Origin of the sequence: Photorhabdus aegyptia, assembly GCF_000612035.1 — a bacterium.
GTDB lineage: Bacteria > Pseudomonadota > Gammaproteobacteria > Enterobacterales > Enterobacteriaceae > Photorhabdus > Photorhabdus akhurstii.
In genome coordinates this window covers 115,344-171,970 of the sequence record NZ_JFGV01000001.1, presented here as the reverse complement: position 1 = coordinate 171,970, position 56,627 = coordinate 115,344, and the positions used below count along the sequence as shown (strand labels likewise).

The 56,627-nt window shown below is 42.1% G+C and carries 64 protein-coding genes and 1 riboswitch (1 of these 65 only partly in view); of the genes, 29 read left to right on the top strand and 35 right to left on the bottom strand.

Annotation, left to right across the window (positions count from 1 at the left end):
• Positions 1–251, bottom strand: partial view of a helix-turn-helix transcriptional regulator gene (locus tag BA1DRAFT_RS00840; RefSeq protein WP_036775360.1) — the 5' end (the start) only. It extends 430 nt beyond the left edge of the window; 251 of the gene's 681 nt are visible here — the first part of the coding sequence; the start codon lies at positions 249–251; its stop codon lies beyond the left edge, outside the window.
• Between the two features lie 822 nt (positions 252–1,073).
• On the opposite strand from BA1DRAFT_RS00840, the gene BA1DRAFT_RS21565 reads away from it, so the two are divergent.
• A complete protein-coding gene (locus BA1DRAFT_RS21565; RefSeq protein ID WP_072164746.1) occupies positions 1,074–1,286 on the top strand; it encodes a helix-turn-helix domain-containing protein in 213 nt (70 codons plus the stop codon).
• 233 nt (positions 1,287–1,519) lie between these two features.
• Here BA1DRAFT_RS21565 and BA1DRAFT_RS00830 read toward each other — a convergent pair whose 3' ends face one another.
• The 4 genes from BA1DRAFT_RS00830 to BA1DRAFT_RS00815 form a co-directional block, all read right to left on the bottom strand.
• Positions 1,520–2,698, bottom strand: coding sequence for a MalY/PatB family protein (locus BA1DRAFT_RS00830; protein ID WP_036775357.1), 1,179 nt, complete (start codon positions 2,696–2,698; stop codon positions 1,520–1,522).
• Positions 2,685–4,139 carry a Na+/H+ antiporter NhaC gene (gene nhaC / locus BA1DRAFT_RS00825; protein ID WP_036775356.1) on the bottom strand — a complete coding sequence of 485 codons (1,455 nt, stop codon included), beginning with the start codon at positions 4,137–4,139 and terminating at the stop codon, positions 2,685–2,687. The genes BA1DRAFT_RS00830 and nhaC overlap by 14 nt, the downstream gene beginning before the upstream one ends.
• Positions 4,140–4,292: 153 nt before the next feature.
• Complete coding sequence (locus tag BA1DRAFT_RS00820) at positions 4,293–5,294, bottom strand: LacI family DNA-binding transcriptional regulator (protein WP_036775353.1); 1,002 nt, start codon at positions 5,292–5,294, stop codon at positions 4,293–4,295.
• Positions 5,295–5,636: 342 nt separating this feature from the next.
• Entirely contained in the window at positions 5,637–6,311 is a 675-nt protein-coding gene (locus tag BA1DRAFT_RS00815; protein WP_036775352.1) for a helix-turn-helix transcriptional regulator, read from the bottom strand.
• A gap of 802 nt (positions 6,312–7,113) precedes the next feature.
• Here BA1DRAFT_RS00815 and BA1DRAFT_RS00810 point away from each other — a divergent pair.
• The gene (locus BA1DRAFT_RS00810; RefSeq protein WP_036775350.1) at positions 7,114–7,779 is read left to right on the top strand and encodes a PAS domain-containing protein; all 666 of its coding nucleotides are present in this window, start codon (positions 7,114–7,116) and stop codon (positions 7,777–7,779) included.
• A 519-nt stretch (positions 7,780–8,298) separates the two neighbouring features.
• Here the strand turns inward: BA1DRAFT_RS00810 and BA1DRAFT_RS00805 are convergent.
• The 3 genes from BA1DRAFT_RS00805 to BA1DRAFT_RS22860 form a co-directional block, all read right to left on the bottom strand.
• Positions 8,299–9,369, bottom strand: coding sequence for a magnesium transporter (locus BA1DRAFT_RS00805; RefSeq protein WP_036775349.1), 1,071 nt, complete (start codon positions 9,367–9,369; stop codon positions 8,299–8,301).
• A 74-nt stretch (positions 9,370–9,443) separates the two neighbouring features.
• Positions 9,444–9,615, bottom strand: a riboswitch (M-box (ykoK) riboswitch).
• 154 nt (positions 9,616–9,769) lie between these two features.
• On the bottom strand, positions 9,770–10,102 hold the full coding sequence (locus tag BA1DRAFT_RS00800; RefSeq protein WP_036775377.1) for a DUF6694 family lipoprotein: 333 nt from the start codon (positions 10,100–10,102) through the stop codon (positions 9,770–9,772).
• 221 nt (positions 10,103–10,323) lie between these two features.
• Positions 10,324–10,509, bottom strand: a complete 186-nt coding sequence (locus BA1DRAFT_RS22860) for a hypothetical protein (protein ID WP_152544256.1) — start codon at positions 10,507–10,509, stop codon at positions 10,324–10,326.
• 198 nt (positions 10,510–10,707) lie between these two features.
• Here BA1DRAFT_RS22860 and BA1DRAFT_RS00795 point away from each other — a divergent pair, with 198 nt between their 5' ends.
• Both BA1DRAFT_RS00795 and BA1DRAFT_RS00790 read left to right on the top strand, forming a co-directional pair.
• Positions 10,708–11,844, top strand: coding sequence for an ABC transporter substrate-binding protein (locus tag BA1DRAFT_RS00795; RefSeq protein WP_051560609.1), 1,137 nt, complete (start codon positions 10,708–10,710; stop codon positions 11,842–11,844).
• A 568-nt stretch (positions 11,845–12,412) separates the two neighbouring features.
• Entirely contained in the window at positions 12,413–13,897 is a 1,485-nt protein-coding gene (locus BA1DRAFT_RS00790) for an aldehyde dehydrogenase family protein (RefSeq protein WP_036775346.1), read from the top strand.
• Positions 13,898–13,942: 45 nt separating this feature from the next.
• Here BA1DRAFT_RS00790 and BA1DRAFT_RS00785 read toward each other — a convergent pair whose 3' ends face one another.
• Positions 13,943–15,310, bottom strand: a complete 1,368-nt coding sequence (locus BA1DRAFT_RS00785) for an alanine/glycine:cation symporter family protein (protein WP_036775345.1) — start codon at positions 15,308–15,310, stop codon at positions 13,943–13,945.
• A gap of 627 nt (positions 15,311–15,937) precedes the next feature.
• On the opposite strand from BA1DRAFT_RS00785, the gene BA1DRAFT_RS00780 reads away from it, so the two are divergent.
• Entirely contained in the window at positions 15,938–17,527 is a 1,590-nt protein-coding gene (locus BA1DRAFT_RS00780) for an FGGY-family carbohydrate kinase (RefSeq protein ID WP_036775374.1), read from the top strand.
• A 247-nt stretch (positions 17,528–17,774) separates the two neighbouring features.
• Here the strand turns inward: BA1DRAFT_RS00780 and tehB are convergent, their stop codons facing one another.
• The 4 genes from tehB to BA1DRAFT_RS00760 form a co-directional block, all read right to left on the bottom strand.
• Complete coding sequence (gene tehB, locus BA1DRAFT_RS00775; RefSeq protein WP_036775373.1) at positions 17,775–18,629, bottom strand: SAM-dependent methyltransferase TehB; 855 nt, start codon at positions 18,627–18,629, stop codon at positions 17,775–17,777.
• Between the two features lie 249 nt (positions 18,630–18,878).
• Complete coding sequence (locus BA1DRAFT_RS00770) at positions 18,879–21,026, bottom strand: polysaccharide biosynthesis tyrosine autokinase (protein WP_036775343.1); 2,148 nt, start codon at positions 21,024–21,026, stop codon at positions 18,879–18,881.
• Positions 21,027–21,097: 71 nt separating this feature from the next.
• Positions 21,098–21,526: an arsenate reductase/protein-tyrosine-phosphatase family protein gene (locus BA1DRAFT_RS00765; RefSeq protein ID WP_036775372.1), complete on the bottom strand. Its 429-nt coding sequence runs from the start codon at positions 21,524–21,526 to the stop codon at positions 21,098–21,100.
• Positions 21,526–22,671 carry a polysaccharide export protein gene (locus BA1DRAFT_RS00760; protein ID WP_036775342.1) on the bottom strand — a complete coding sequence of 382 codons (1,146 nt, stop codon included), beginning with the start codon at positions 22,669–22,671 and terminating at the stop codon, positions 21,526–21,528. Before BA1DRAFT_RS00760 ends, BA1DRAFT_RS00765 begins: the two co-directional genes overlap by 1 nt.
• A 669-nt stretch (positions 22,672–23,340) precedes the next feature.
• Between BA1DRAFT_RS00760 and BA1DRAFT_RS00755 the strand changes: the two genes are divergently transcribed.
• Complete coding sequence (locus tag BA1DRAFT_RS00755; RefSeq protein WP_036775339.1) at positions 23,341–23,736, top strand: VOC family protein; 396 nt, start codon at positions 23,341–23,343, stop codon at positions 23,734–23,736.
• Between the two features lie 88 nt (positions 23,737–23,824).
• Here the strand turns inward: BA1DRAFT_RS00755 and BA1DRAFT_RS22505 are convergent, their stop codons facing one another.
• The 21 genes from BA1DRAFT_RS22505 to BA1DRAFT_RS00650 form a co-directional block, all read right to left on the bottom strand.
• Entirely contained in the window at positions 23,825–24,274 is a 450-nt protein-coding gene (locus BA1DRAFT_RS22505; protein ID WP_036775337.1) for a lysis protein, read from the bottom strand.
• Between the two features lie 9 nt (positions 24,275–24,283).
• A complete protein-coding gene (locus BA1DRAFT_RS00745; protein WP_036775334.1) occupies positions 24,284–24,685 on the bottom strand; it encodes a structural protein in 402 nt (133 codons plus the stop codon).
• A 9-nt stretch (positions 24,686–24,694) separates the two neighbouring features.
• Complete coding sequence (locus tag BA1DRAFT_RS00740; protein WP_036775333.1) at positions 24,695–25,021, bottom strand: phage holin, lambda family; 327 nt, start codon at positions 25,019–25,021, stop codon at positions 24,695–24,697.
• 784 nt (positions 25,022–25,805) lie between these two features.
• On the bottom strand, positions 25,806–26,792 hold the full coding sequence (locus BA1DRAFT_RS00735; protein WP_036775331.1) for a glycosyltransferase: 987 nt from the start codon (positions 26,790–26,792) through the stop codon (positions 25,806–25,808).
• 719 nt (positions 26,793–27,511) lie between these two features.
• The gene (locus BA1DRAFT_RS00730) at positions 27,512–27,901 is read right to left on the bottom strand and encodes a YscW family type III secretion system pilotin (RefSeq protein ID WP_036775329.1); all 390 of its coding nucleotides are present in this window, start codon (positions 27,899–27,901) and stop codon (positions 27,512–27,514) included.
• Positions 27,898–28,131 carry a T3SS regulon translocated regulator ExsE family protein gene (locus BA1DRAFT_RS00725; protein ID WP_036775327.1) on the bottom strand — a complete coding sequence of 78 codons (234 nt, stop codon included), beginning with the start codon at positions 28,129–28,131 and terminating at the stop codon, positions 27,898–27,900. Before BA1DRAFT_RS00725 ends, BA1DRAFT_RS00730 begins: the two co-directional genes overlap by 4 nt.
• Complete coding sequence (locus BA1DRAFT_RS00720; RefSeq protein WP_276525090.1) at positions 28,128–28,574, bottom strand: type III secretion system chaperone; 447 nt, start codon at positions 28,572–28,574, stop codon at positions 28,128–28,130. Before BA1DRAFT_RS00720 ends, BA1DRAFT_RS00725 begins: the two co-directional genes overlap by 4 nt.
• Positions 28,571–28,699 carry a hypothetical protein gene (locus tag BA1DRAFT_RS24315; RefSeq protein ID WP_256448142.1) on the bottom strand — a complete coding sequence of 43 codons (129 nt, stop codon included), beginning with the start codon at positions 28,697–28,699 and terminating at the stop codon, positions 28,571–28,573. Before BA1DRAFT_RS24315 ends, BA1DRAFT_RS00720 begins: the two co-directional genes overlap by 4 nt.
• A 261-nt stretch (positions 28,700–28,960) precedes the next feature.
• The gene (locus tag BA1DRAFT_RS00710) at positions 28,961–29,851 is read right to left on the bottom strand and encodes a YopD family type III secretion system translocon subunit (protein WP_036775324.1); all 891 of its coding nucleotides are present in this window, start codon (positions 29,849–29,851) and stop codon (positions 28,961–28,963) included.
• A gap of 11 nt (positions 29,852–29,862) precedes the next feature.
• The gene (gene sctE, locus BA1DRAFT_RS00705; protein WP_036775322.1) at positions 29,863–31,101 is read right to left on the bottom strand and encodes a type III secretion system translocon subunit SseC family protein; all 1,239 of its coding nucleotides are present in this window, start codon (positions 31,099–31,101) and stop codon (positions 29,863–29,865) included.
• Positions 31,082–31,591: a SycD/LcrH family type III secretion system chaperone gene (locus BA1DRAFT_RS00700; protein ID WP_036775319.1), complete on the bottom strand. Its 510-nt coding sequence runs from the start codon at positions 31,589–31,591 to the stop codon at positions 31,082–31,084. Before BA1DRAFT_RS00700 ends, sctE begins: the two co-directional genes overlap by 20 nt.
• Before the next feature lie 9 nt (positions 31,592–31,600).
• Positions 31,601–32,557 carry a virulence-associated V antigen gene (locus BA1DRAFT_RS00695; RefSeq protein ID WP_036775318.1) on the bottom strand — a complete coding sequence of 319 codons (957 nt, stop codon included), beginning with the start codon at positions 32,555–32,557 and terminating at the stop codon, positions 31,601–31,603.
• An 11-nt stretch (positions 32,558–32,568) separates the two neighbouring features.
• On the bottom strand, positions 32,569–32,847 hold the full coding sequence (locus BA1DRAFT_RS00690; RefSeq protein ID WP_036775316.1) for an LcrG family type III secretion system chaperone: 279 nt from the start codon (positions 32,845–32,847) through the stop codon (positions 32,569–32,571).
• Between the two features lie 40 nt (positions 32,848–32,887).
• Positions 32,888–33,322 carry an LcrR family type III secretion system chaperone gene (locus BA1DRAFT_RS00685; RefSeq protein WP_036775314.1) on the bottom strand — a complete coding sequence of 145 codons (435 nt, stop codon included), beginning with the start codon at positions 33,320–33,322 and terminating at the stop codon, positions 32,888–32,890.
• Positions 33,319–35,436, bottom strand: a complete 2,118-nt coding sequence (gene sctV / locus BA1DRAFT_RS00680) for a type III secretion system export apparatus subunit SctV (RefSeq protein ID WP_036775311.1) — start codon at positions 35,434–35,436, stop codon at positions 33,319–33,321. Before sctV ends, BA1DRAFT_RS00685 begins: the two co-directional genes overlap by 4 nt.
• Positions 35,433–35,762 carry a type III secretion system chaperone SctY gene (gene sctY / locus BA1DRAFT_RS00675; RefSeq protein ID WP_036775309.1) on the bottom strand — a complete coding sequence of 110 codons (330 nt, stop codon included), beginning with the start codon at positions 35,760–35,762 and terminating at the stop codon, positions 35,433–35,435. Before sctY ends, sctV begins: the two co-directional genes overlap by 4 nt.
• A 2-nt stretch (positions 35,763–35,764) precedes the next feature.
• Entirely contained in the window at positions 35,765–36,130 is a 366-nt protein-coding gene (sctX, locus tag BA1DRAFT_RS00670) for a YscX family type III secretion system protein SctX (protein ID WP_036775307.1), read from the bottom strand.
• Positions 36,127–36,498 carry a type III secretion chaperone SycN gene (sycN, locus tag BA1DRAFT_RS00665; protein WP_036775306.1) on the bottom strand — a complete coding sequence of 124 codons (372 nt, stop codon included), beginning with the start codon at positions 36,496–36,498 and terminating at the stop codon, positions 36,127–36,129. The genes sctX and sycN overlap by 4 nt, the downstream gene beginning before the upstream one ends.
• Positions 36,495–36,782, bottom strand: coding sequence for a TyeA family type III secretion system gatekeeper subunit (locus BA1DRAFT_RS00660; protein WP_036775304.1), 288 nt, complete (start codon positions 36,780–36,782; stop codon positions 36,495–36,497). The genes sycN and BA1DRAFT_RS00660 overlap by 4 nt, the downstream gene beginning before the upstream one ends.
• The gene (sctW, locus tag BA1DRAFT_RS00655) at positions 36,763–37,635 is read right to left on the bottom strand and encodes a type III secretion system gatekeeper subunit SctW (protein ID WP_036775302.1); all 873 of its coding nucleotides are present in this window, start codon (positions 37,633–37,635) and stop codon (positions 36,763–36,765) included. The genes BA1DRAFT_RS00660 and sctW overlap by 20 nt, the downstream gene beginning before the upstream one ends.
• Positions 37,636–37,706: 71 nt before the next feature.
• Positions 37,707–37,943 (bottom strand): hypothetical protein, encoded by a 237-nt coding sequence (locus BA1DRAFT_RS00650; RefSeq protein ID WP_036775300.1) that lies wholly within the window; start codon positions 37,941–37,943, stop codon positions 37,707–37,709.
• On the opposite strand from BA1DRAFT_RS00650, the gene sctN reads away from it, so the two are divergent.
• From sctN to BA1DRAFT_RS00535, 23 genes are all read left to right on the top strand, one after another.
• Complete coding sequence (sctN, locus tag BA1DRAFT_RS00645; protein ID WP_036775298.1) at positions 37,942–39,264, top strand: type III secretion system ATPase SctN; 1,323 nt, start codon at positions 37,942–37,944, stop codon at positions 39,262–39,264. The genes BA1DRAFT_RS00650 and sctN overlap by 2 nt on opposite strands.
• Positions 39,264–39,725 carry a type III secretion protein gene (locus tag BA1DRAFT_RS00640; protein WP_036775296.1) on the top strand — a complete coding sequence of 154 codons (462 nt, stop codon included), beginning with the start codon at positions 39,264–39,266 and terminating at the stop codon, positions 39,723–39,725. Before sctN ends, BA1DRAFT_RS00640 begins: the two co-directional genes overlap by 1 nt.
• Before the next feature lie 11 nt (positions 39,726–39,736).
• On the top strand, positions 39,737–40,948 hold the full coding sequence (locus BA1DRAFT_RS22500) for a type III secretion system needle length determinant (protein ID WP_051560608.1): 1,212 nt from the start codon (positions 39,737–39,739) through the stop codon (positions 40,946–40,948).
• Positions 40,945–41,874: a type III secretion system cytoplasmic ring protein SctQ gene (sctQ, locus tag BA1DRAFT_RS00630; protein ID WP_036775294.1), complete on the top strand. Its 930-nt coding sequence runs from the start codon at positions 40,945–40,947 to the stop codon at positions 41,872–41,874. The genes BA1DRAFT_RS22500 and sctQ overlap by 4 nt, the downstream gene beginning before the upstream one ends.
• Positions 41,871–42,524 (top strand): type III secretion system export apparatus subunit SctR, encoded by a 654-nt coding sequence (gene sctR, locus BA1DRAFT_RS00625; protein WP_036775291.1) that lies wholly within the window; start codon positions 41,871–41,873, stop codon positions 42,522–42,524. The genes sctQ and sctR overlap by 4 nt, the downstream gene beginning before the upstream one ends.
• Before the next feature lie 2 nt (positions 42,525–42,526).
• Positions 42,527–42,793: a type III secretion system export apparatus subunit SctS gene (sctS, locus tag BA1DRAFT_RS00620; RefSeq protein ID WP_036775290.1), complete on the top strand. Its 267-nt coding sequence runs from the start codon at positions 42,527–42,529 to the stop codon at positions 42,791–42,793.
• Positions 42,790–43,578, top strand: a complete 789-nt coding sequence (sctT, locus tag BA1DRAFT_RS00615; RefSeq protein WP_036775287.1) for a type III secretion system export apparatus subunit SctT — start codon at positions 42,790–42,792, stop codon at positions 43,576–43,578. The genes sctS and sctT overlap by 4 nt, the downstream gene beginning before the upstream one ends.
• Positions 43,575–44,630 carry a type III secretion system export apparatus subunit SctU gene (sctU, locus tag BA1DRAFT_RS00610; RefSeq protein WP_036775284.1) on the top strand — a complete coding sequence of 352 codons (1,056 nt, stop codon included), beginning with the start codon at positions 43,575–43,577 and terminating at the stop codon, positions 44,628–44,630. Before sctT ends, sctU begins: the two co-directional genes overlap by 4 nt.
• Positions 44,631–45,383: 753 nt before the next feature.
• Positions 45,384–46,202 (top strand): helix-turn-helix transcriptional regulator, encoded by an 819-nt coding sequence (locus tag BA1DRAFT_RS00605; RefSeq protein ID WP_036775282.1) that lies wholly within the window; start codon positions 45,384–45,386, stop codon positions 46,200–46,202.
• A gap of 114 nt (positions 46,203–46,316) precedes the next feature.
• A complete protein-coding gene (locus BA1DRAFT_RS00600) occupies positions 46,317–47,153 on the top strand; it encodes a T3SS regulon anti-activator ExsD domain-containing protein (protein WP_036775280.1) in 837 nt (278 codons plus the stop codon).
• A 14-nt stretch (positions 47,154–47,167) separates the two neighbouring features.
• The gene (locus tag BA1DRAFT_RS00595; protein ID WP_036775278.1) at positions 47,168–47,590 is read left to right on the top strand and encodes a YscB family type III secretion system chaperone; all 423 of its coding nucleotides are present in this window, start codon (positions 47,168–47,170) and stop codon (positions 47,588–47,590) included.
• Positions 47,578–49,428 carry a type III secretion system outer membrane ring subunit SctC gene (gene sctC / locus BA1DRAFT_RS00590; RefSeq protein WP_036775275.1) on the top strand — a complete coding sequence of 617 codons (1,851 nt, stop codon included), beginning with the start codon at positions 47,578–47,580 and terminating at the stop codon, positions 49,426–49,428. The genes BA1DRAFT_RS00595 and sctC overlap by 13 nt, the downstream gene beginning before the upstream one ends.
• Positions 49,425–50,696: a type III secretion system inner membrane ring subunit SctD gene (sctD, locus tag BA1DRAFT_RS00585; RefSeq protein WP_036775274.1), complete on the top strand. Its 1,272-nt coding sequence runs from the start codon at positions 49,425–49,427 to the stop codon at positions 50,694–50,696. The genes sctC and sctD overlap by 4 nt, the downstream gene beginning before the upstream one ends.
• A complete protein-coding gene (locus BA1DRAFT_RS00580; RefSeq protein WP_036775272.1) occupies positions 50,693–50,905 on the top strand; it encodes an EscE/YscE/SsaE family type III secretion system needle protein co-chaperone in 213 nt (70 codons plus the stop codon). Before sctD ends, BA1DRAFT_RS00580 begins: the two co-directional genes overlap by 4 nt.
• Positions 50,847–51,152 carry a type III secretion system needle filament subunit SctF gene (gene sctF / locus BA1DRAFT_RS00575; RefSeq protein ID WP_420865112.1) on the top strand — a complete coding sequence of 102 codons (306 nt, stop codon included), beginning with the start codon at positions 50,847–50,849 and terminating at the stop codon, positions 51,150–51,152. The genes BA1DRAFT_RS00580 and sctF overlap by 59 nt, the downstream gene beginning before the upstream one ends.
• 2 nt (positions 51,153–51,154) lie before the next feature.
• Positions 51,155–51,508, top strand: a complete 354-nt coding sequence (locus tag BA1DRAFT_RS00570; RefSeq protein WP_082303607.1) for a YscG family type III secretion system chaperone — start codon at positions 51,155–51,157, stop codon at positions 51,506–51,508.
• On the top strand, positions 51,501–52,067 hold the full coding sequence (locus BA1DRAFT_RS00565; protein ID WP_036775267.1) for a YopR family T3SS polymerization control protein: 567 nt from the start codon (positions 51,501–51,503) through the stop codon (positions 52,065–52,067). The genes BA1DRAFT_RS00570 and BA1DRAFT_RS00565 overlap by 8 nt, the downstream gene beginning before the upstream one ends.
• A 75-nt stretch (positions 52,068–52,142) precedes the next feature.
• The gene (gene sctI / locus BA1DRAFT_RS00560; protein WP_036775265.1) at positions 52,143–52,481 is read left to right on the top strand and encodes a type III secretion system inner rod subunit SctI; all 339 of its coding nucleotides are present in this window, start codon (positions 52,143–52,145) and stop codon (positions 52,479–52,481) included.
• Between the two features lie 6 nt (positions 52,482–52,487).
• A complete protein-coding gene (gene sctJ / locus BA1DRAFT_RS00555) occupies positions 52,488–53,225 on the top strand; it encodes a type III secretion system inner membrane ring lipoprotein SctJ (RefSeq protein ID WP_276525089.1) in 738 nt (245 codons plus the stop codon).
• Complete coding sequence (locus BA1DRAFT_RS00550) at positions 53,226–53,852, top strand: Yop proteins translocation protein K (protein ID WP_036775261.1); 627 nt, start codon at positions 53,226–53,228, stop codon at positions 53,850–53,852.
• Entirely contained in the window at positions 53,831–54,448 is a 618-nt protein-coding gene (locus BA1DRAFT_RS00545) for an HrpE/YscL family type III secretion apparatus protein (protein WP_036775258.1), read from the top strand. Before BA1DRAFT_RS00550 ends, BA1DRAFT_RS00545 begins: the two co-directional genes overlap by 22 nt.
• 175 nt (positions 54,449–54,623) lie before the next feature.
• Entirely contained in the window at positions 54,624–55,559 is a 936-nt protein-coding gene (locus tag BA1DRAFT_RS00540; RefSeq protein ID WP_036775256.1) for a YopT-type cysteine protease domain-containing protein, read from the top strand.
• On the top strand, positions 55,556–55,948 hold the full coding sequence (locus tag BA1DRAFT_RS00535) for a CesT family type III secretion system chaperone (RefSeq protein ID WP_036775253.1): 393 nt from the start codon (positions 55,556–55,558) through the stop codon (positions 55,946–55,948). Before BA1DRAFT_RS00540 ends, BA1DRAFT_RS00535 begins: the two co-directional genes overlap by 4 nt.
• 222 nt (positions 55,949–56,170) lie before the next feature.
• Here the strand turns inward: BA1DRAFT_RS00535 and cspE are convergent, their stop codons facing one another.
• Positions 56,171–56,386 (bottom strand): transcription antiterminator/RNA stability regulator CspE, encoded by a 216-nt coding sequence (gene cspE / locus BA1DRAFT_RS00530; protein ID WP_021323801.1) that lies wholly within the window; start codon positions 56,384–56,386, stop codon positions 56,171–56,173.
• Positions 56,387–56,627: the final 241 nt, after the last annotated feature.

Genomic DNA, 56,627 nt, shown 5'->3' with positions numbered 1-56,627 from the left:
ACATATGATTTTTCTTCTTTCATTACCTTTTGATCATGATGAATATATTCTTTTGCAAACTCAGCTCCATCCCAAGGAAGCTCATCATCATAAAATCCTTCGAAATCAAATGAATCAGAAAAACCTTTAATGGAGTTCAACGCTTTATTGCCATAAATAAAACACGAATTCTTATCTTTTATTCCCCAAGGATCGTTACTGATTGCCAATGTGTTAATAACTTGAGGTGAAATAATTAACTTATTATTCATGCTATTGTTCCTTTATTATATTTGACATAGTAACTACTTAATTATCATTAAGGCATTATCTGAATTAATTGTCATCTGAATTATATTTAAAACAGCTTAACCATATAATATATCACAACAATAATCCAGTCAAAAAGTGTACAATTTATTAATTTTAAGATAACATTATAAATACCACAAAATATAAAAAAAGTTATTATTTTGATAAAATATTATTTATATGATTGATTTTATCAGTTAATAAATATTTAAAAATTGAATTTACCTAACCTAGCAACTCATTAAAATTAATTGTCTTGTTGTCTATAAGATAGACAACTGAGTAAACAATGACAGGAGGTTCGGTGATAATGATCGTGTAATTTTTACAATGGATATGGACAAGGTGTGATGCGTGATCATTTAGAAATTTTGAAATATACCCCCTTGCACACCAATTCTCTGAGCTAACTAAGTTGGTGTCATTCCCTGTAACTGAAGAGCTTAAGACATTCATTAAAGTATTTCATCCGCTTCCAACATTTCCAAAAATAACTAAACTTTTTAAATACCTTAACGATCTAAAAAGAACATTTCTGCACATTTAAAGTTTAATTTTGAACAATCAGAGTTCATTTATGACCTTTTTATCGTTAGACAATTTTCTATTCAGAGAATATTTGGCTGTACTTGGCGGGGGTTTAATATCTTAGTACAGCTATTTTTTAACATTCCGCTCCTGTGCGGACTCAGGGAAAAAGCTGTAGAAATATAAAAATATCAAATTGAAAAGAGAGCATGAACATAGCACCTTGAATAACCAAATTGAGAGGAAAATAAGGAATGATTATAAAAGACGACTGGCACCCGGCTGATATTATTGCAGCATTAAAAAAACAAGGAACAAATCTTTCTACTATTTCAAGAGAAGCGGGGCTTGCATCATCTACCTTAAGTAATGCGCTACACCGTCCGTGGCCCAAAGGCGAACGGATAATTGCTACCGCTTTAAATTGTGAACCTTGCGAAATATGGCCGAGCAGATATTTTAAATGAGTTGTCATTTTCAAAATTAACATGAACTTATCATATAAAACCAATGAGATAGAGTTCATTACCTGAAACTTTCCTCATGGAAAATTTCAGGTATGATCATAGAATTAAAACAGGGCTATTAACGCCCTGCTTTGTTATCAAACTCCAGTTAAGATATATAATCAGACTAATTTAAGATATTTTCCATAGTGAGTTCTTTTTCTGCATTAATAGTTGGTAGATACCTTTTTAGTTTATGATGTTAGCTGAACTAAACCAGTGATTGCTTTTTCAAGATATTGACGAGGACAACCCAAGTTTATTCGGATAAACCCTTTTCCTTGATCGCCAAAACTCAATCCCATTGAAACGACTATTTTTGCTTTTTGTAATAAGGCTCGTTGCAAAGTGTCATCATCCAGACTTAAATCACGGCAGTCCAACCAAGCCAGATATGTCCCTTCCGCTTTGGTCATTCGGCACCAAGGAACGGCAGACGTTAAAGCCTGTTCGAACCAGCAACGGTTTTCTGCCAGATAATGCTGTAGTTTATCAAGCCATATATCTCCATGTTGATATGCTGCTGTCGCCGCAGTCATAGATAGAACGTTGAATACATCTAATCCATGAGCATTCAACCGATCGATAAAGGAACGTCGAAGTTCGGGATCTGGAATGAGAAAGTTTGATATACGGAGTGATGAAAGTCCAAATGTTTTACTTGCCGAGGTAGCAACAATAATATTGCTATGCCATTCACTCCCCAGATGTAGTATTGAGGTGAACTTCCCCCAAGGCAAAATTAAATCAGCCCAAATTTCATCGGAAATTACCGTCGTCCCGTACCTTTTACAAAGCATTAATATCTGGAGCAGTTCGTCACTATTCCAGCATCTACCAGTAGGGTTATGTGGATTACATAGCAATAGCAAAGGCGGCCTATGTTGTTCTAACATTTGCTCTAAATGAGCATAGTCAATCTTATAACCTTCCGAGCTTTCAAGAAGCGGATTTTCAATCATCATTCTGCCATTCATAGTAATAATTTTGGCGAATGAAGCATAATAGGGCCCTTGTACAATAACACCTTCCCCCGGTTTACTGAGCATTTGTATCAACAAAGCCAATCCAGGTATGACGCCTTCTATCGACGTAAACCAATCGCGGCACAAGGTCAGTTTATGGCGCCTTGAAAACCAGTCTATTGCCGCCTGGTAATAGAGATCGTCGCGTTCGCTATAACCAAAAATACCATGTTCGATTCGGGAGTAGAGTGTTTGCAAGACTTCTTCCGGGCATTGAAAATCGAAATCAGACACCCACATTGGCAACAGGTCAGTCTTATTTAAGTGCAAGTGACGATTTAAAAAATCCCACTTAACAGAGCTTGTATTGTAACGATCGATTATCTGGTTGAAATCAGGCAATTCCACTTTGGATTTCCTTTTTATTCAGGGAGTTTTCCGGCGTGATTTTTGCGATACCGAAACCAGTAAAACCATAGATGAGAGCCAAGAAGACCGCAGCATAGCACTGGATTGCCCAAGGCAGTAGCTCAAGCGTACTGACACCCAATGTAGTCGCCATATAAATGCCGGCAGCAGTCCAGGGGAGCAACGGTTCTATAACAGTACAGCCATCTTCTATTGTTCGTGACAGATTTTTATTATCCAGTCCCATGCGTCGATAAGCCCCTTTAAACAGCTCCGCCGGGATGAGGAGAGCCAATTTTCCGTTGCAGGTTGCGCCCGTTACCAGAATAGTTGTTGCCAATGTTGCAGCAATAAGTTGTCCGGTTGTGTGAACAACTTGTAGCAGCCGGTCAATAATGATAGTCAAAGCACCAGTAAGTGCTAAAGCACCGGCGAAGGTGAATGCACAAAATGCAAGCAGGATAGTCTTCATCATTGATGACATCCCCCCCCGATTGAGCAGACGGGAAACATCGCTAACGACTCCGCTGATGTTGTGTCCCTGATCAGAGAACATCGAGAGATTGAAACCATCTATCAACGCATTAAGGCCCTGTTTAAGGGTGAGTCCTTGGAAACCTATGCCAAGTACAATAGCTAATGCACAGGCAGCAAGCATGACGGGTATCACCGGACGTTTTGTTATTGCTCCCCACAAAACCAATATTGGCGGCAAAATCAGCAATAAATTGAAGTGATACAGGCTTTCAAGAGATTGAATGATTTCTGTGACTTTTTCCGGTGTTGCCACGTTACCTGTTAAGCTTGTATGACCAGCAATAAAATAAACAATAGCGGCTAAAACAAAGCCGGGAATAGTGGTATACATCAAATGTTGAACATGGCTGTAAAGATCAGTATCGGCAACGATAGCGGCGAAATTAGTTGAGTCAGATAACGGTGAAATTTTATCGCCGAAATACGCGCCTGAAACAACCGCTCCGGCTGCCGCGGCCAAAGACACATCAAGGCCAGCGGCGACTCCCATCAGGGCAACCCCCGCTGTTCCGGCCGCTCCCCATGACGTACCGGTACAAACTGAAATAACGCTCGTGATAAAGAAAGCGGTAATAAGTATGTATTGAGGGCTAATCAGTTTTAACCCCCAGTACATCATGTAAGGTATAGTTCCGCTGAACATCCAGGCCCCAATTAACCCGCCGACGCAAATCAGTATCATCATCACCGGCATCGCTTTAGCCAGCTTTGCCACAATAGCATCGATAATGTCATTCCAGCGATAGCCTTGCCAATACGCTAAAGTAGCTGCTATTCCTGCTGATATCAGTAATAGGGATTCGATGCGTAAATTCAGTTGACCATATCCAATAATTAGCAGTAAGAGCATTGCCGCAATTGGCAGTATAGCGAGTCTCAGATTAAGCTTTTTTTTATCATCCATATAAAAACTCCAGTTTCAGGTGGGTTGTTGAAACAGGATAATAAATTTATTTCACATGAGATGTGATAGATATTACTTGTTCATGTAATTGGTTTCATGAGATGCGAAGTGTGATCTGTATATCGCTTTTACGCTTATGTGCGATGCTTTTTATTATTCGATTAAAAGAACGGAATCCCTGATAACAAGTTCGGCTGAGAACATATTCATCTGTGGGGTTATTTCTTTTTTGGCACTGAGTTTCAATGCCAGATTAGCCGCCCGCTGAGCCATTCGTTCTATTGGATTGTGTACAGTAGTTAAGGGGGGATAGAGATATCGGGCCGGGACAATATCATCAAACCCAACAATCGACAGTTGCTCCGGTAATTTGATTTTCCGTTGATGTAGGGATCGCATCATACCGGCAGCCATGACATCATTAAATGTTACTGCCGCGGTAAAGTCGATGCCACTTTCTAAGAGCTTTTCTGCTGCCAATTCTCCACCTTTTTCGTTGAATGGAACACTAATGACCCAATTGCTAGGTACTGTGATACCCGCATTAGCCATTGCAGCCTGATACCCTTCCAGGCGGAGCCTTCTATTATCAATCGGTAGATCTGCCGTTACACAAGCAATTTTTCGATGACCGTTTTGAAGAAGATAGTTAGTAGCAATCTGAGAAGCACTGACGTTATCTAACCAGATACACCGGTTGGCGATAGCAGGGAAATATCGATTGATAATCACCAATCCTGGTGTATGAGCTGCATAGCGTAATACATCTACATCACTCATCCTACTAATATGCGCTACTATTGCTTCGCATCCCTGATTAATTAAAAAATCTAAGGCGGATTTCTCAAGTTCAGCTTGATACCCGCCACTACAAACCATCAATTTTACTTCTTCCTGCCGAGCAACTTTTTCAACCCCGCGAGCCAAAAGGGAAAAAAAAGGATCAGCCAAATTGCCGGTGAGTAAACCCAACATATTCCCACACCTTTTCGCTAATGCAAGTGCGGCAGAATTACGATGATAGTTGAACTCACGCATGGCTTTCTCTACACGCTCACGAGTGCCCGGATCGACGTAAGCGGTATTATTAATAACACGGCTTACAGTGGCCACGGATACTCCAGCTCGATGGGCTACGTCTTTCATTGTGGCCATAATTTCTCCTCAGCAGTTATGCAAAATAAATATGAAGAAGAATTATATCTCAATTTATTCAGATTATCATGAAAGGATTTGTACACCTTATTTCAAGTGAATAATGTGAATTGGGCTTATCTTAATAATATTGAGTGAACGGTTTAACAATAGAATAAGAACAGTTGGGAGTATGAACATAATGGGACTTTCAATATACCGACGATGAAATCCTTGATCTGGCTCAGAAAATGGGCTAGAAAACCGATTCATACCATTAACTTATTAAAAGTCATGTCTCTCTGTCACTTAAATCCCCCCTCTTGATTAAGTGACAGAAGAGCTGGAACACAGCTATTGCCTTCAATATAGTAGGAAATAGTTCATAGATTTAAGGTATTTTGGTGGAATATAGAGATCATAATCATTTTTTTCGCAAAAAAGTTTCAATTCAATAATTGATCGAATTGATAATTTCTCACAGATACTTTTAAAATACCTTTCCAAGGTACAGCATGAAATGTTCATTTCATTAGCAATACCTTGATTGCTGATACCTCGGCAGAATAAAAAAATTACCATCCACTCTTTCTCTGTCAGTATATCGTTAGGTGGTCTTAACCTAACGGATATCGAAGGGGCATTTTTAATATAATTTTCTACCGAAAAATGACTTATTTCTTTAATGCGACAAATTATTCCAATACATTGGTTACTTTCATCCATTAGTGGATATTTTTCACAAAAATAGGGTTGAAATCGTTGATCATTGCTTTGCAAATCAGCCCCAATAGATGATATTCGTTGCATAGACTGTAAGACTTTACGGTCATGTTTTTCAAAAAGGTGAGCAAGACAATTAAACGGTGTAGGTAATTCTTTAGCAGAATATCCCATGACATCAAAATCTTCAGGTAACTGACTTAATTTGATAAATACTTTATTTGCATATATAAAACGAAGATTCTTATCTTTTACAAACCATGATTCATGACTTTTATCCCACATATTTGTTAACTGAGGGGTGATTTTACTCATATATGGCCTTCAATATAGAAAAATATTTCAATAATTAGCAAGGACAGCTATTCATTCTATAAGGGAATTCCCTCATAGTCGGAAGTATAGAGTAATGAATTTATTTCAAATGGAATGTGAGATGAGTTTGCTGTTCATGTAACCGGTTTCATGGAGTGTAAAAATGTGACTTGTGTACCACTTTCTGGTCTTGCTTATAATCCATTGCCAAGTGTCAAAAAATTTTTAAAGATAAAGTAAGTAAAACTCGTATGGAATATGTTTGTTTATCTAAAAAACCGGAAATTTAAGGATATAATTAAGTAACCAATCCTATTTAAACATTATACTTAATTCTTCTATAATAAAAAATTACATCAAAATAGATAGATATTCAATAATGCACCTTATGTCAAATATCACTCCACAATTCATTAACATATGGGAAAGAAGCCATGAACCGTAGGGCGTAAAAATAGTTCTCCATATTTTATTTACGGTAATTCAGCAAAAAATAATTTCCTTATAATATTGAGAAATTATTTGATTGCAGAAAGCCTTATAATCATGAAATTCCTTGGAATGAATCTGAACGTGTAAGATAATAAATTAACCAATAAATGTACTTTTGAACTAACAGATTGGCAGGTATTACTATATAACCCGTTATTTTAAATATGATAAACAGCAATTTAGTCCGTCATAATACATAAAACTAGAAAATTATTATGAAAAAAGTCAATTTTATTGCTATATCCCAGAAAACACCAGAGAATCCCAGAGTAGAATGTTTATTTAATCTTCAAATTATCAAGGAGTTTTTATGAAGAACTGTACGATATCATCTCAGATTATCAATACAATGGAAATAAGTAATGAACCTTGGGGAATAAAAGATAGTTCTTCATGTTTTATTTATGGTAATAAAGCGTTAAGTTCTATCAAAAACTTCTCACCATCATTTGATTACAGTGGGCTTTATGATCATGAACTCCCCTGGAATGGCGCTGAATTTGCAAAGAAATATATTCATCATGATCAAAAAGTAATGAAACAAGGGAAAAGAATATGCTCACTTGAAACACATGTATTTGGTAAAGAACAAATTCTATCATCTTATTTTTGTGAAAAGATGCCTTTTTATCATGATGATGGAAGTTGTATAGGTATAATATATCATTGTTGGAAAGCGAAAGACTATTCATTAACGAGTCTGTATCAATATCATAATAAACTTCCTTCATCTATTTTACTCCAACCACCGACAGATCTTTTTACTGAGCGTGAATGGGATATTATTTTCCTTTTCTTACAGAAATACACAAGAAAACAGATTGAAACAATATTGAATCTTGGTTCCAGTGTAATTGAAAACCATATAAACAGGATATATCATAAAATAAACATTAACTCCACTCTTCAATTAGAAGAATATTGTCGAGTCAATAATCTTTATCACTATATACCTGAGAAATTTTTATTAACTTAAAAGGCTTCTGCTGCGGATGCAGTTGATCTTATGACGTGCGTTATTGATCATGCCTGAGGTACAAGCAGAATTTTATTTTGTTAAAACCTCAGGCATATTCAATATAACAAAAAAACGCCTCTTTTATCGCTACAAATAAATTTTAAATTAAAAAATAAATCACTTAGAATCCTACCGAAATAATATAAATTAATTACAAATGCAATAAATCAATTCATTAGAACAGAAAATAATTTATTTTCTTTAATTATTATATATATTTTTTTACTATATTAAATCCGTTCATTTTATTCATATTTACCGATAATAAAATCCAATATTAAATATATAAAACATGAAGTTAACTTAAATAAAAATCCTATTTTCACCCCTAATAAAAAGATATTAAAAAACATTCTTTGATCCCATGCCATTAATAGCAAACCCAAAACCCTTAATTACTATTAGAGATAAAAATTCATAATAAATCATTATTAATCAATAAGATACCCAATAAATATGGGCATCTTATTGGTGATTTTAAACGAGTTCTGTCATCACTAATTTCGCTATTTCGAAATAGATAATCAGGCCGGTACCATCAATAAACGTGGCAATAAAAGGCGCTGATACAACAGCCGGATCAATAGAAAGCCTTTTCAATACCATCGGAATAATGGAAGAAACAATAGCGCTCCAGAGGGTGATGGCAATGATGGCTAAACTAACAGCAATCGTCACTTCAATACCGACACCTAATATCCAGGCACGGATAAGAGCAGCAAAACCTATCGTTACCGCAACTAAAAATGAAGTAGAAATCTCTTTACGTAACACTGCCCCTAAATTACGCAAACTCACTTCCCCCAGTGCCATTGCTCTGACCAAGGTTGAAGTAATTTGTGTCCCACTATTGCCCCCCGTTCCTATTAATAACGGGATGAAAAACGCGAGAGAAATTGCCGCTTCCAATTGATCTTCAAATGCTTTAAGCACAGCACCAGTATAAGCTTCTGCAACAAATAGCAATAATAACCACCCGGCACGCTTACGCCATAATGTTATTGGGCTGGTGCTCAGATAAGGCTGATCCAGAGGTAAAGTAGCCCCCTGCAAATGAGCATCCAACGTATTTTCATCTTCAATCAGCTCAGCAATATCCTGCGGTCGTAGCACCCCAACTAATTTGCCAAAATGAATAACTGGAACACTATCCATGCCACTGTGATTTATCAAACTATAAACATCATGACGCGACTGCTCCGGTGACACGGAAAAATAGCTTTGCCTCATAATATCTGACACAAATAAATCATCGGCTACAGTTAATAGCACTTTCACCGGTAATATGCCATTGAGATAGCCTTCATCATCAATGACATATAAATAAGTTGGGATCTGTTCACCCTCAAGCTGATTAATCAAATTACTCTTTACCGACAACACAGAATCAGCAACAGATACAGAAATGAAACATTGGCTCATATATGCGCTGACAGTTGTCTCTTCATTTTTCAGTTGGTGTTTCCGCTGCTGATCAGCATTTATTTCATTAATAGAATGACTAGCAATCGCTAATGCATCCATTTTTTCATGGGATGTGGTTTTCATGATGTTGGTCCCTATTACTGTTGTGAACTTCAAACAGCACTCACATAGGGGCGAAACCAGATGAGAGAATACAACAGCTATCTCTACGTCTCAGTTTTAGCACTATACAACGTATCCTGAATTATCAGAAAGTTACATGGGGATATACCTTGGTTCGATATATCCTGTCCTAATCTTGGGCGTCTCTCGACGTCGTGAGATCAGCAACCTGTGTTTGTATAGGAGCCTCGCCTAACGAGATACTGCACTTAGAATGCGGCGCATATTATAAGCAATAGTTGTAATAATTCAAAATTGAAAATTGGTTTGTTTAAGTTCCATTTAAGTTATTGATGATCATAAAAAAACGGCATAGATTTCCACCTCACTGCCGTTTAATGCGGATAATCCTATGAAGGAATCATTCATTTTCTGATCTCTTAGCTTCAATTTTTTCAATTTCAGCTATCAATTGGTCAGCGGTTTTACCATCCAGTAACTTATAAAACTTTTGTTTCGATTCCTTCATGTCACCATGAGCTCCTGATTTAACCAAGTCATTAAAATCGATACTATTAAACATAGCCGATTGAATTGATTCATCAAACTTCGCTTTTTTATCATCAGGTAGCGTATCTCTTACTTTCTCAATGGATGCTTTCAACGAAATTTCATTAGAAGCATCAATCTTAGGTTGGCTATCACAACCAGCGAATACAAATCCTAACAAACAAATTACTAACAATTTTTTCATATTCATCCCCCACAGAATATTGAACAAGGGAATAATAACAGAAGCAGAAACAATAAGCCGTTTATAATTAGCCAAATTGATCAAGAATAGCAATAAGATGAAATTTCTCATCATGCTATTCCAGCATGATTATCCTTGTGATTGGCAACAACAATACCAAAATATCATCACTTGTTATTTCTTCAACAGCATAAAAAACGACTTTCTGCCTATTAAATCTATCAGACGACTAAAACACCCGACCAACCGACAACACGACAGGCCCAGATACGACCACAGTAATTGCCGATATTCAGATCAATAATGTAGTTGGAATCCTCACAATCTGCCAGAAAATTTGGCAAATTTAGTCTGCTGTTTTTGCCAACCACCACCATAACCTTCCACCAAATGAGAGTTATTTTCAACTCACGAACACCACTCAACTCATTGTTATTATTTAAAAATAGCAAAAAATCAAAATATTATTTACCAAAGTCACTAAAACCATTTGATTAATGTAAATTGTTATCATTATCATTTTAAGATTAGCATAAATAGATGTGGACCCAATTTGTCAAATTACGCGGTTCAACTAAGAACGTTCTTTATTCAAAGGAGAAATAATGGCAATCATCCACCGCACTGCAAAATATTTTCTGACTGCCATATTGATGCTACTGTCTATCTTTGCGCAAGCAAAAGAAATTACAGTCAAAGACGTTGCGGGCCGGAAGGTTAAAGTTAACGCGCCAGTTAATCGGGTTATGCTGGCTGACAGCCGAGCATTGATTGCACTAAATATTCTTCATCCTGATAATCCGCTTAAAAATATTGTTGCCTGGGATAATGCACTGGAAATTAAATCTCCAGATTTAGCAATTACTTATGAAAAAGACTTCCCTCAATTGCGGGATATTCCGGTATTCCCCAATCCTCATCAAAGCGATTTTAACGTCGAAAAAGCGCTGACTTATAAACCCGATCTGGTTATTTTTGATATTGGTCTTCAAACTAAAGTTAATAATAGTGGAACCATAACTTTACTGGAAAAAGCGGGCATTCCGGTTATTTTTATCGATTTCCGTCAATATCCGCTAACAAATACGATTCCAAGTATGGTTTTACTTGGGAAAGTATTTAGTGAAGAAGAAAATGCACAAAAATTTATTGAGTTTTATCAAGAGAGGATGAAAGTTATTAACCAACGCGTTGGTACGTTAGGTAAAGAACAGCGTCCTCCGGTGTTTATCGAACGCCACGCAGGTATGTTAGGCGCTGAATATTGCTGTAAAACTTTCGGAAATGGCAATTTTGGCGAATTTGTCACGGCCGCCGGAGGTGATAACCTCGGTGCTCGCTGGTTCTCAGGTATGGATGGTGAGGTAAACGAAAAACAATTAATCGTCAGTAATCCTGAGTTTTATCTGATGACCGCCGCAGATTGGGATAAAGTCCACCCCGGAAGCTTCTCTGTGCCATTAGGCTACACAGGCAATCTAAAACAGTCACAGGAAAGACTGAAAAAATTACTGACACGCCCTAAATTAAGCGTATTAAGAGCATTTCGCGAAAAACAAGTAATAGCACTGTACCACCAATATTACGATACGCCGTTTAACATCATTGCGGTTGAAATCATTGCTAAATTCCTGCATCCGAAGTTATTTGAAGATATCGATCCACAAGCTGATAGCCTATATCTGCATAAAACCTTTACCGCTCTTGACGGTAACGGGATATTCTGGGTTACAGCAAAATAATATTTCTTTTCAATCCGTTGGAATACGCCAACGGATACTTAGTTTCACCATTCATTTATAATTTCCGTTCGTTAATATACCTAATATTTTATATAACGTGCTAATAGACATCTATTATTTTGTGCTCTACTATAGTTGATGCTAAAGAAATATAAAACATGACAAAATAAATTCGGTTAAGTAATAAATATAAAGCACAAATATATTCACATAATGAAACTATACCTTATAGATTTCAAGATGCATCGCGACGGCAAAGGAGCGAATCCCCGGGAGCATAGCAAACTATGTGACCGGGGTGAGTGAGTGCAGCCAACAAAGAGGCAACTTGAAAGATGACGGGTATATATAAAACCTGCTAATGAAGCATCTATCCCAATAAGAATGTTCAACGCAGGGCCATTATTGTCAATAAATCATATGCACAGGCAAAGTACAGAAATCAGGCTATATACATGATATACAGAGAATCATTCGCTCTTTACTAACAAGAATGGAAAATAAAATAACCTAATGAGATAGATTCTCGATGTAACTATTCTTAAACCAAAGTACTCGGAGTATATTAATGAAACGATTACACGATATTGAGAAAGAGATGTTGCCCGTTGAATCCTACAAAATGCTTATTGGCGGGCAATGGGTAGATAGTGTATCCAAGGCAACAACCAAAAGTTATAACCCGGCGACAGGAGAACTACTGGCTGAATATGCATCTGGTAATGCGGAAGATGTCGATCTTGCTGTCAGCGCCGCAAAAAAAGCTTTCCACGCCTGGAGTCAAACCTCCGCCATCGAAAGGCAATCAGCTTTGCTGAAAATTGCTGACTTACTAGAAGCAGAACAAGAACGTTTTGCCATCCTTGAATCACTGGATACTGGCAAACCATTAAATGAATCCCTGTATATGGATCTACCCGCGTCCATTGACCAGTTCCGCTATTTTGCGGGTGTAATCCGTTCCCATACCGATGAAGCTTCAGTTCTGGATACCAATACACTCAGCTTGGTGATCCGTGAACCCATTGGTGTTGTCGGACAGGTAATTCCCTGGAATTTCCCACTACTGATGGCGGCATGGAAACTGGCTCCTGCTCTGGCAGCAGGCAATACCATTGTTATCAATCCAGCAACACTGACACCTATCACCCTGCTTGAACTGGGTCGAATATTGGATAAAGTCCTGCCAGCCGGGGTGGTTAATATTGTTACAGGTCGTGGTTCAGTCGTTGGTCAAGCCATTTTGGATCATAAAGATGTCGAAAAAGTGGCATTCACTGGTTCCACCAGAGTAGGTTATACCGTAGCCGAAGCCGCAGCCAAAAAGCTGATCCCTGCAACACTGGAACTTGGTGGTAAATCAGCCAATATTATCTTCCCTGATGCCAATATGAAAAAGGCAGTAAAATATGCGGCCAGAGCTATTTTGCTGAATCAGGGTCAAGCGTGTGAATCAGGTTCCCGGCTATTCCTGCATAAAGATATTCATGATGAATTCCTCAAGTCCCTGAAAATAGAATTCGAATCTATCCAGGTTGGCGATCCACTAGCAAAAGAAACTCAGATGGGAAGCCAAGTCAGCCAGGAACAAATGGAAAAAATTCTTGGATATGTCGATATTGCGAAGCAAGAGGGTGCAACCATTCTAACTGGCGGTAAACGCATGACCGGAGAAGGTCATGATGATGGTTTCTTTATCCAACCAACCATTATTACTAACGTCACTAATGATATGCGAGTCGCGCGCGAAGAGATTTTTGGTCCTGTATTAGCCGTCATACCATTTAGCGAAGAAGAAGAAGTCATTGGAATGGCAAATGATTCTGATTATGGCCTGGCTGGTGCTGTCTGGACACAGGATATCGACCGTGCGCTACGCGTCGCTAAAGCTGTCAGAACCGGCCGTATGTGGATTAATACTTACCATGAACTGCCAGCTCACGCCCCATTCGGTGGTTACAAAAAATCAGGCATTGGCAGAGAAACACACAAAATGATGTTGGATGCTTACACCCAGGTCAAAAACATCTATATCAAAACCGGTGAAGAATAATCTCAATCAGTAATGTGAAAAGCCTTCCAAACGGAAGGCTTTTATTCAAATGTTTGCTTTAATATCAACACTATCCGCATTTACATCTTTAATATGTTCTTTTGTCAGCCGATAAACAACTGGACTCAACAATGCTAATGCAATCAGGTTCGGTATTGCCATCATCGCATTCAATGTATCTGCCAATAACCAGACAAAATCCAATGACTGAGTAGCACCTACCATTAAAGCAATAATCCATACCACACGAAAAGGCGTGATAGCTTTTTGCCCAAATAGATACTGGGTACATTTTTCACCGTAAAAACTCCAGCCAAGAATTGTGGTAAAGGCAAATATTACCAGCGCACCCGCGACAATATAGTTGCCGCCGGGAATCGCCATAGCGAAAGAAGTCGCTGTCAGCGTCGCACCTGTTTGACCATTCAACCAACCACCGGTAATGACGATAGTTAAGCCAGTGATAGAACAAACAATAATGGTATCGATGAAAGTACCTAGCATAGCGATCAACCCCTGGCGAATCGGGTTTTGGGTTTTGGCTGTTGCATGAGCAATCGGCGCACTTCCCAATCCTGCTTCATTAGAGAAAATGCCGCGAGCTACACCAAAACGAATTGCCGCCCATACTGCTGCACCCGCAAAGCCACCTTGCGCTGCAACAGGTGTAAATGCAGATTTAACAATCAAAACAAATGCAGCAGGAATCTCACTAAAATTCACCCCCAGAACAATAATCCCGGCGGCAAGATAGGCAACCGTCATGAATGGCACTAATTTGCCGGCGACATCAGCAATACGTTTAATACCCCCGATAAGCACTGCACCAACCAGAATCGCCAATACTACGGCCGTTACCGTGGTCGAAACGCCGAAGTTACTTTGCAGTACATCAGCAACAGAATTCGCCTGTACGGTATTACCGATACCGAAACAAGCAATACTGCCAAATACCGCAAACAGCGTCCCCAACCAAGCCCATTTTTTACCTAAACCGTTTTTTATGTAATACATGGGGCCACCAACATAGTGACCATTCTTGTCAACCTCACGGAAACGGATTGCCAGTACCGCCTCTGAATATTTGGTTGCCATGCCCACTAATGCAGTTATCCACATCCAAAACAGTGCGCCTGGCCCTCCCAATACAACCGCAGTAGCTACACCAGCTATATTACCTGTCCCAATGGTGGCAGAAAGCGCAGTCATCAATGCATTAAATGGCGATATCTGCCCTTCTCCCCGCTGATGATTACGCTCAAATAGTAATTTAAAACCCGTTCCCAATTTACGTATAGGCAGAAAAGAGAGACGGAGCTGCATGAACAACCCAACCCCCAGAAGACCGACCATCATCGGTACTCCCAATACTATCCCGTTAATAGCACTCAGCCATTCTGTGATTAATCCCATATATTCCCTCGGATATCTCATAACAAAATAACAACATATGCGCAGCAACTTAATAAAGAATATTTACAGAAAATATGCGAGAAAAAATTTCGTAAAAATGGAAAAAGATTTAATACTTGTGAGTGATATCACTCGATAGAATTTTAAGATTAGAATGTTCAAAAATTTATCACGCCAAATACATTAAAAGATATTTACATATAAATCACTTCCTTAATCTAAATAATTTACTTGAACATTTGATTCTTTCAATTAATTAAAGTAAAAACAACAAAATATTACCCTTTACACCCCGTTTTTGGTTAATTAATGAACTGATTACTATTATTTTTAAAATCGATTTTTTTAAGAAAAAATTATCACGTAGAAATTGTCAGCGATTTTTCTGAAAATATCTTGCTCACTCTACCTCTCATGTTTTTCGTTTTAAACAAACCACTATTCTGGAATGGATTTATTGCGTCAATCAAAAGGGCAATAGAAAATATAGGTGATATTTTTTTATCATCATAAAATCAGCAAATCTTTTTCGAGCAGCTTCACAATAATTGAATAACCTCATTGTGTTATTGTTCCACTCAACTCATTTTATCCACTTAGATTAATGAATAAGGGAAGAACCTCATGGTGGAACAACAATTTTTCATTGGTGTTGATGTTGGCTCCGCCAGTGTCCGTACTGCGGTTTTTGACCAACGCGGCAAACGACACGCATTCTCTGCTCGCCCTATCCAACAATTTCATCCAAAAGCTGATTTTGTTGAACAATCTTCTACTGATATCTGGGCGCAAGTATGTGCAACAGTAAGAGAAACTATTGCATTGGCAAATATTAATCCTATTGATGTTAAATCAATCGGCTTTGATGCCACCTGTTCATTAGTCGCGGTAGCAACAGAAGGATGTCCTCTTTCTGTTGCTGAAAATGGCAATCCTGAACACGATATCATCATGTGGATGGATCATCGTGCAATCAAGGAAGCCAGCATGATAAATCAAACCAATGACCCAGCACTCTGCTATGTAGGTGGTGAAATCAGCCCTGAAATGGAACTACCGAAAATCTTATGGCTAAAAAAACACTTTCCTCAACGTTATCAGGATATCTGGCGCTTCTTTGATTTAGCTGATTTTTTGGTGTGGAAAGCAACTGCCGCTGATGTAGCCAGTATTTGCACGCTCACTTGTAAATGGAACTATCTGGCTCATCAAAAACAGTTCAGCGAAAAACTACTTTATGATGTGGGGTTAGAAGATTTAACAAATAAAGTTCCGTCTACCATCATTGAACTTGGCGAAAAAGCAGGCTATCTGACTGTTGAAGTGGCTAAAGATTTTGGGCTGCATACAGGAGTCATCGTCGCCGGTGGTATTATTGACGCTCATGCCGGCGGATTGGCACTGGCTGGCGCCTATCCAGAGGGCAGCCTGGTCATTATTAGCGGCACCTCAAACTGCCATATGATTGTCAGCCCTCATCCTGTCATGGTTCCAGGAGTTTGGGGACCCTATTTCGGTGCAATGCTACCCGGTTACTGGCTCAACGAAGGTGGGCAAAGCGCCGCTGGTGCATTAGTTGAGTGGTCAATTCGTCAACATAATAGTTGGCCAGATCTAGAAGCCGAAGCCGAGGGATCTGGTCATCATTACTACCAGCTACTGAATGAAGCTGTCGCACAGTTAGAAAAGCAAGAAAAATACCCGACCGCACAACTTCATATTTTAAGTGACCATCACGGCAACCGTTCACCAAGGGCAAACCCTAATGCTAAGGGAATGGTAAGCGGGCTGACGCTGGCAGATAGTCGTGATGCTCTGGCCCGCCATTACTTGGCAACGCTGCAATCTATCGCTTATGGCACCCGCCATATTATTGATGCACTAATAGAAGCAGGGCATAAGATAAACAGGCTAGTTATGTGTGGCGGCGCAACTAAAAACCCACTATGGTTACGTGAATATGCCAATGCTACCGGGCGCGAAATCCATCTCACTCAGGAAGAGGATGCTGTCAATCTTGGCTCTGCTTTGCTTAGCGCCGTTGCTTGTGGTTCCTTTGCAGACTTCGCTCAAGCGGCGAAATCGATGGTACGTGATGGCAGCATTATCAAACCGGAAAAAGAGACATTTTCATTTCATCAGGCCAAATATCAGGTCTATCTACAAATGTACCGGGACCAGCAACGATATAACGAAATCATGCAAACCCACTGTTAACCTTTAATAATAATGGCAGGATGGCATACACATTGTAGATATTAACTTAGAAAATAAATCAACAACCGGTTGAACCGGCTGTTACTATTAACCTAACGTTAAAAATCCATCTATACCCTATGGATTTCAAGATGCATCGCGGCGGCAAGGGAGCGAATCCCCGGGAGCATAGATAACTATGTGACTGGGGTGAGTGAGTGCAGCCAACAAAGAAGCAACTTGAAAGATGACGGGTATAAGTGCTTTATCATTTTCTGGCAATAAGCGTAGCGAAATTTAATTTTATTCTATTACCATTTCCATCTGTTTTATGAAGATGACCGGGGTTTTCATTATACTTAATAATTTCCCAGTCAGAATAATAATTCTCTAATTCACCTGGTATGAGAAAACTTTTGAATGGCAATAATGAATATAGTGCATAATCTGTTTCAACCGGACAAACAATCAGATTAATACCACCTTTATTCGTCTGTTTTTGCATATTATAAATAATATCGGCGATCTTTTCCCGTTGCAGAAACATCAGTACCACAGTTGAAATAATTAAATCATATTTTTCGGTGATATTGTGAGAATTGATATCATAAACAGCCGTACAAATATTTTTAATCCGCTGTTTTTCTTTAATGGCATTAATTGCGTTAATATATTGTGGATTAATATCCACGGCCGTAACGTCATAACCTCTTTCTGCCAGATAGAAAGTATTCCGGCCAGAACCGGCCCCCAGATCTAATGTCTTACAAGGAGAAATAATATCTGCCAGATATCTAATTTCAGAATGAGGTAATGACAAATTATTTTGTTTATAAAACAAATATTGTGGTTCACATAAAAAAGAGAGCTGGCATTTAATATCATCACTTACCCATTTAATTTTATGCCAGACTTGTGGCTGAATAATGGGAGGTTGCCTTTGCACATTAAAATATGAGGTTTCTTCCTGATCACCATCGAAAATCACAAATTCCATTTCACCTTCAAAAATCTCAAGACAAGCGTAAGTCCCCTCTTTAGTATTATGTCTTTCAGTGAACATTTCAGGAATAGTATTTTTCTGCCAGATTGGTATTCGTTTGTAACAAATGAGGTCGCTCATAGAAGGTTCTCTGATCATAAACTGCATTTCACATGCATCTTATAATGACATTCTACAACTGTAAAGCTATTAAAGTCACCAGAATAAAAGTCTCTGGGTTTCACCATAACTACGCTTGCAAAATGAAAGGAAAAATGGGCCATTTTCCCTTAAATTGAACGGATTGACTGACTATTAAGAAACATATGAAAGGAAATAAGAGCTCATTGATAAAATTTCTCCGGCCCCACAAGCCGGAGAATAAGGTGATCACTCCTTGTAACTGTATTGATGACATCCGCCATAATCATAATAGAGACCAGATTTCTTCTCTACCGCGTTTAACAATACGCCTTTAATATGAATGCCATTTTGTCTAAACCGGCGAATAGCAACATTAACTTCTTTAACCCTTGTTTTATGATAACGAGCAATCAACAATGAAGTTCCTGCATATCTCCCAATAATCGCGGCATCAGTTACAGCCAAAATAGGAGGAGTATCTACCAAGACATAATCATAATGCTCTTCTGCCCAAGACAATAATTCTTTAAGCCTGTTATGCATAAGCAATTCCGACGGATTAGGCGGAATAACACCTCGATTAACAAAATCAAGCTCAGTAAGATAAGTTCTGGTAATGATCTGTTTTATCTGATGCTGACCAGCCAAATATTCAGAAAGCCCCTGAGATTGAGGACTTTCCAACACCTTATGTAGACGGCCTCTTCTCATATCTGCATCGATTAAAAGCACACGTTTATTACTTAATGCCAATACAGCAGCAAGGTTTACTGAAATAAAAGATTTTCCTAGCTCAGACGCAGAACCTGAAAGAAGAATAATTTTGTTTGCAGATTCCATCATTGAAAAATGCAGAGTTGTTCTAAGGCTACGTAATGCTTCAATCGCTAAATCAGTGGGATCTTGAATCGCTAATAAACGCAATTTATGACGATGAGTTCGCTTTTTTTGTTGTTGTTCAAGTTTAATCTGAGTCCCAGATAGTGGAATAGTGGCATAAACGGAAACCCCTATTTCTTCCAATTGTTCGGGGCTTTCGATTCCTTTACGAAACATGACTCGTATGCAAATCAATCCAGCAGATAATATAAACCCCAATACCATCATAGATCCAACAATCAGTGACTTCTTCGGTTTTACCGCTGAATTTTCTACAATAGCTTCATCAATAATACGTACATTACCCACTGTCCCTGCTTTCAAGATATTCAACTCTTGCTGTTTATTGAGTAACTGTACATAAATTTCTTGACCAACTTGAACATCTCTGGTCAAACGTAAAATTTCCTGCTGTGTTTTAGGTAACCGTTTGATTGACTGATTCAGCTCCTTTTTGGTATCAACCAAAGTCTTACGTTTATCAAGCAACGCAACATAAGCAGGATGTTGTTTGGTATACAATTGCTGTAATTCAGCTTCTTTGAAAGTCAACTCATTAATCTGTTTCTCAATTTGGACCAATGTCTCCAGAGCCGATTTTGCTTCAAGTGATAAATCGATAGATTCATTCGCTTGACGATATTGGTTAAGCAACTCCTCAGAACGATTGAGCTCAATTTTAACTTTAGGCAAATGATTTTTTAAGAAATTAAGACTACTTTCAGCCTCTTCCGTCTTTCTTGTCACATTTTGTTGCAAGTAATTTTTACCAATACTATCCAGTATTGACTTTATTCTTGCGCGATCATCACCTTCTATTTCAAGCGAAATAATACCCGTATTATTCCCCTTTTCTTTTACCCGCAAAGTTTGTTGTAGCCCGCGAATAACACCCAATTGCCCTCGTTTAACCAACGTGAAGTTTTGCCCTGGAGAAGCTGAAATATTTGAGATAAGCAAATTTATGCCATCAGTATCAAATACTTTGTTCACTTGCCCGAGGAAAATCTGATCGTCAAACAGCAACCGATAATTTTCTGAATCGTCAACATATATTTTTATCCCTTTGTTCATATATTCGGGTGATACTGCAAAATGTTTAATAACAATATCTGGTTTTGGCATACCACGGAGACGGGCAATTCCCTTACCTATCACAGGAAAATAATCCGCACTAACCTGAACATCCAAATTTAGATCCTTTACCGTCTTTCCCAATATCATTCGGGAAGTTAATAACTCCAATTCTGCCGATGTATCTGACGGTCTCCCAGAAAGCATATCCGCCATGTCGCCGATTAAAGGCAATACTCTACTTCTCTTTTCAACCTGCAATAAAGAATTTGCCTTGTATATCGGAGTTGCAATCAAGGAATAACAAAGGCCAATAACGGTAAACAATAGAGTGATTCCACCAATCACCCAGCGATAATCGAATAAGGCACTAAGAAGACGGCCTAAATCAATTTCATCACTATCCGTATGAGTGTGACTTGATTTATCTGATGTAGTCATAAAAAGCCTATAATTACTTTATTGATAAGTAATGAAAAATAGAAAACCCAGAATTTGAAAATACTTATAAGTTATAATTTCCCAAGCCAACTATTAGCACTCTCAAATAATAACTGATACACATATTCATAAACCTCGATATCAGACTTATATGGATCGGGAATTGCCATTTTATTTAACCAATGGCCAAAAAGCATTGTTTTCCCCCTGACTCCTAGATTTATCCTATTTACAGCTTCAATATGTCTTTTTTCCATAACTAAAATCAAGCTTGACTGCCGACATAATTCACTGGTTAGTTGACGTGCTGTATGTCCATCCAAGGACAATCCATACTTAGCCGCAACCCTACTTGAGAGTTCATTTGCAGGATTACCAGCCAAAGCAGATATTCCCGCAGAATAAATCTCTTTATGAGGAAATATCTGCCGCAATAAACGCTCTCCTGTCGGAGATCGACAGATATTACCCACACAAACAACCAGAATAGAATTAAACATTAATTCGGCCACTTACGAATCCACTTAGTTGTTTCAGTCAGGCTATTAATGCTTGATATCGTTGGCACCAACTGATTGATAACCCGGTTCCAACGAACGACTGGCGCACTGGTAACATAGACAATATCATAAGGCTGCAAATTAAACTCGGTTCCTAACACCAACGCCGTTGCATCTTTAGCATTGAGCTGATAGATATTGGCTATTTTCCCTTTATTATCAGGTACATTACGCAATGAGCGGATGACAAAAATGCCATTAGCATCACTTGATAATTGATCTATACCTTCAGCATTACCCAATGCTTCAGTCAACGTCATTCCACTACGATCCATACGCAGAGTCGTCTGTTTTTTGACTTCCCCCATAACAAACACTTTTAAATCATCATTACGAGGGATATATAAGATATCGCCAGAATAGAGCAGACGATTTTGTTTCAGATCACCATTCTGCATCAAATCTTGAAGAGAAATAATCGTTTCTTCTCCCTTATGAGTCAAAATGATCCTCCGCCAGTCAGCATTTTCAGTTAAGCCGCCAGCATGGTTGATCGCATCAATAATGGTTAAAGGAACGTTAGTGATAGGCTGTTGAGCAGACCTGACAACTTCACCTGTTATATAGGCTTTTTGTGAACGGAAAGCAGCAATATTAACATCAACTTGAGGTGATTCGATGTACTTCGATAACTTATCAGTAATCATTGTGCGCACCTGAGTGACCGTTTTCCCTTTTACATGAAGCTTACCAACATAGGGATAAAAAATCGTTCCATCAGAATGCACCCAGTTGCCCGTATCACTGGCACTACGGTATTGCCCGGCTGGTATCGTTAATTCAGGATGATCCCAAACAGTAACCATAATGACATCCCCCACACCAATACGGTATTCATACTGTTGTAACTCTTTATCTAATTCAGGATTAGGACGTGCAATAGCAGAATTCACTCGTAATTTTTCAATTAACAGTGGTGTTACTGGATAAACGTTTACCAAATTATTAATATCATAGTTACTATCATCATCATTGATTATTTCTTTATTATAAACAGTAAGGCCACTCCCAGGCATAACAGTACAACCACCTAATAACGTAGAACAGGACAACGCCAGAACTATAATTAATTCCTTAATATTCATCAGAAATTTATCCTTAAAAAATAATAAACAAAAAAGAATACAGAAAATAGTATTAATTATAATCTCCCTAACAAAACTAGATTATAATATAATAAAATATAATATAATATAAAGATTTTGCTTAAGGGGCACAAGCCACTAGGTTACTGGTCATATCACTTGGTAAAAACAATAAAAATCAACTTAATAGCTTTGAAAAACTCAGGCCATTAAATAATAGGTAGTAAATTTATTAATTATTTTATTATTTAATATATCTTATAAGATATTATTGCAAACAGAAAGTAAGAGCGACCCATAAAATAATAGTGAAGATATTTATCAGAATTTATCGGAACTGAATACATACTCTCGATAACATTGTGAAAAAACACGGACCTACTTACATCAAATCCGTGTTCATATAAGAGACTTTAGTAATTAATATGATAGAAAATAAAAAAAACAACCAACTAACCTATCAAAAAACGCCAATTATAAAACCATAAATTTTGCCATATTATAAATAATAGCTCGGTAGTATCGAATATTTTTAGATTGTTTTAATTTTGAAGCTCACCACTTTGTACTTTTCTCTTTTATCAACTACCATTATCGATTGTTTTATATAGCAATAGAAGATCTGAGAATTGGGCATATTCCACAAAAACTTTATCAACTGGGATTACCATGAAAAAATCAACCATACTAAGAATCGCCAGACCAACTGACAACTTAACTAAAATTTCTGAAATGTACTGCCAAGGTTTAGGATTTATTATCCTGGATCAATTCGAAGATCATGAAAATTTTGATGGTATTATTCTAGGGCATCCAAACCATCTCTGGCATCTCGAATTTACCCATCATCGTGGCACAACAGTAGGAAGATCCCCCACGCAGGACAATTTATTGGCCTTCTATATATCAGACCATTCAGAATGGTTAGAGCAGATATCATTAATGAAAAACGCTGGCTTTATTGCAGTCCCCTCTTACAACCCATATTGGGATATTGATGGTAAAACATTCGAAGATATTGATGGTTATCGGGTTGTGTTACAAAACACAGTATTCCCTGTTTGATTATTAATCGACCTTAAGCATACTTGCCCTAATAACCAACCCATACCTACGTTGTTTTATATTACGCAATAACATTATCAAAACTCAGCTATTGACACTGAGTTTTGATATATTCTTGCAAGTATTTCGTTTGCTGTTCATTCTCAACAATCATTCTTCGGAGATCGAAATAATCTTGTTCAGCTGCTGGGTTAAGTCGTGGGGGGACTGCATGGCCCACGCTGCCGGAGGAACCGGCTTTGCCTTGATTACAGGTGGCCGCGATGCGCAACCGGCGATGACCAGCGGCAACATCGTTGCGAAGCACATCAATTTCAGATTTCGCATTAGCAAGCTCCTTTGTATGCTGATTATCCAGTTCAGACAGGAGCCTTATCCGCTCCTGCTGATTAACGATTTCATTCTGCTGCTCCAGCAACTCACTCTGTAGCTTAACTGTCGTATCAAGCTGTTTGGTATACTTACCGTAATAGTGGTAAGCCAGAAGCGAGACAAGCGCTAGTGCAATAACAGTATAACCATGAGAGTTAAACTTCATAATATCGCTCTACAAAAGTGAAAAAGCTTTATCAATGACCGCATTGCTATAAGGCTGACTACCATTTTCCATGGTAATAACGGACTTAAGAAGCTTTGTCATAAATACTTCATTAAATACATCAACAACCTGATCACAAGTCACTTCAGTGTCTTTACATACATGGCTAATATAAGCATCAGTATTATTTTCATTATGGGGAGCCCATCGTGAAATGATACCTTTCACTGTTTTAAGGCCATGTTTCCGATTGTAATTATGCAGAATTTTAATCATTGCCCGAATACCATATTCAGGGCTGACAAACTGGCAGAAAGATTTATCGGTACGTTGTGATTCCGGTACCAAACCTTGCCAGTCATCACCCCAACGAATGTTGCCAGGGTTATTATTTCGAATACCTCTGCTCATAATTCACTCCTACTGTTTATTGCCTGTTTTGTTATTAACAACTTTTCTTAAGATCTGACCAAAATAGTCAGTTCCCAGATAACCAATAATCACACTGCCGATGTAAGCCAAGTCCGTGCTCATACCAAAAAAATTCAACACATCACGGATAAACCAAGCAATCATGGCACACATAATAGAATCCATAATTGACGTCCAAAATTTACCGCCGTTATATCGACCTCTGAGATAAGCCATTGCGGCAGCCAGTGCCGCTCCTATACCTTGTTCTTTGACTGACAGCAGCCATACCCATAGCTGCATCCAGATGTCAGGCTGTTTATCCATGTATTTCATCCTTTACTCCCATTCATATAATGGGAATCCATAGGCTGCCGTGTAGCCTTAAATTTGAGTTAATAGGAATACTGCGAAATCAGTAGAATAAGAAAAGGCCACACATAGCGCAGCCTTAAATTTTATAAGGTGATTACTTGCATTTAGTATAATACCGAGCTCATCAACAAACTCGGGTCCTATATCATTATGTACAAGGGAATAATAATAATTAACATATACCCGTTATCTTTCAAGTTGCCTCTTTGTTGGCTGCACTCACTCACCCCGGTCACATGATTCTCTATGCTCCCGGGGATTCGTTCCCTTGCCGTCGCGATCCATCTTGAAATCCATAGGGTATATATACAATTTATTAAGTCATTAACTATTCTAATTAAATAATATTCTTTCTATTTTTTTAATTTCCCAATACCTTATCCCTAAATTAAAAACAAAGCGTTGTTGTCTTGTTATAGTGACTTAATTTCTGCTGATTCATTTAAAAACAAAATAAGCGCTAAATCAAGGCTAAATTACTCTTCCATCCTTCTAATATAAATACTTTTGTTCCTATCAAGTTGCTCAAGTATCTCTAAATGTAGGCTGATATTCTCAATCATTTAACCTGGAAAAATGAATGTTTGTAGGAAGATTTTTGTCACTCAAACAAACAATTATATCGAAAATATTTCAATCCTCACCGTCAGTTTAAATGCTATATTACTCCTCCTAATAGATTAGGAAATGACAAAATAATCAGGTGCAAACCATTAAAAATAGAGCATCTAACATATCATAGCCACTAGCCCATAAATCTCCTTAATACTAAGATTAGATTACAACGTGTAATGAACCACAATTCATGATAATTATGTACACCTGGCAATAAATCTCTCAAAGCAATTTTTTCAATAAAACGTTTCGCAAGTAATTTTTTTAAGGTAGGATCTTTTATCCTTTTTCTATACAAAATAAAAAAACTGCCAACCTCTCGTATTGCATGACGGCTCAGTGATCTTCTTAACGACTTTTCACCTTTAATTTCTTTTGAGATGTTAATAATTGAATCAACTACAGTAATATAGCTATCAGCCCGATGATATAATTTTTTAATTTCTTTTGAGCGAGTTATTGATTCCAAATTATGTCGATAACAATATAATAACTCCTCACAAAAGCCAATTCGATTCGCGATAAGTGACCAATTAATGGTCCATAAAATATCTTCGTGAAGGGTATTGTCTTTAAAACTGAGTTGGTTATTTATAATCAGCTCCTTTTTAATAAGTTGTAACCAAACAAAATGTGGCCATTCTCTACATTCAACACAATACTCTATCCACTCTTTACCCGTTAATACCCTGCCATAAGGTTGTCTACGTGTTATTCTTCTATTCTCTTGTGAGAATGGATCTTCTGTAAAGCTAACTCCATTGCCAATTAACACATCTAATTTCTGTTCAATAGCTTGATCAAGCCATTTTCTTAATGTTTGTGGTTTCAACCAGTCGTCACTATCAACAAATAAAATCCACTCTCCTCTCGCATACTTTATGCCATCATTTCTAGCTATTGAAACACCACGATTTTCTTGATTAAAGATCCGTATTCTATTATCTCTTTTTTTGTATTCATTAATGACTTCTAAGCTATTATCCGTTGAGCCGTCATTAATAATAACAACCTCAAAATTAACATTCTCTTGCACAGATATTGAATCTAACAAGCAGGCTATATAACTTTCATTATTAAATAGTGGGATAATGATAGTAATATCAAACTGAAACATCTATAGTCCTTTTAATGAATTAGTTGTTTTTGATAAGAACATTATTTTCATAGTAAAAATGTGCCTTTTCCCCATTACTATTCACAGACCATACAATATTTTCAGCATCAGTTATAGATGGGATTAAAATTTTCATCAAAAAAGCAGATAATTAAGTGTGAAAATGATGAAAGAACATATCTGTAATTTACACATTACCGTCTCTTGTAAAGATAGGAACAGTTATCCAAACCTATTGGAACAGTTTAAATAAATCGGTATATGTAGCAGATAAAATTAAAAGAATATTTTTTATTTGCCAAGATTACTGTAATCTTATAAATACAAATACAGTTAAATTTTTTAAGGTAAAAAATAAATGCAATCAAAAATAAGAAATAGAAGAAAACAATAGAGAAGAGCGAAAAACATTAATTATCTTTACTAGCCATAATAATATAACAGACGTAAAGATTATCATGACCTAATTAGCAAATAATATTAAAATAGATATTGTCGTAGATAATACTCTTATTTAACCTATAATCAAATGGCATTTAAAAATTTAAAAGGCAATATTATTGCCTTATTTATTAATGAAGAAATATTTATACACTATGGATTTCAAGATGGATCGCGACGGCAAGGGAACGAATCCCCGGGAGCATAGATAACTATGTGACCGGGGTGAGTGAGTGCAGCCAACAAAGAGGCAACTTGGAAGATGACGGGTATAAAACTCATAAACATTCTGGATAACACAATAAAGGAGACAACTGCACTATAATCCTTTTTCCTGCAACAACTCGTTGTTGGCTTTTCGCCTGTACCGCTCGTTTCCCATCCCAACGTAAACGAGTCCTTAAGAATAGCTCACTATGAGAAAATTGTGGGCTTAAACGCATGGAAAAAGTGAGGGGTAACATGTCCAAACGATAATACATTTCCCCCACTGTCAATACCTTACCTTCAACCACAGTAAGCAACGACACCTCAACGTCTGCCGTTTTAGGCAGAGAAACCGGCATGGTCACATCTCCCTCAATCAACCGTGATGCATCATGCTTGACTACTTCACTGACACAACCAGTAATCAGCAAGCACAACAAGACCAGCCCTATTTTGGTCACGGCTGGCTGATCCTACGTTGTGACAACGGAGTATGCTGCCCATCCAACAAACGCTGCAATGTTGTCTCATGTTCAAGCCCTACGACAAGACCTCTACTTAGCACCACAGAAAGTGGCTCATTAACATTTTGCGGTATGTGTCCCAAAGTAACCCGACGGCCGCAACAAAGACTATTATTTTCATGGGGCACATTTGTTAAATGAATGGGTAACGAATTTTCAATTTTCATACTCGCATTCCCAAAGATTCGCGCTGTTGAGAGTCAGCCGGAAGTTGAGCTTGCAATAACTCCTGCCAAAACTCAGCATGATCCAACATACTTGAAAGGCTTTCTTCAAAGAGAACCAGATTTAGCCGACTAGCTGACATCTGCCGATAAAGCTGTACCATTAGCGTTGACTCATCAAAACCAAAATGAAGATCAAACTGATACCAATGACGATTAAAACTAGCTAATTGACGGAAAATCCCTTCTCCAACCGCAGTGATATCAGCTACATCTATCTGTAAAACGAGCTGGTCGCGTTCAGGAATTAAGATCAAAGAGAGGTGAAGGTGCTCATCAAAACAGAGAGCGGCCACACCTTCATGATTTAAAGCCAGGTGCGGCAAGCCGAATTTAACAGCAAATTCAGACAAAACTTGGTTGACGATGGCTATCACATCCATCATGGGTTACTCCTGCTAGAGAAGGCAATCAGACCAACTTGAACTACCGAATGGTCAAACAAACGGGTTACTCCCGCAGAAAAGGGGGCCAGTTTACTACCATCATCTTTTGTGCCTCTGTCACTCAAGGGCAATTCTTTTAATAAAAAGGTCACTCCGGTGATTATCAAAAACCAAACACCAGAACACAGAAGCGGGCTTTTTTTCCTTAACACATTCTGACTGTCAAAGATCAAAATCTTAATTTGATACTTTCGCTTTTCTATACTTTTACCTTTAACGCTATTAGTGGATTTTAAAAACGAGCTCAAATAGCAGCATCCATCGCTAAGAGCGCACCCTTCGGTACGCTCAGACTTATTATCCAACACAGATCCACTCTGCCAGTATTACACCACGCCAGTTGCCGCGCGCCATGCCTGGACATGGCTCTGATAAAGCTGCTGTATCAATTGCAAAACCTCTCTCATGAAATTGTTATTCAATGAGATCTGATCTTCACTCTTCTGTTTTTCATGTTGAGCAACAGATGAATCCACTTCATGTTCCTTGGCTTTAGCTTGAGAAAGTCCCTGTTCTACCTGCACCGAATTATTGGACATACTCTCTAAAGATTTCATCACTGAACTTAAGAACTGCTGCTTGGTATTACGATTTTCGAAAACCAAAGTAAGAGATTTCAGAGCACTCTTGTCTGCATCTTGTGCTATATTCCATACCTTACCAATTGCTGCCCGATCCGCATCGCTACTCTTGCCCAACTGTTGCAACTTAATATCGATTAATTCGTTACGACCAACGATATTACTTTCCAATGTCTTCTGCTGCTTAACCGTTTGACTGTTTTTAACGGTGGAAAAACCACCTATCAGCCCCGAACCAATCGTCATTAAGCCTGAAACCACTGCCATAGCAATCATCAATTTAGCGCCATGCCGCATCTCATCCACTTGTGACTTCTGAGCGTCAATGGATGCTTTATTCTCAGTGTCACGCTGCAAAATACCCAGTTCACGCATCCTCTTTGCAATCTCAAAAAGTAGCGACATCATATCCAGCGTGTTATTTAATTCCTGTCCGACGCTTCCTAAGCGACTAGGATCAAAGCCCTGTTTCGGCGTAATCAATGCAACCTTATCCGTGAGCCTAGTTTTTTCCGACTGTTGAATAGCAGCTTCATGTGCTGTCGGTGTCGGCGTGGAGATTTTGTCAGTCGCAATATCAACACTGTTATTGACACTACTCACCTGAGGACTGCTGACATTATTAACAATTTCCATCTTCTTACTCCCTAAATTTCCTGTGGTCGGCTGGCAAGGTTATTTATCATGTCTCCCCTGGCATTAAGCATCTGGAAAATCATTTCCATCACATGTTGGAAAGACTCTACCATTTGGGACAACTCCTCTTTAAGCCTGTCCATAACAGCCTGAAATGCGGTTAATTCACTACGTGAAAGCAGCACATCAGCTTGTCGGTTAGCCGCTTTACTCTGGAAGGCAGCATTAGTAGTTTGAGCAGCGCCATTAGCAACATCAACCACCAAATCACTCGCCTGCACGCCCACTTTCAGGCTACGAGCCGCAGTATTTGCCGCCGTACCAGCAACTTTTGCAGAAAACTCCGCCGCCTTTGCTGCGACTTTGGATGCGACCTCAGCCGCCACCTTAGCCCCTACCTCGACAACTTTACTACCAACCTTAGATGCCACGTCAGCGACTGCTTTGCCCATCTTAGCGCCCATCTTGGCTATCATTCCGACTGCCGAACCACCGAAACTGACCGCCGCCGCTGCCACCGCCATCGTAATCTCAATCGCCATCATTACTGGGCCCAGCCATTTCATGGTTTCCTTGCTGATTAAACCATCTTGAGCCGCTTGTTGTAGACTCTGAGAGACCACGCCCATTACCCCTCCGGCAATCAGCAAAGCGCCGGCTACCGCACCAACACCAGTAGCAACCATAATTGCGCCGACCACAATTGAAGCAATCGCACTAATCCAGCCAAAGATCTTAGAAAACAATCCAGATTTCTGCGCCTCTTTGGCAGAATTTTCAGCTTCTTTAATCTTCTGTTGGTTCTCATCCATTTTCTGCAAGCTTTGCTGACGTGCTCGCTGGATATCTTGGATTTTGAGATTCGTCTGATTACGATCAAGCTCACTGGTCAATTTGCCCAATTCAATCTCTATTGCCTCAGATGAAGCAAACACTAGAGAGGACAACCGCGAAGTTGTTTCTGTCAGCTTTGCTGTCAGTTCCTTTATCAGACCTGTTGCCTGCTTAGCCTCTTGAATGACCGATTTAAGCCTGGCCATTTGTTCTTGATCAGGGTGAGTATTCACCACCGCCAATGGTGCTGGCAATGATACTCCTCCTCGTGATTTGTCCCCATTAAACGGTACGTTACCCGCTTGGATAAGCGTAACACGCTCCTCTACTCTAGATGATGTAGCGGTGGGAATCCCATCAACTTGAAAAATTCCCCCCAGTGAAGAAGCTTGAGAATTATTTACTCTCTGATCCATTTTCCTGAGTCCTTTTTATTGTGATAGCTTCTAACATTGCACTGGAACTGGCAGCTAAAGCAGTCTGTTCCGGCAAAGCTGCCGCAAGTTGTTGGGCCGAGTAGAAGCCACTCTCAGCCCCATCAAGTTCTCCTAATTGCAGGAGACATTCGGCAGCATGAAATGGAAAACGGGGCTCATTAATATCAAGCATCGCTCCGTAGCTATAGCTTTGAATTGCCTGCTCCAATTGCCCCATAGCCTGACGACATGCGCCCAATCCAAGGAAGAACCGGGAATCATAGTGATCTAACATACACAAAGCCTGGAATATCTTATGTGCATCCTGCCATTTGCCTGACTGATACTGGTTGAACGCTAATGAGTAAAGTTGCTCCAACGTATCACTGGAAATATCTTTCAACATGGCAAGAGTGCCGCCATCATGAAGAAAAGATTCCAGTTCTTGTGCATATTGGTCAGAAGTCGTTGATGTTTCTTGATGCTCCATAATCATTCCTTAAATTGCGCCGAGAATATTGCGCATAATGCTGTCATACTTTTGAATAAAACGGTTTAACGCCTCAATAGCCGCGTTATAACGGGAACTAGCCTCATTTAAACGTGTTGTTTTTTCCTGGACAGTATTGTTTAGCGGATTTACACGATCGTTAACCGAAGTGGAAAAGTTGGCTAACTTATTATTTTCCTTGTCATATTCGTAAGAATTCTCCAGACCTGTCATAGCCCCACTTTGCTTATTAGGACTTTCCAAAAATGTCTTAATGGAGATGTATGGTTTATTAGTTCCGATAATATATTGTTTGTTTTTATCGAATATTTCACTCAACAGCTTATATTCAGCACTCTTCTCAAAAGCATCCTTATCACTAAAACCATATTTCGTATGGTCCAGCAAATTGAAAGAGTTATCATCAATATTAAGTTTCTGTTTATCTTTCCCTGCGGATAACTTCGCATTAATCTCCGACTGAATAACACTGTAAATTTTTAACTCTGCGGTCAATGCAGCCAGTTCATCACGCAACTCAAGTCGTTTTTTATCATGACCTGACATAACAGAAACAAATATATCGATTACATCATCATCAAGACGATCCGGCGTTAAATTAAAATGAACCGCAGCCAGAAAATCTCTTAATGTCCAGTCAGTTTTTAATGTCGGGCTATTCAAGAAGGATTTAAAATTATTAATTCCATTCTTTATTTGGCTATCGAAATGACCATCTTTGACAATAGCGTCCGCTGGCAGAAAATAAGCAATCAGCTTTTTCAGGAGTTCTTTATCGTTAGTGATAACAACAGAACCAGATTCAATCTTGATCTTCTTCTCAAGAATAAGATTAACCAATCCATCAAGCTCCGAAGATCCAGAACCTCGTAATTGCTCTAGCGAAACCCCGTTCAGATCTGTCAAGAAAAGCTGTGGGTCATTTTGATATGGCCTAATTTCCACCTTCAAACTCCTTATACAATAATGCCACGCATACGAGGTGGGCGACGGAGACGCTTTCCCTCTTCCAAAGAGGGAGGTTGGTTGCTTCGTAAGCGATTAACTTCTGTCAGCAACTCTTGCTCAGCATTCCGAACCAAAGTAACGTCAGTATGACCAAACAATTCTGTACCCACACTTGGGTTGATGCCAAGAGACTGCCACATCTCCTGCAATAGTTGCAGTCTGTGATCACTGTCCTTAATGGCTGCCTCAGCAGCTTGCAGTACTTTGGCGTTGGGTTCCTCTTGCATCAGTGATTCCTATAATAAAGAGAGATATCGATTCTTCCTGTCAAAGTTGGACTTTTTTTTGTTGTTTTCTCATTTGATGTAACGATATAACGCAACTGGCTTCTAACTCAAACCAGCCAGGCGCCACCTCACTCGCGCCAGTCCAGCGATGGTAAAACCGGGCCAAACGTTCATCATTAAGGGAAGAATCAACCAAAGTATTAACTTGACCATAAAGTCGGCCACCCGGCCCAAGCACAGCCATCGTTGCTGTCGCCAACAGATAAAGAGGCGCAAATGGATTAGCAAGCCCTCGGCGCTGCCGGGTACGACGTAACATCACGATCCAAACTCGCGGCGCATCATAACGCCAGGCAATTTCACAGCCTTCATACCACACACGCCAGCCAAGAGGGATCGAGCTACTTCCCATATAATGAGGGTGTACTGAATAACCCCGCTCCTTAAACCAAGGGGTTAGCGGATCACTATTCATAGACACACCCTACCAAGCGGTTGGATGTTGATCTGTTGAGTCAACTCTTGATACGAAAGCACTGGCAAGCCGTGGTGATCACCTTCAATTAACTTACGGACATAGCGACGAATATCCATTGATACGATCAACACTGGCTTATTCTGCATCTGTGTTAAATCGCCCACGGTTTTCTTCATCTGTTCAAGGAAACTTTGCGTCACCGCCGGGTCCAACGCCAGATAACTACCTGCGCTCGTTTGACGAATACCATTCCGAATCTGCTCCTCTACCTGCTGATCCAACAGATAGGCGGGCAAAATGTTGTTACCATTAGCATACTTGTAGCAAATGTAACGCTTGAGACTACTGCGAATATATTCCGTTAATTGCACCACATCTTTTTCCTTCTGCCCCCACACCACCATAGCTTCAAGAATCGTACGTGTATTACGAATAGAGATGTCCTCTCCAACCAACCGTTGTAATATCTCGGTCATCCGCTGCAATGGAATTATGCGCATGGCCTCCTTGACCAATTCACCATAGCTACCCTCCATCTGTTCCAGAAGATAACGGGTCTCCTGCACACCAATAAAATCTTCGGCATATTCCCGCAGCACATGTGACAAATGCCAGGTGATCACCTGAGACATTGATAAAAACGCCAGCCCGGACTTCACCAAACGTTCCTGATGTGCTTCCGCTACCCACAAGGTAGGTTGATTAGGTAATAGAGGTTCCCCCTCTTCATAAGGGATAGCCAATAATTCCAATTGACTGACCGGTTCCTGCACCAGCAAATGCGCTGAACGCAGCCGACCACGAGCAACAGGCACCTCTTGCAACTGGATCAGGTATTCCCCCTCCTTCATCCCTTCATTAAAACGTAAGTGGATACCGGGAAATGGTACGCCTAAATCCAAATAGAGGGCGCGCCGCACCCGTATTAATTCATCATTCAGTGAAATAGCTTCCAGTTCAGCCTGTAATCCCGCATCCACATCAATAAGTAAAGGAACCGTCATAGCAAATTCCTCTTTCTCACCAAGCTTTCCAGCTTTGGCCTTACTGCCGCTCTTGGATTTAGGTTTGGCTGCCGGTGCGCCTGCCCCTTGGGCTAATAGGCTAGGAAGATCCGCTTGCTGGCTGGCGCTGGCTTGTCGCTGCCGTTGGAACAGCAAATAACCGCCGCCCGCTACCACCAGTGCAAGCAGTAAGAAGGTCAATGTAGGGAAGCCAGGAATCAGGCCAAATAACACCAATAAAACACCGCCAATCAGCAGTGCCTTTGGTTGGGCAACGACCTGCTCGCCGATCTCATTCCCCAAATCCGAAGCATCTTCCGACGAAACCCGCGTAACAATGATACCTGCGGTGATAGCGATCAATAGTGCCGGAACCTGAGCGACCATACCATCACCAACGGTCAAAATGGCGTAGAGCTGCAATGCATCAGCCGCCGACATCCCTTTCTGGGTGACGCCTATGGTTATCCCGCCCAAAATGTTGACGAAGATGATAAGGAGGCTCGCAATCGCATCACCCTTAACAAATTTCATCGCACCATCCATCGAACCAAACATCTGGCTCTCTTTTTCGATAATGCTGCGCCTCTCTCTGGCTTCATTGACGTCAATAACGCCGGCACGCATATCTCCGTCGATACTCATCTGTTTACCGGGCATGGCATCAAGAGAAAAGCGGGCGCTCACCTCAGCTACGCGTTCCGAACCTTTGGTTATGACGATAAATTGTACAATGGTGATGATCAGAAAGATCACTATCCCGACAATCAGGTTGCCGCCGACAACGAAATTACCGAAGGTATAGACTATCTTACCGGCATCTGCTTGTAGGAGAATCATCCGGGTGGTACTGACGGAAAGCGCCAGACGAAATAGCGTTGTCACCAGTAAGACCGCAGGAAAAGCAGAAAACTGTAAGGGGGAATTGATATAGACCGCCATCATCATGAGCACCACCGAGATGGTCATATTAATGGCGATCAAAATGTCAAGCAGGATAGGCGGAAGCGGCAACACCATCATGAAGACCACGGCCAGCAACAATATTGCCAACATGATGTCTTTACGCTCGCCAATCAGACGCAATAATTCCAACCCACGGCTCATAATAGGGCCCCTTGAGCAAGATAACGCTGATAAGCACTGCGTGCTTCTTCCAGATTCCCTTCCTGTTGACAAGCGCGGCTCACACAAAGCCAGAGGGCAGCGCTTTGTTCACCCTGCTCTTGTAAGAGGGCGCAATGCTCTTTTGCCATGCTCCCCTCTTGCAGTTTAAGTAATGAAACCACCAAGGCGCGGCGCCCTTCCTGATGTTCAGGATGCAAAGCCAGTAATGCATCTAATAAAATACGCGCTCGGTCAGGATGACCGTATTGAAGTTGGAGCCAGCCGAGCAGCAACAGGGCGCTCTGCTGTTTAACACTGAGAGTCATGGTCATACCTTGTGCAACAGGTGCAGAGCCATCTGCAACAACTGTTCATCTTGATTCATTTTTTCCAACAGGGAGACAGCATGCTGTACCCTGACGTCATCATCTTGTTGCAAAATTGTACGCAGACCACTCACAGCCTGACGGAAATCATGTGGGCGCAACAGAGAGTGAAACCCATCTTGCGGGCAAGCAAAAGCCAACAAAGCCTGATCAGCCTTGTTAGCGGGATAAAGACGTGCAGAGTGAGTCTCAACGGATTGACCATCAGGCAATAATGCGTAGCGATCAGGTAAACTAACCCCTATCTCTTCCCGACTGATCGCCGTTAGTTGTTCAATTCCTATATGGGCGGCAGCGATTTTGCTCACGAAGCGAGCACCTCTCGCTGTACTCTTAATAAAGAGCGAAATGCCTGATGCAGCAAAGGCAAAGTTATCTCTCGTTCATCTAGTGTCACAAACAATAACAGGCGATCTTCCCCCAACCAGCCACAACGCAAGGGCAGTTCGGGCCCCTGACCACTGAAAGTGAGTAACATCGCTTTAACCATAACCTCTTTTCCCTGATGCCAGGGAATTTCGCGGGCCAGCCAAAGTGTTAATGCGCCACCATAGCGCTCAATTTGTAACGTACCAGAATACTCAAAATCGATTTGGATCAAGGGGCTAGAAACATCAGACATCTCCATACCCAAATCCTGACAAAACTGGAGTAACTGTGGCTCTATCCAGTTCATGATGCTCCCTCTCCCGACCACAATTCGTCTTCTTCTCTCTCAATCGCTGTATCCAGCGCCAGTTGACAAGCATTAAGCAAATTTTGACGCTGTTCTTCATCACTGAACACTTCCACCGGAATCAAGCGAATCAATCGCTTCAATTCGCGGTAGAAATGAATTTGAGTTTGGCTATCCTGCAATCCCAAAGCATGACCGAGCATTTCAATATCCCGCACATTGGCCCAACGTTTCTCAACCAGAGAAACGACATCCCCCATAAGGTCAGAAGGCCCGTATGCCATGACTTTCCCCCTCTATCACGCTTTTCCATAACTGCTCAACCTGAACCGATAAGCTGTTAAGCAAACGGAGTTTATGCATGTCACTCATTACACGTTCCAGCTTAATCGGATCGAGTTGCCTCTGTTGGCTGTCCAAATCAGCGCTCAGCGCTTTCATGATGAATCCGGTTACTTCCATCAGGGAACTACTCTTGAAATTGGCTTGAATATCTCGCCAGGCAGCCGACAGCCCTTGATAATCCATCACTGCATCACGATAGATGTTGCGCAACGCTTGCAAGTTGCCAACCCCATTTCTCGCCGCTGTCGTGGCATCAGGCGTAATGCGGGCTCCCAACTCGATAGCAATCCCTTGCTCTTGCGCTAAACGTGACAACTCCTGATCAATCAATGTCAATATGGCATGTGCCTCCGGCCTGCCAGCCAGCGCGTCACGGGCCTGACTCAGCGCATAAAATTGCTCACTCACTTCGCCAGAGAAACTTTCCAGATAAGCCTGTAACTGAGCAATATTAGTCAGTTGAGCGCTATTTAAGTGAGAGATCAATGCCTTGACCTTTTGTTGTCGCTCCAAATCCGGCACCTTCTGCAAATATTCGCCCACCAGCGCCTCAATTTCTCGTACCCTGGCATGCCCATCGCTAACTTTACGCTTGGAGAGCGGCATATCTTTACGCTCCGAAAATGCAAAGGTCAGCTCTTCAGCCGCATCAGCAAAAGATTGGGATGCCGATACCAACACAACTTTCTCTCCCTGAAACTGACCAACCTTAGCCTGCTCCTGTTGTGCGGTAACCCCGGTACCCGGTTCTGATAAAGTTATCGAATGAAGATGATTCTGGATAATATCCATAGCCTACCTTGTCATATCAGAGTTAATAATGAACAAATTATAAAGATACCGTCCCAGCGCCTATGCCAAAATCAGTCGTGAATTTTTAGCAAAATCCGTCGTAATCCAAGGCAGAGCCCCATTGGTCTGGTGTAAAGCGCATCAAGCATGAACAATACGCCGTGAATAAGATCAGGAAATCTCACCGATAAAGCAGGGAACGTCCAGGCAAACTCCAACCATTTTCTAAAAACTCCCGACTCAGGTTGCAATCCCTCCCCCTCTCCCTTCTTTATAGTATTTGCAGCAGAGGTTATATAAACGATCATGAAGCTTTCCCTTGACCATATTCCCGGCCAAATGCGCCACGCCATTAATGAATGCCGGCTAATTCAGATTCGCGGCAGGGTTACACAGGTCACGGGTACACTACTTAAAGCCGTCATTCCTGGTGTACGGATAGGTGAACTTTGTCACTTACGTAATCCTGACAACACGCTGTCGCTTTTAGCGGAGGTGATTGGATTCCAACAACATCAAGCGCTGTTGACGCCACTTGGTGAAATGTTTGGCATCTCTTCAAATACCGAAGTCAGTCCAACCGGAGCCATGCACCAAGTTGGTGTGGGTGATTACCTGTTAGGACAAGTCCTTGATGGGCTAGGTAATCCGTTTTCCGGCGGCCAATTGCCGGAACCACAAGCTTGGTATCCCGTTTATCGAGATGCCCCGGCTCCTATGAGCCGTAAACGGATTGAACACCCGCTTTCACTCGGTGTACGTGCTATTGATGGCTTACTCACATGCGGTGAAGGTCAACGTATGGGGATTTTTGCCGCGGCGGGCGGCGGAAAAAGCACACTGCTATCTACGTTGATTCGTAGCGCCGAAGTTGACGTTACCGTGTTGGCGCTCATCGGTGAACGTGGCCGTGAAGTACGGGAATTTATCGAATCGGATCTCGGTGAAGAGGGGCTAAAACGTTCCGTGCTGGTGGTCGCGACCTCAGATCGCCCGGCAATGGAGCGAGCTAAAGCAGGGTTTGTCGCTACGTCAATCGCTGAATATTTTCGTGATCAAGGCAAACGTGTACTGCTATTGATGGATTCTGTGACCCGTTTCGCCCGAGCGCAACGAGAAATAGGTTTAGCTGCCGGTGAACCACCAACCCGGCGTGGTTATCCTCCGTCAGTGTTCGCGGCTTTGCCACGATTAATGGAACGCGCGGGTCAATCCGACAAAGGTTCGATTACCGCCCTCTATACCGTATTGGTGGAAGGCGATGACATGACAGAACCCGTAGCAGATGAGACTCGATCTATCCTTGATGGTCACATTATTTTGTCACGCAAGCTGGCTGCGGCTAACCACTATCCCGCTATCGATGTGCTACGTTCCGCCAGCAGGGTAATGAATCAAATTATTACTCCTGAACATCAGGCTCAAGCTGGCCTGTTACGCAACTGGTTAGCTAAATATGAAGAAGTGGAGCTTTTGTTGCAGATTGGAGAGTATCAAAAGGGGCAAGATCTCGTTGCTGACAATGCCATTGCGCGTATTGACGCAATACGTAGCTGGTTACGCCAAGGCACTCATGAGCCAAGTGATTTACCGCAAACTTTAGCGCTATTACAGCAGATAACAAGATAATGATTAGCCGTTTACAACGCATAAAAGCCTTACGAGTCGAACGCGCTGAAAAACATTTTTCTCTGCAACAAATGAAACTACAAACAGCCCGTCAAAACCATCAACAGGCTTTGCAAACCCTGCAAGATTACGGTCAATGGCGAATAGAAGAGGAACAGCGGCTTTTTGCACTGTGTCAGGGCAAACCTATTGACCGTAAAGGTCTTGAACGCTGGCAACAACAAGTTGCCTTGTTGCGCGAAAATGAAGCGCAATTGGAAAAGCAAGCGGCTGAAATGAAAGAAAAAGTGGAGCTGGAACTCCGTCAATTACAAGAGTGTCAGCGTGTACTGCACCACGCACGCCAGCAGCAAGAAAAATTTAATGAATTGGGTCGTCAGCAGCAGGAGGCGATCCGTGCCCAAGGTGAATACCAGGAAGAGCTGGAACAAGAAGAGTTCCATCGCCAAGAAAGAGTGTAAAACAGAAGAGTATGAACCCACTGACAGCTATCGGCAAAGATGTCTCCTCCCTCCCAACGTCGTCTCCCGCAAAAGCAGACGCAGATTTGCAACGCCGTTTCGAGCAAGCTATCACCTCTCATGCCGTCAACACGCGCCAGTCAACCACACGGCGGACAGAACAACCGTTAACTAACACGGCAGCAACGTTAACTAACACAACAACGTTAACTAACACAATAAATAGTAAAACAGCGGATCGGCATGCTACACATGACTCAGATGAGGAGCTTCCACTATTCGATTCTCCCCAACCGGTAATTGATGATACACGCAAGCAAGCCTTACCATTGACAGTCCATGACATGCCTGCGCCACCTCAAAATCAGAAAAAAAATTTATCGACCTCTGTTCATCGCCTTAGTGAGATCGCTAGCGAGATACAAGAGTCTCTGTCAGCACCTGGAATCCCAATGCATCGGCCAAACCTGAACGTCTTGTCTGATTCTGGCCTGAAACCGGTTGATATCACTGTGACTGGCCATCCTGACGCAACAATGACGCCTGTACAGCAAGACGCAAACGATGAACTGGCATATCATGCAGTGATGCAGACAGCACCTGGCCGATCCCCATCACAGCCAGACACACAACGCGGTACCACTCCTCACCAACAAACAGATCCGACTTTACCTATACCTGCTCGCTATACCAACGAAAGCAACATCACGGAAAAAAAAGCGTTGGATGAAGTCGAGACCTACCATTTGTTGGCATCAAAACCAAAAAAGTCTGACTCTCAATCCTCTCACTCCGGCGGATCAGATGGACAAACACCTCTCTTGCCACAAACACAACTCCTGCCGGGGGAACGTATCCTCGCCGCAATGCAAGCAACTTCAACCATATCTCCCCTTTTGGAAGCATTGATCGACAAACTGAGTGTGGAGATCAGTATCGAACTCACCCAGCAATCGCGTCCGGCCACATTACATTTGACACTTCCTAGTCTGGGGGCGCTTGAGATCCAACTCACTAATGAGCATGGCAAACTTCAAATAGAGATTTTGGCGAATCCCGCAGCTCAACAACTCCTGAAACAGGCACGCTTTGAATTGATTGAACGTTTACAACTTCTTTACCCAACACAAACTGTCGAACTCTCTCTTCCGCCTCAAACGGATAGTGAACACGGATCACGTCAACGTCGCAGCGTATATGAAGAATGGAAAAAAGATGCATGAATGACCTAACCCTATCCAAAGTTTCATTAGAAGAATTAACGCTGCATCAGACCCTGAGTCGCCACCAGCAACAATTTAGTTGGGATAATAGCCATCTCTCGCTGGATGTGGCCCCCCCTCCCCAAACGTTGGACAGGGTATTGATCGCCCATTGGCAGGGACAAACTTTTTCCTTTTACTGCCATGCAGCCGAGCTAGCATTGTGGCTCGCTCCTGATCTACAACAAGCGGATCTCACCTCGCTCCCTCAAGATCTGCTGCTGGCACTGCTGGAATATCAGAGCAAAGTGCTACCCACTCTGTCATGGTCAGCACTGCGTACCACGTCGAAACGCCCTTTGTCAGCTTGTTTACAATTACGCCTTGAACGGCCGGGGGCCACATTGCCGCTCTGGTTACCAGAGCCATCCCCTTTAATTGCTATATTGCCAGAACGTCAATCTAGCGAGCGCCTGTCTATTCCATTACGACTTTCTCTGCAATGGGGGGCAATAACCCTGACTTTAGATGCGTTTCGCACCCTGGAATCAGGGGATATGCTGCTACTGCCCCCACAGCAACAACCAGATGCCCCTTTATTAGCGTATCTGGAAGGACGCCCTTGGGCCTACTTTAAATCCCATGACCATAAACTGGAGTTAATCACTATGCACACCCCCTCCTCTGACAATTCTGACGACACTCTGCCAGTAACGGACTTAAACGACCTAGAGGTTCATGTCAGTTTCGAAGTGGGTCGTCAGACCTTGGATCTACAAACACTCACCAGCCTGCAACCCGGTTCATTACTCGATCTTGGCGTTCCCTCAGATGGTGTAGTACGTATTCTTGTCAATCAGAAATGCCTGGGTTCAGGGCGATTGGTCGATATTGAGGGGCGTCTGGGAGTAAGAATCGAACATCTCTCCGTGGAGAAACAATCATGATCCAGTTACCAAACGAATTGGATCTCATCATCGGTCTGGCTTTGCTGGCTCTGCTTCCCTTTATTGCGGTGATGGCGACCTCTTTTCTCAAACTGGCCGTGGTATTTTCCTTATTGCGTAACGCGTTGGGCGTACAGCAGATCCCACCTAACATGGCAATGTATGGATTAGCCATTATCCTCACTATCTATGTGATGGCTCCGGTGGGTTTCGCCACTCAAGATTACCTGCGTCAAAATGAAGTTTCATTCAGCAACGCACAATCAGTAGAGAAATTTGTGGAAGAGGGCCTGACGCCTTACCGAAACTTTCTTAAACAGCATATTAAGCCCAGTGAACGTACTTTTTTTATCGACAGTACCCGACAAATTTGGCCAAGCCAGTATGCAGATCGGCTAGAACCAGACAGCTTGTTGATACTGTTACCCTCCTTTACAGTCAGTGAATTAACCCGAGCTTTTGAAATCGGGTTTCTGCTTTATCTGCCGTTTATTGCAATCGATCTCATTATTTCTAACATTCTGCTCGCAATGGGAATGATGATGGTTTCTCCAATGACTATCTCTCTTCCTTTCAAGTTACTGTTATTTGTCCTACTTGATGGCTGGACACGCCTGACACACGGCCTTGTTATCAGTTACGGAGATTGAATATGAGTAATGCTGATATTTTGCATTTCACCAGCCAATCGCTCTGGTTAGTGTTAATCCTTTCCCTGCCTCCGGTACTCATGGCTGCGGCAGTGGGAACATTAGTCTCGCTAATTCAAGCACTCACCCAAATACAAGAACAAACATTGGGTTTTGTTATTAAATTAATCGCGGTCGTTATCACCTTGTTCGCGACAGCTACCTGGCTTGGCAACGAACTCTATAGCTTTGCCAACATGACCTTTCTTAAGGTGCCGCTGATCAAATGACCCTACCAGAGCTCCAGCAGCAAATGCTGGCTTATACCCTGCTATTACCGCGCATCATGAGCTGCTTTGTGATATTCCCTGTGCTCAGCAAACAGATGCTAGGTGGTGGGTTAATCCGCAACGGCGTGGCTTGTTCACTGGCCCTCTATGCTTACCCAACTGTAGCCGGTAACCCACTGCCCACATTAGGTAGCCTGGAGTTGACGCTGTTGCTCGGTAAAGAAGTCCTGCTTGGTTTGCTCATTGGCTTTATCGCTTCTATTCCATTTTGGGCGATGGAAGCCACCGGTTTTATTATAGATAACCAACGGGGAGCAACAATGGCGTCAGTGCTTAACCCTTCCCTGGGAAGTCAAACCTCACCCACAGGTCTGTTATTGACTCAAACGCTAATCACACTTTTTTTCTCCGGCGGCGCTTTTCTTAGCCTACTTGGCGCTCTCTTTCAGAGCTATAACAGTTGGCCGGTAACGCAGTTCTTCCCCCAAATTACCAACCAATGGCTCCATTTTTTCTACGGCCAGTTTAGTTATTTGCTGCAACTCTGCGCCCTGATGGCCGCCCCTTTGTTAATTGCCATGTTTCTGGCTGAGTTCGGGTTAGCACTGATTAGCCGCTTCGCTCCTTCTCTTAACGTTTTCGTGTTGGCAATGCCAATCAAAAGCGCAATTGCCAGCCTGCTACTGGTTATCTATATCCAGTTATTGATGCATCACGCCTATGATAAGGTGCTGTTAATTCTCTCCCCGGTACGCATGTTAATCCCTATTCTGGAGGCGCCATGAGTGGAGAAAAGACTGAAAAGCCTACCCCCAAGAAACTCAGAGATGCCCGGAAGAAAGGCCAAGTAACCAAGAGTAACGAAGTCGTCTCTACCTCCTTAATCTTGGGGCTAATCGGCATGATGATGGTCATGTCTGAATACTACTTGGAGCATCTGAGTAAACTGATGCTGATCCCGGCTAATCTGCTAGATAAACCCTTTCCCCAAGCCTTAAACCATGTGGTTGAAAACTTGATGCAGGAGCTGGTCTACCTCTGCTTGCCAATTCTGAGCGTTTCCGCTTTGCTATCGCTGGCTTCACACTTCGCCCAATACGGTTTTCTACTGAGTGGACATTCCATCAAACCTGATATTAAAAAGATCAATCCTGTTGAAGGCGCTAAAAGAATCTTCTCTATCAAGAGTCTGGTGGAATTCATCAAATCGATACTTAAAGTGGGGCTGCTCTGTACCTTGGTTTGGGTGACTTTGGCTGGCAACCTACAGGCGTTACTCTACCTACCAGAGTGTGGGGAAAAATGCATCACCCCTGTACTGGGAATGATGTTAACCCAGTTAATGACCGTGTGTGGCATTGGATTTATCGTGATCTCTATCGCTGATTATGCTTTCGAACACTACCAACATATTAAGCAGCTTAGAATGAGCAAAGACGAGATCAAACGGGAATACAAAGAGAGTGAAGGCAGCCCAGAGATCAAAAGTAAGCGACGTCAATTTCATCAAGAATTACAGTCGAGCAATATGCGTGCCAGCGTCAAGAACTCATCAGTGATCGTCGCCAACCCAACTCACATTGCGGTAGGTATCCGTTACAAGAAAGGGGAAACACCGTTACCCCTTATCACGCTCAAGTTCACCGATGCTCAGGCCCTACAAGTTCGACGCATCGCCGAAGAGGAAGGTATTCCGGTGTTACAACGTATTCCTCTGGCCCGGGCGCTTTATCAGGATGGCCTAATCGACCACTATATTCCTGCCGATCTTATCCAAGCTACCGCAGAAGTTTTACGCTGGCTAGAACAGTGGCAGGATCGTGCTCCTGAGCCGTAACCTATTCCCAAATAGCGTTTTTTGAAAGCGAAACTACATATATGACTGAGCATTGACATTCAAGACACCTCGCCAATGCTCAATATAAACGAAATATAATTCAGATTCGTTTCTTAATTATTACGATTAAATTACATAATAACAACAAATTTAATATAAATAAAAATTACTGCCAATAAACCAACATTTCTTAAACAATATTATAATAAACAATCCAATTCAGTTCGGTTGATTTTACCTTTTTATCGATTGATCAAATCGTTGAAACCAGATTGAATTTATTATTAAGTAATTTATATTACATATAGCCATTTGGATTTCACTTTGCGCTGACTTCTATACCTGTTAATCCGTTAATATTACTCTAGTCATTACAATTATTAACGTATTCTGAACCATTAATACATTGCCTGAATAAAAGGAGATAACTATCAATATCAGTCAGGAAAAAAGGCCCAGTTTATGATTAAAAGTGCGAAATCTATCGGCAATGGTTATCGTATAAAAATTTGATCGCTTTTTACTCTTCGTTTATAAAATGTGAGAATAATTCGGTATTCGGGCCAAAGAACATAAATAGGCCCACTAGCAAAAATCATTTTAATTAAAAGGTGCTATAGTTAACCATCAGGTTAAATACATAAACTATTCTTTCTGTCTATTTCAGGCAGCGAAAACGAAGAAAATATCTATTAATAATAATAATGTGATTTGTATTTTTAAGACATACACCAACAGATCCAGGACAATAGAATGAACGGCATCACAACATCAGGGAAGGGAATGGATATCTCGCTATTCCAACGTAGCATGCCTGCCTTTAACGTTATAGAACATCCTCAGGAAGGGATATATATCCTACTCGAAGGTGAAATGACATGGCAGGATAGTACCAATACCTACGATATCTCCCACAACGAACTGCTTTTTGTTCGTCGTGGCAGTTATGCAGCAAAAACGCGTAGTGATACCTGTAAGCTACTCTGGTTGCCTCTGAGCACCGCTTTTCTCCACGGTTTTTTGCAACGTTTTGGCACTCTGCTCAGTGAGGTCGAGCGGCACAATATGCCAACACCCGAATTAATTGCATTTACCTCATCGCCTCTGTTATCTCAAAGTATAAATGGGCTGGTCGATTTACTGGCTCATGATTACCCCGCAGCGTTGGGTCAACTCAGAACAGAAGAGTTGTTATTGTTATTAGCATTTGGAGAACAAGGCACTTTGCTCATGTCAGTATTACGACAATTGAGCAACCGCCAAGTGGAACGTTTGCAGAGTTTTATGGAAAACCACTACCTTAAGGAGTGGAAACTCAGTGAATTCGCTAAAGAATTTGGTATGGGATTAACCACCTTCAAAGAGTTGTTCCGTTCGGTATACGGAATATCACCACGCGCCTGGATCAGTGAACGCCGCATTCTTTATGCACACCAACTACTACTCAACAGTGAGATGAGTATTGTTGATATCTCAATGGAAGCTGGATTCTCCAGCCAATCTTACTTTACTCAAAGCTATCGAAGACGCTTTGATTGCACCCCCAGTCGGGCCAGGTATGGCAAAGAGTAACGATTGGCTAAAATAATCTGACGTTTTTTACAAGTTAACCATTGGCCTGACAGATAAAATAAGGCCATTCCTAATTTAATCGACAAGAGTGACTAGCAGCAAGATGAGCATAGCATGAGCCAGCAAGACCATAATCAGACTCGAACCAGCATGTTTCTCGGCCGCAAGATCTCTGTCATGCAGTCGGGAATTCCACGCCGGGATCAGTTACTCGGAAAATCATCGGCTATTCAGTATCAAAATAGCGACATTATTAATAGCCAACAGTTTATTTTATTACAACGCTTGCTACCCAGACATCTGCTGGAAAGCTTGATGAAGTCCGTCTGGTTTCGTAGACGGTTAAATTGTGGACAAGCTTTGCGGCGTGATGATCTACAACAGTTCATCAGAGCGGCGGCAGAACCGGAATGTGACTGGAATAAGGTATTGGGCGACCGCATAAACCTGGCTGACAGGCATCTTTTACAGCACTGGGTATTACAGCCGCTATTTGACTGGTGGCTCCGTTTGTTGGAGCCAGAGATAGATTTCTGGTTCACTGAATTTGAGCAGTTACAGATCCAAGAACGGCAATTGCGGGCTAAAGCGCATTTTTGGCAGCAGGTGGAAAGTGTCCCATCTCAATGCCGTAAACAACATCATCAAGAGGTTATATCTTTGCAAACAGCGCTTAACCAACGCAAACAACTATTAGAAAAATTGCTGTTGACAACGGAAACCCAAGCTCGCGAAGCATGGCCCAACTGGTTTACCGGGCTGGATGCACTCCAAGCTGGCGGCGACCTGACCGCTTTTACACCAGTTCCCGAAGCACTGTCATCCTGTTGGACGTGGTTAACCGCTTTAGAGCATGACAACGAGTCGGCCATTCACTTACAAAAATGGCTTTGTGCCCGTGTTCTGTGTCTGCCACAGGACAGTTTTTATTGGCAATCGACGACGACCTAATTATTAGAGGAAACATGCAAACTCTACTCAATCATTTGGCCAGTCGCTTGGGCCAGAAGCCTTTCGTTTCCGATAGACAAGGGCATTACCATTTGCACATTGATAACTACAACCTGTTCCTTCGCCAACAGGGAACTGAACTTGTGTTATCCAGCCCGTTAAGCTGGCGCCATAACCCAAAAGATCCGTCAGGCGCAGAGTTACTGAAAACACTATTGCAACAGGTCACACGTTGGGGACGCCATGCTCCCCACGCACTGACCTTAGATGAATCAGAGAATCTTATTCTGGAGGCACGCCTTGACCTTGATAGTTTGGATGCTCAAATACTGGAACAGATGCTAACCATGCACGTCGATCTACTGGAACAAGTGATGGCTTTATTGTCAGAAACCCAATCCTCCCCCCAATGGAAACAGGTAATATGGCAACCATGAAACAGTTCCAACGGTTATGCCGTTCCCTACTGTTGTCGTTGAGCATCAGCGGCGTGATGATTCCCTCTGCTCATAGCCAAGATCTGGATTGGTTTCCTACGCCTTATAGCTATTTGGCAAAAGGAGAAAGCTTGCGGGATGTACTGGTTGATTTCGGCGCTAACTATGAAGCCTCAGTGGTTGTCAGTGACAAAGTGACCGATCAAGTTAACGGCCATTTTGAGCAGAACACTCCTCAGGAATTCCTGCAACATTTATCTTCTCTCTATAATCTGGTCTGGTATTACGACGGGAGTGTGCTGTATGTATTCAAAAACAGCGAAATACAATCGCGCCTGCTTAAGCTTGAACAAACCAACGCAACGGAACTACAGCAGGCCCTAAAACGTTCAGGCATTTGGGAACCACGCTTTGGCTGGCGTCCTGATCCAGGCAATCAACTGGTTTACATATCAGGCCCTCCCCGTTATCTCGAACTGGTTGATCAAACCGCATCTGCGCTGGAACAGCAATCATTGCTGCGTAGCGAAAAAACCGGCGCCTTGACGGTGGAAATTTTCCCGCTTAAATACGCCTCAGTAGTCGATCGCAAGATTCAATATCGTGATACCAGCATTGAAGCACCTGGCGTAGCTACCATTCTCTCTCGTTTGCTCAGTGATACCAATGTGACCACTGTTACTGGTGAAGCGTCTTCTTCTACGGGAGGAAGCTACTCAAGCCGTGCGGTTGTACAGGCAGAACCCTCCCTCAATGCCATCATTGTACGGGATAACCCGGAAAGGATGCCCATGTATGCCCACTTGATCAACGTATTGGACAAACCCTCTGCCCGGATTGAAGTTGCCCTTTCCATCGTCGACATCGACGCAAACAACCTTTCAGAACTGGGGGTTGACTGGCAAGTCGGCATCAACACCGGGCCTCGTCATATTATTGATATCACAACCTCCGCTGGGGAAAAAAAGGAGGGCAAGGAAAAAGGTGAAAGCATTGGTTCAGCCGCATTAGGTAGTCTGGTTGATCGCCGTGGTCTGGATTACTTGCTCGCCAAAATAACCTTACTAGAGAGTAAAGGAAGCGCTCAGGTGATTTCCCGCCCAACGCTTTTAACGCAGGAGAATACGCAAGCGGTCATTGACAACAATGAAACCTACTACGTGAAAGTGAATGGCGAACGGGTTGCGGAACTTAAAAGCCTGACCTATGGCACTATGCTACGCATGATTCCCAGAGTCATCCAAGTGGGAGATTCTCCTGAAATCAGTTTAGATCTGCATATTGAGGATGGTAACCAGAAACCTAATAGTTCAGGTCGGGATGGTATCCCGACTATCAGCCGAACCGTTGTCGATACCGTTGCCAGAGTTGGACATGGGCAAAGTCTGCTAATCGGCGGCATCTACCGCGACGAAATGAGTCAAATAACACGCAAAGTACCATTTTTAGGCGATATCCCCTACTTGGGTGTCTTGTTTCGCAATACCAGTGAGCAAGTTCGACGCTCAGTACGGCTATTCATTATTGAACCACGTCTGATTGATAGTGGGATAGCCCATTATCTGGCTCTTGGTAACGGGCAAGATCTACGCCCTAGATTACTGGCAACACAAGATATCTCTAATCATAGCTTATCGTTGAGTAAAGCTCTGGGAAGTGCGCAATGCCAGCCATTATCCTCGGCCCGTCAAGTACAAGAAACGCTACGGCAAGCAGGTAAAAGCTCATTTTTAGACTCATGCCGAATGGGTAAAACTTACGGATGGCGAGTTATTGAACAACAATGTTCACTGAAGGAAACCTGGTGTGTTCGTGTGCAAAATAAGGCGAACAGATGAGTTGGAAAATTCGCTTTTACCGCGGACTGAATAAAAGTATTGAGGTCAATTTAGCTGAGGGGCGTTTAGCCATCGGCTCAGACCCCCTACAGGCAGATATCGTTCTGGTAGATGAAGATGTTGCCCCTGTGCACCTGATCTTAGAAATCGAACCAGACTCAATTCGCCTGTTGGAATGGGCCGGTGAAGTCGCACCAAGTCAGAATGGCGAACCGCTATCATCGGGCGCCACATTGCAAGCACTGGCTCGCCAAGAGGCGGGCCCGTTATTGTGGGCTTTTTGTGACCAACAGCATGTATTCCCAAACCAACTCGCTGAACCGACGGTCACGCCACACCAACGCCCTGCTCGCCAAAATCGTAGCTGGGTAGCTGGCGGGATGTTGATCCTTTGTCTGGTACTGGCACTTGGTCTTCTGGCGCTGCTTGGACACGAAGGATGGCAAAGGAGCAACATGTCCAATAGCATCGCCGAGCAAGAACTACGCCGTTTTCTCAATGACGATTCAGCCTATCGCCAAGTGAGTGTACAAATGATGCCCGATCACGGGCCGCTGTTGCTCAAAGGTTATGTGAACCTCAATCAACAACGGCTGACGCTGCAACAGTATCTTGATGCTCACTCTCTCAGTTATCGGCTGGAATTACGCACTATGGAAGAGTTACGTCAGGGGGTGGATTTCATTTTACAAAAACTGGGTTATACCCAAGTTCAGAGCAACAATGGTAAACAAGCTGGCTGGGTCCGCCTTATGGGAGAAGTTACTGATACCAGCCAGCAATGGAACGATATTGAATCACTACTCAAACGTGATGTTCCAGGCTTACTGGGCATAGAAAACAAGACGAAATTCACGGGTAGCCATCTCAAGCGACTAGATATGTTATTGGCTAAACATGATTTACCCAACACGCTGACCTACAAGGATAAAAACGATCGTATCGAGTTCACGGGTCAACTGGATGAGCACCAAACTCATAGCTTCTACCGCTTACAGCAAGTATTTAAGCAAGAGTTCGGCAACCAGCCAGCATTGGTATTACTGAATAATAAGCAGCTCACCCGCAATGATGAACTCAATTTCGACGTCAGAGCAGTTTCCCTCGGGCGTATACCCTATGTGGTACTCAAAAACAACCTGCGTTACCCCGTCGGAGCAACAACAGAAAATGGTTTGAGAATTGAGGCCATCCGCCAAGATGCGATTGTTATTATCAAGGGTGAACAACAATTTATTGTCAAACTCAACAGGAGCCCAGTTTCATGATGACATCCCTGGAAGCACGACTGTTTGGTGCTGATCCCGCTTATGTCAACGAAATGCAACATCGCCTCTCTCAAGCGCTGAACGATATCAAACAACGCCTGAGACGTGGCGGTTCGGTACAAGAATACCAACAATGGCAACTGGAGGCTGATGCCATCCAAGCCGCAATCACAATACTTAACACAACAGAAGGAAACCATCATGGCTAAAACTTTTACTGCCGCAACGGACGCTAATACCCTCGATAGGGTTGCAGCTCAATTGACTACACAAGCCAACACAGCCGAAACAGACGTCAGTGCCGCCATTACCGCCCTCAAGGACGGCCCTGATAACCCTGCTTTGCTAGCTGATTTACAACACAAAATCAACAAATGGTCGGTAATCTACAACATCAACTCTACTGTCACCCGGTCTATGAAAGACCTGATGCAGGGTATATTACAGAAGATCTAATCATGACACGTTCACTCAAAGGACTACTGGCAGATATTGCTCTGGTTGGAAGCGGCCATCACTGCCATGACGAAGCCAATATTATTGCTGACTGGCTGATATCAAGCGAGGAAGGGCAAGAAGCCGCAAACCTGATTCGGCTCTCTTCTTTGACGAACCAAGGCAAATATCAACAGGCTCTGGATTTTGGCCGGGATCTTCCCTGGCCTAGTTTGGAACCTTGGTTAGCGTTGTGCGAGTGGCGTCTGGGGCTGGCATCCGCTCTGGAGCAGAGACTGACGCGAATGGCTGGCAGCGACGATCCACAATTGCTCTCCTTTGTTGATGGCATGCGGGAACAACTGGCTCATGGATAGGATTGAAGGACCATCCTATAACACCGTGTCGCAATCAAAGGTACAACCTTCGGTCAGTTCCAGGCACCAGCACAGCTTTGAACAAGCACTGGAAACCACGCCGGATCAGCAAATGCTGAAAGAGCGCCAACAACGCTGGCTACAGGGAGAATCGCTGGAGAACGTTTTAGGCGATTTTGATCCAGCGACACAGCGCAGAGTGACATGGCAGTGGTATCAGGCTTCATCGCCTGATAAACAGCCAGCCCAACGTGCTCAGTTAGAGGACAAGCTGATCGCTCCGGTACAAGAGCAGCTATGGTCGCAGTTTGGTGGTTTGTCATTGCCCGTCAATCCACCGCTGGATATGCCAGAACTGAAAAAGATTGTTCGTGAATTTGCCCCCACAGGTCGACAACAGGAGACGGTGCTTCTCAAGATACTTGGCAAGATTGAACCTATGCCTGGCAATGAGTACCTGAGCGACCTTATCCGGCAAGAATTGAAAACACTGATCCCCCGTAACGGTATGGTGGATAACCTGATACGAAATTCACACAAACTCGATTTGGAAGAATAATGGACCAACCACAACTCAGTGAAACAGGGATAGACAACCTAGATAAACTCAACCTACCTCAAATTTGGAGGAACAATGGATCTACCACAGATAAGTGAGACACTAATCACCAGCCTGGATGAACTTAATACACCTCAGGCCAGTGCCGAAAATATTGCGAGTTTTGAACACGCTATGTCCAATCAAGATCAGGGGATTGGAAACAATCTGATCAGTGAATTGGGCCAGCTCAGACAACAATTTACTCAGGCTAAACAGGAACTGGAAGCGCAGCTAGCAGTCCCTGGCAGTGATCCTAACAGCCTGATGCAAATGCAGTGGTCTCTAATGCGAATCACCCTGCAAGAAGAGCTAATTGCCAAAACGGTAGGACGGCTCAATCAAAACATTGAAACCTTAATGAAAGCCCAGTGAGGAGCTGTGAAGAAACACTATATAATCTGCGTTATGCTCGCTGTCCTGATGCTAACTGGCTGTAAAATCGAACTCTACACCGGTGTCAGCCAAAAAGAAGGCAACGAAATGTTAGCCTTGCTCAGGGAAGCGGGCATTTCCTCTGATAAGCAGCCAGACAAAGATGGCTATATCAAGTTATTAGTCGAAGAGTCTGATGTAGCGCAAGCGGTTGAAGTGCTCAAACGTAAAGGATATCCACGGGAGAACTTCTCTTCGTTACAAGATGTCTTCCCCAAAGACGGCCTTATCTCCTCGCCAATAGAAGAGCGGGCGCGGCTTAACTTCGCCAAAGCGCAGGAGATCGCCCGAACACTTTCTGAAATCGACGGCGTGCTGGTGGCTCGGGTACATGTTGTTTTACCCGAAGAGCAAGACAAACTGGGTAAAAAGCTATCGCCAGCCTCTTCTTCGGTGTTTATCAAACACGCAGCGGACGTGCAACTCGACACTTACATTCCCCAGATTAAGCAACTGGTTAATAACAGCATTGAAGGGTTAAGTTATGATCGGATCAGCGTCGTATTAGTGCCCGCAGCGGGCGTACGTCAGGTACCGTTGGCGCCACGCTACTCCACTCTGTTCTCTATCCAAGTTACCGAAGAGTCACAGGGGCGTCTGATTGGGCTGTTGGTACTATTATTAGCTTTATTATTTGTCAGTAATCTGGCGCAATTCCTGTGGCATCGAAGCAGGATGCAATAAATGGCAACAGTATTAACGCCCTATCAGTTTCGATTTTGCCCTGCCAGCTATATTCATTCTGACCACCTACCATCAGAATGGCTTGCAGTCTTATCTTCCCTGCCTGAGTGGCGAAATTCTCCCAGACTAAATGGGCTACTGCTAACCCAATTTGATCTGAATGTGGATTATGAATTACCAACCGGGTTGGGAAATCTCGCCCTGTTAGAACAATCGTGCTTAGAACAACTGCTTACCTGGCTAGGAGCCTTACTGCACGGGCAAGCTATCCGCCATTGCCTGTTGGCGACAGAACTTCGCCACTTACACGATTCACTAGGAAAAGAGGGACACCGCTTCTGTTTAAAGTATCTCGATATCATTATTGGCAACTGGCCGACTGGCTGGCAACGCTCGCTGCCACCAGTAATCAATGCAAACTATTTTCGTATCAGTGCTTTACAGTTCTGGCTAACAGCGATGGAGTCTCTTCCTATCGATTTCGCTAAACGCTTGAGCCTGCGGCTTCCACCTTATGAAAACCTCGCGGCCTGGCCTGTCAGCCAGGCAGAACGACCGTTGGCACAAGCATTGTGTCTCAAATTGGCTAAGCAAGTGAACACAGAATGTTACCATTTATTAAAATAACAACAGAGCACCTTCAACTGGCCCCTGAACTCCAGATACTGCGTAAAGCGGACTATCAGACCTGCCTCAGCGCCAAATCTCTGCTTGAGGCTGCCCGGCTCCAAGCACAAGAAATTGAACGTGACGCACAGGCGGTTTATGAGCAACAAAAAGAGTTGGGTTGGCAAGCAGGTATTGATGCTGCCCGCGCAGAACAAGCTAACTTGATTCATCAAACCCAGTTGCAATGCCAGCAATATTACCGGCAGGTGGAGCAACAGATGAGCAATGTAGTCTTGCAGGCTGTACGTAAAATCCTAAAGAATTATGACCAAGTTTCCCTCACCTTACAGGTGGCTCGTGAAGCCCTGTCATTAGTCAGTAACCAAAAACAGGTTATTTTACGTGTTAATCCTGAACAAGCCGCAACCGTTCGCGAACAGATATCACGGGTACACAAAGACTTCCCTGAAATCGGTTATTTAGAGATCACCGCTGATGAGCGTCTCGATCAAGGAGGCTGTATTTTAGAAACAGAAGTCGGGATCATTGATGCCAGTTTGGATAGCCAATTAGAAGCGCTGATGTCTGCCATCAATAACCAGTGGCAAAGTTGAAGACGCCATCACGCTTCAAAGAGATAACCGGTTTTCGACGGAAAGTGAAAATTTCTTCTGCCGTTATTAATATTCTCTATTTCGACAAAACATTATGATTCACTCTATCTGATATCCAAGCGCATATGCGTATCTCTTGGAATAATCTCAAAAGAAACTACTAAAGGAGTGACCATTGTCTCCCATCTCAGGTATTAATCACCAAAGAATATTTCCTACCCAACAGCTTGATACCACAGCCGTTAATCAACCACAGGGGGAACTGTCGGGTAAATCTCTGAAAGTCTCTTCACCCAGACCAGGATTACTAGAACGCCTTTCCGCGACAATTCAACGCAATCTACCGGGCCACTCCATGCTTGATCGTCAACTGACCACCGATGGCAAGAAGAATCAAGAGAGCCGCTTCTCGTTCAGCATGATAAAAGACAGAATCGTTCACTTTGCGGTGAGCACTAAGTTAGGGAGTGTTCGAAATTCTGCCAGTAAGCACGGCGGCGAAGTTACTTTCAAGTTCGCTCAGACCAAAGGCGCCTTTCTGGACCAAATCATGAAACATCAAGACACCTCCGGCGGGGTTTGTGAGTCCATCTCCGCACACTGGATAAGCGCTCATGCCAAGGGTGAAAGCGTCTTCAACCAGCTCTATGTGGGCGGCCAAAAAGGTCAATTTCATATCGACTCTCTGGTTTCCATTAAGCAGTTACAAATGGATGGCCTGGACCCATATGCCGAGCAAAGCCAAATAACCGAATCCTGGCTCCGTGAGAACGGTATCCAACCACGAAGCCCACTTGAAGTAAGCGGAGAAACTGGCAGCAAAGGTACAAAAGATCTATTAAACGCCATCCTGGATACAGGTGATAAGGGATCAGGCTACAAGAAGATCAGTTTTGAAGGACAAATGGCCGGACACACAGTAGCCGCTTATGTCGATGACCAAAAGGGTGTTACCTTTTTCGATCCTAACTTCGGCGAGTTCAGCTTCCCGGACAAAACCTCATTCTCCAACTGGTTCTCTCAAGACTTCTGGTCTAAATCCATGTATAACAAGGAAATCGGACTAGGACAAAATTTCTACGTTTCCAACTTCGAGCCTAAAACACGATGACACACGACTATCACCAGCTTATAGAAGCTCTATTCTCTAAACTTGGCGTACCTGCATCTTCTACTGACGATAATATCTACACTCTGGAAGTTGATGGACGCTTTCAGGTACTGATTGGTTGTTATCACGACAACTGGCTACAGTTGTTCTGCGAATTAGGGGCCGAAATCAGTCATGCCAACAATCTTTTTGGGCAACATTGGCCGGCTCATGTCCAAGGAGATTTGGATGGACAAACCATTCTATGGTCACAACGTCCCCTGGCCGAAGTAGATGTCGCCGAGCTACAAGCCTGGCTGGAACGATTTATTGATGATATTGAACAACGCCTGACACCTAACACAATCCAACAGCCTAAAAATCTGCCGCCTTCCTTGATGCGGGTTTGAGCGCTAAATACAAACCACTACCGGAATATCAGTTCAATGGGAGCTTCAATATTTAGTTCCCTTTAAACTACCAAGACAAAATAATCAAAGCAAAATACTACTGTCACCATGCAAAAAACCCGCAACTAAGCGGGTTTTTACTTATTAACAACTTTAACTACTCAGAATATTATCTTCATCGCTATCGTAAAGTCGCTAATAGATTTAAGCAGTTAAGTTAAATCAAGATAATACGATAACATTTACTGCGGATGGACCTTTAGCGCCATTCTCAATAGAGAATGAAACTTCCTGCCCTTCTTCCAATGTTTTGAAATTATTACTCTGAATTGCAGAATAATGAACAAAAACATCTTTGCTACCATCTTTTGGCGAAATAAAGCCAAAACCTTTATCGTTGTTAAACCATTTTACTGAACCAGTCATTGCATTAGACATAGAATTTTCCTTTAATTTTTAAGTTGCCATAAGGCGTTATGAGGTCTGTTTTTCAGTTTTACTTATGGGTACTATTACGGGTACTAATTAGAAGGAATTCGCAATGAAGTGGTATCAGGGATAACGCTAAATGGTGAACTGCTTTAACTTTAATACTTTTCATAAAAACTTTTCATAAATAGGTCTGTACTTCCAAACCAGTGACGCTATTAAATCACATTGATCGGTTGTTAGCAAATCT

Excerpts from the sequence above, each read along its gene's own strand:
- BA1DRAFT_RS00600 (WP_036775280.1), top strand. The coding sequence starts at position 46,317 with ATGAGCCAGCAAGACCATAATCAGACTCGAACCAGCATGTTTCTCGGC.
- BA1DRAFT_RS22500 (WP_051560608.1), top strand. The coding sequence starts at position 39,737 with ATGAACCCACTGACAGCTATCGGCAAAGATGTCTCCTCCCTCCCAACG.
- BA1DRAFT_RS00690 (WP_036775316.1), bottom strand. The coding sequence starts at position 32,847 with ATGCAAGAGGAACCCAACGCCAAAGTACTGCAAGCTGCTGAGGCAGCC.
- BA1DRAFT_RS00545 (WP_036775258.1), top strand. The coding sequence starts at position 53,831 with ATGTTACCATTTATTAAAATAACAACAGAGCACCTTCAACTGGCCCCT.
- BA1DRAFT_RS00745 (WP_036775334.1), bottom strand. The coding sequence starts at position 24,685 with ATGAGCAGAGGTATTCGAAATAATAACCCTGGCAACATTCGTTGGGGT.
- sctY (WP_036775309.1), bottom strand. The coding sequence starts at position 35,762 with ATGACTCTCAGTGTTAAACAGCAGAGCGCCCTGTTGCTGCTCGGCTGG.
- BA1DRAFT_RS00760 (WP_036775342.1), bottom strand. The coding sequence starts at position 22,671 with ATGAATATTAAGGAATTAATTATAGTTCTGGCGTTGTCCTGTTCTACG.
- sctS (WP_036775290.1), top strand. The coding sequence starts at position 42,527 with ATGAGTAATGCTGATATTTTGCATTTCACCAGCCAATCGCTCTGGTTA.
- sctD (WP_036775274.1), top strand. The coding sequence starts at position 49,425 with ATGAGTTGGAAAATTCGCTTTTACCGCGGACTGAATAAAAGTATTGAG.
- BA1DRAFT_RS00740 (WP_036775333.1), bottom strand. The coding sequence starts at position 25,021 with ATGAAATACATGGATAAACAGCCTGACATCTGGATGCAGCTATGGGTA.
- tehB (WP_036775373.1), bottom strand. The coding sequence starts at position 18,629 with ATGAGCGACCTCATTTGTTACAAACGAATACCAATCTGGCAGAAAAAT.
- BA1DRAFT_RS00570 (WP_082303607.1), top strand. The coding sequence starts at position 51,155 with ATGACACGTTCACTCAAAGGACTACTGGCAGATATTGCTCTGGTTGGA.
- BA1DRAFT_RS00710 (WP_036775324.1), bottom strand. The coding sequence starts at position 29,851 with ATGGAAATTGTTAATAATGTCAGCAGTCCTCAGGTGAGTAGTGTCAAT.
- BA1DRAFT_RS00735 (WP_036775331.1), bottom strand. The coding sequence starts at position 26,792 with ATGTTTCAGTTTGATATTACTATCATTATCCCACTATTTAATAATGAA.
- BA1DRAFT_RS00700 (WP_036775319.1), bottom strand. The coding sequence starts at position 31,591 with ATGGAGCATCAAGAAACATCAACGACTTCTGACCAATATGCACAAGAA.
- BA1DRAFT_RS00815 (WP_036775352.1), bottom strand. The coding sequence starts at position 6,311 with ATGAGTAAAATCACCCCTCAGTTAACAAATATGTGGGATAAAAGTCAT.
- sctC (WP_036775275.1), top strand. The coding sequence starts at position 47,578 with ATGGCAACCATGAAACAGTTCCAACGGTTATGCCGTTCCCTACTGTTG.
- nhaC (WP_036775356.1), bottom strand. The coding sequence starts at position 4,139 with ATGGATGATAAAAAAAAGCTTAATCTGAGACTCGCTATACTGCCAATT.
- BA1DRAFT_RS00800 (WP_036775377.1), bottom strand. The coding sequence starts at position 10,102 with ATGAAAAAATTGTTAGTAATTTGTTTGTTAGGATTTGTATTCGCTGGT.
- BA1DRAFT_RS00770 (WP_036775343.1), bottom strand. The coding sequence starts at position 21,026 with ATGACTACATCAGATAAATCAAGTCACACTCATACGGATAGTGATGAA.
- BA1DRAFT_RS00790 (WP_036775346.1), top strand. The coding sequence starts at position 12,413 with ATGAAACGATTACACGATATTGAGAAAGAGATGTTGCCCGTTGAATCC.
- BA1DRAFT_RS00640 (WP_036775296.1), top strand. The coding sequence starts at position 39,264 with ATGATTAGCCGTTTACAACGCATAAAAGCCTTACGAGTCGAACGCGCT.
- BA1DRAFT_RS00550 (WP_036775261.1), top strand. The coding sequence starts at position 53,226 with ATGGCAACAGTATTAACGCCCTATCAGTTTCGATTTTGCCCTGCCAGC.
- BA1DRAFT_RS00685 (WP_036775314.1), bottom strand. The coding sequence starts at position 33,322 with ATGAATAGTGATCCGCTAACCCCTTGGTTTAAGGAGCGGGGTTATTCA.
- BA1DRAFT_RS00795 (WP_051560609.1), top strand. The coding sequence starts at position 10,708 with ATGGCAATCATCCACCGCACTGCAAAATATTTTCTGACTGCCATATTG.
- BA1DRAFT_RS00720 (WP_276525090.1), bottom strand. The coding sequence starts at position 28,574 with ATGATGGATGTGATAGCCATCGTCAACCAAGTTTTGTCTGAATTTGCT.
- BA1DRAFT_RS00660 (WP_036775304.1), bottom strand. The coding sequence starts at position 36,782 with ATGGCATACGGGCCTTCTGACCTTATGGGGGATGTCGTTTCTCTGGTT.
- sctW (WP_036775302.1), bottom strand. The coding sequence starts at position 37,635 with ATGGATATTATCCAGAATCATCTTCATTCGATAACTTTATCAGAACCG.
- sctF (WP_420865112.1), top strand. The coding sequence starts at position 50,847 with ATGCCATCCAAGCCGCAATCACAATACTTAACACAACAGAAGGAAACC.
- BA1DRAFT_RS00820 (WP_036775353.1), bottom strand. The coding sequence starts at position 5,294 with ATGGCCACAATGAAAGACGTAGCCCATCGAGCTGGAGTATCCGTGGCC.
- cspE (WP_021323801.1), bottom strand. The coding sequence starts at position 56,386 with ATGTCTAATGCAATGACTGGTTCAGTAAAATGGTTTAACAACGATAAA.
- BA1DRAFT_RS00605 (WP_036775282.1), top strand. The coding sequence starts at position 45,384 with ATGAACGGCATCACAACATCAGGGAAGGGAATGGATATCTCGCTATTC.
- sctU (WP_036775284.1), top strand. The coding sequence starts at position 43,575 with ATGAGTGGAGAAAAGACTGAAAAGCCTACCCCCAAGAAACTCAGAGAT.
- sctT (WP_036775287.1), top strand. The coding sequence starts at position 42,790 with ATGACCCTACCAGAGCTCCAGCAGCAAATGCTGGCTTATACCCTGCTA.
- BA1DRAFT_RS00805 (WP_036775349.1), bottom strand. The coding sequence starts at position 9,369 with ATGAAAACCACATCCCATGAAAAAATGGATGCATTAGCGATTGCTAGT.
- sctI (WP_036775265.1), top strand. The coding sequence starts at position 52,143 with ATGGATCTACCACAGATAAGTGAGACACTAATCACCAGCCTGGATGAA.
- BA1DRAFT_RS00595 (WP_036775278.1), top strand. The coding sequence starts at position 47,168 with ATGCAAACTCTACTCAATCATTTGGCCAGTCGCTTGGGCCAGAAGCCT.
- sctQ (WP_036775294.1), top strand. The coding sequence starts at position 40,945 with ATGAATGACCTAACCCTATCCAAAGTTTCATTAGAAGAATTAACGCTG.
- BA1DRAFT_RS00725 (WP_036775327.1), bottom strand. The coding sequence starts at position 28,131 with ATGAAAATTGAAAATTCGTTACCCATTCATTTAACAAATGTGCCCCAT.
- BA1DRAFT_RS00580 (WP_036775272.1), top strand. The coding sequence starts at position 50,693 with ATGATGACATCCCTGGAAGCACGACTGTTTGGTGCTGATCCCGCTTAT.
- sctN (WP_036775298.1), top strand. The coding sequence starts at position 37,942 with ATGAAGCTTTCCCTTGACCATATTCCCGGCCAAATGCGCCACGCCATT.
- BA1DRAFT_RS00765 (WP_036775372.1), bottom strand. The coding sequence starts at position 21,526 with ATGTTTAATTCTATTCTGGTTGTTTGTGTGGGTAATATCTGTCGATCT.
- BA1DRAFT_RS00565 (WP_036775267.1), top strand. The coding sequence starts at position 51,501 with ATGGATAGGATTGAAGGACCATCCTATAACACCGTGTCGCAATCAAAG.
- sctR (WP_036775291.1), top strand. The coding sequence starts at position 41,871 with ATGATCCAGTTACCAAACGAATTGGATCTCATCATCGGTCTGGCTTTG.
- BA1DRAFT_RS00755 (WP_036775339.1), top strand. The coding sequence starts at position 23,341 with ATGAAAAAATCAACCATACTAAGAATCGCCAGACCAACTGACAACTTA.
- sctE (WP_036775322.1), bottom strand. The coding sequence starts at position 31,101 with ATGGATCAGAGAGTAAATAATTCTCAAGCTTCTTCACTGGGGGGAATT.
- sycN (WP_036775306.1), bottom strand. The coding sequence starts at position 36,498 with ATGAACTGGATAGAGCCACAGTTACTCCAGTTTTGTCAGGATTTGGGT.
- BA1DRAFT_RS00535 (WP_036775253.1), top strand. The coding sequence starts at position 55,556 with ATGACACACGACTATCACCAGCTTATAGAAGCTCTATTCTCTAAACTT.
- BA1DRAFT_RS21565 (WP_072164746.1), top strand. The coding sequence starts at position 1,074 with ATGATTATAAAAGACGACTGGCACCCGGCTGATATTATTGCAGCATTA.
- BA1DRAFT_RS00810 (WP_036775350.1), top strand. The coding sequence starts at position 7,114 with ATGAAGAACTGTACGATATCATCTCAGATTATCAATACAATGGAAATA.
- sctV (WP_036775311.1), bottom strand. The coding sequence starts at position 35,436 with ATGAGCCGTGGGTTGGAATTATTGCGTCTGATTGGCGAGCGTAAAGAC.
- BA1DRAFT_RS22505 (WP_036775337.1), bottom strand. The coding sequence starts at position 24,274 with ATGAAGTTTAACTCTCATGGTTATACTGTTATTGCACTAGCGCTTGTC.
- BA1DRAFT_RS00785 (WP_036775345.1), bottom strand. The coding sequence starts at position 15,310 with ATGGGATTAATCACAGAATGGCTGAGTGCTATTAACGGGATAGTATTG.
- BA1DRAFT_RS00650 (WP_036775300.1), bottom strand. The coding sequence starts at position 37,943 with ATGATCGTTTATATAACCTCTGCTGCAAATACTATAAAGAAGGGAGAG.